The organism is Mesorhizobium sp. M0500 (assembly GCF_040321165.1).
Lineage (GTDB): Bacteria > Pseudomonadota > Alphaproteobacteria > Rhizobiales > Rhizobiaceae > Mesorhizobium.
On record NZ_JAMYRB010000020.1, the window covers coordinates 1 to 57671 of the forward strand.

The following is a 57671-nucleotide window of genomic DNA, read 5'->3' on the forward strand; positions in this document are numbered from 1 at the left end:
TATCTGAACCCGCCGGGCCTTGCCTACCCAAAATCAGGATTCATTCAATAATATCAGCAGCTTGCCGTTTATGGACGCGCACTAGCTAGCTGAACCCTTCTAACCCTATCGGAGAGGGCGCCGCGCGGACTGGCTCGGCCACATAACCACCGACGGGAGTTCCCCACCGTGGCTCCGCCCCCGGCGCTGTGCCGCACGTTGGTTCGAGACCGCTATGATGGTGAAACCTCTCGCCCGATGGTCCACAAGAAGGGGCCATCTCATGCACGATCTCGGCCATGACCACCGGTGGCTTCTTGCCGGCAGCACTCAGGCGACTATAACGGGCGCAGAGCCGACCCTGCGGCTTCCAGACATTCGTGTACAGCTTCAGACCCTCAAGCCGAGCCCGCAGGGCCTCGCTTACCTTTTACGGGGCGGCGGTACGTCCAAGCCGCTTCAACAGTTAAGAATTTCGCAAAGACGATACCCCCGGATCGTCGAGCTTCCGCTGCCACCTCCCGCATTCGCCGAGGCGGTCAATGACCGCCCTTCACAATAGTTATCCGGCAAGCATCTGGATGCGAGAGATAATGTTGCCGGAGGCATCTCTCGTGGCTTCTACACCTGCCTGAACGCCAGAACCGCGTTCGTGCCGCCAAAGGCGAAGGAGTTGCTCAGTGCCACGCGCACCTTGCGCTCGCGTGCCACATTGGGCGTGACGTCGAGATCGCAATCGGGGTCCAGCTCACGATAATTGGCAGTCGGCGGCACGACGCTCTCGCGGATAGCCATCACGCAGGCGATCAACTCGAGCGCGCCGGACGCGCCGAGGCAATGCGCGTGCATGGACTTGGTAGAAGAAATGGACATTGAGAAGGCGTGCTGACCGAAGACGCGCTTGATCGCCGCCGTCTCGATCTGGTCGTTGGCCTTGGTGCCGGTGCCGTGCGCGTTGAGATAGTCGACATCCTCGGCGTCCAGCCTGGCATCGGCAAGGCAGGCCCGCATTGCTGCCTCCGGCCCCTCGACAGTCGGCGCGACGATGTCGGACGCATCGGCGGAAAGGCCGGCACCGGCAATTTCGGCAAGGATGGTGGCGCCCCGAGCCAGGGCATGCTCGTAGCTTTCCAGCACCGCCATGCCGGCGCCTTCACCAAGCGACAGGCCCTGGCGATCGGCCGAGAATGGCCGGCAAGTATCGGGCGAAAGCACGCGGATCGCTTCCCATGCCTTCAGCACACCCCATATGAGCGGCGCTTCGCTGCCGCCGGCAAGCATCACGTCGGCCCGGCCGAGCCTGATCTGGTCCACCGCGCAGGCAATCGCATGGTTTGCCGAGGAACAGGCGGACGTGACGCCGAAGACCGGCCCGCGCAGGCCGAGACTCATGCTGACCTGGCCGGCAGCGGCACCCGGCATCGCCTTGGGTACAGTCAAGAGAGCGGCACGCTTACCGCCCAGAAGGATGGCGCGGTAGGTTTGCTCGATCGCATCCCACCCGCAGCCGCCAACGCCCACCGTCGCACCGAAGCGATAGCTATTTCCCTCTTTGGAGGAAAGTCCGGCCTGACGCATGGCTTCGCGCGCCGCAAGCACAGCGAGCAGGCTGAAGCGGTCCATGGAGATGAGTTGCTTGCCGTCGATGTCATGCTCCGGCAGCGCCTTGATCTCGGCACCGATCCTGACCCTCAATTCATGGAGCTCGGAGTTGACGATTGGGCCGATGGCGGAGCGGCCTTCTCGCATCTCTCTCCAAATGGCGGCGGCGTTGGTCCCAAGCCCGCAAATCCCGCCAATCCCAGTAATCACGACGCGCCTGTCCATTCACACCCCCTTAGCGAGCAAGCTGCGCACGGCTTCCACCATGTCCCCAACATTCTGGAGATCCGACCATGCCTCGGCCGTATTCATCTCGATCTCGATGCCGTAGGCCTGCTCCAGGTCCCAGAGAACGTCCGCCAATCCCAGTGAATCGATACCGAGCGAAGTCAGTCCCGTGGCAGCCGTTATCTCGCCGCCCGTGGCAGGCGCTATGCCGCCCTCCGACGCGGCGCGCTTCTTGATCATGGCGATTATTTCGTTGGCGAGTTGATCTGCCATCTTGTTCCTTTCCAGCTTGCGTTTTCGGCGTCGTTCAAAACCCGAGTCGCGTCGCGTTGCCAAAATTGCCCCTCATAGAGCCTGTGCGACCGACCAAGCCCAATGCCCATAGGAACCGGACGAGTTCCGGCTTCTGCGGCGTCAGCCCGATGAGGAAGAAAAGTCGCCGGCCTCCCGCTTTTGCGCCAGCACATCAAGAATCTGCGTGTAAATGGATAGGAACCGTCGTCAAACGTCAGCTAAACGCTGCGACGGTGGGTGCTGTGAGCGTATTCACTCGGCACCTCATATGTAATCGAGATGTTTCATAGCTCCGGACCATTGCGATCAACTATTGTACCGGTCCACCATTCGTCGGAGAGTTCGACATGATCGGAGCGCTGCCTCTCATTCCCAGTACAATCTCCACCGCACGCGACAGATTTCCTCTTTCGGGCTCTTCTCAAGGGACTCGCCACGCGATAGAGGCAGTGATCGGCGCACGTTAGGTCCTGCCAAGTCCATGCGACATTCCGGAAAATTGGTAAAATCGTTTGTTTCAATCAAATGCATCCTCGCTATGGATAGCTAAGACATGCGTTTCAAGGGCTCGATCTGAATCTTCTCGTCGTTCTCGACGCGCTGCTGAGCGAGCGCGGCCTCACGGCGGCGGCACGCCGCATCAACCTAACCAAATTCATGGGGGTTGGTGGATGTGGCGCAAGCCGTTGAAATGACGTAGGATTTGGTTGCTTAAGCCGATCCGAACCATTTCCCAGAGACCACACCTACCATGAACGATCTTGCGCTGCCGCTGAGCGGTTTGTCATCAGTCGGCGGCAAGTCCGTCGTCGCCCGTTTCGACGGCGGCATGCTGTCGTCCAACAGCGGCGTTCTGGCCTTGGCCGAGGTGGAAAAGCGGTTGCGGGTGGCCGAGCGTCTGGCGCGTTGCATCGACGATCCGCGCTGCCCGGACCAGGTCGTCTACAGCCTGGCGGACATGATCGGCTTTCGCATGAAGATGATCGCCGCCGGCTACGAGGACGGCAACGACGCCAACCGGCTGCGCCGCGATCCGGTCTTCAAGATGGCCCAGGATGCGCTGCCGCCGGGTCGGGATCTGGCGTCGCAATCGACGCTGTGCCGGCTGGAGAACCTACCCGGCGTGCGGGAGCTGGTCGCGATGGGACGGGCGATGGTCGATCTCTATTGCGCCTCGTTCCGGCAGGTGCCGAAGCGGATCGTACTCGACATTGACGATACCTTCGACGCTGTGCACGGAGGCCAACAGCTTCGCCGGTTCAATGCCCACCATGACGAGTACGGCTTCCAGCCGATCGTCGTGTTCGATGGTGCGGGACGGTTCGTCAGCGCGATCCTGCGACCGGCCAAGCGGCCGAGTGGGGCTGAGATCCGCCCCCACCTGCGCCGTCTGGTGCGGGCCATCCGGATCAACTGGCCGAACATTCGAATCCTGCTCCGCGGCGATAGCCATTATTGCAACCCGCAGGTCATCGACTGGTGCCGCGCCAACGACGTCGACTTCATCTTTGGCCTCGCGCCCACCACGACCCTGCGCAAGCATGTCGCGGATCTGGACGCCAGCACGACGGCGCGCTTCGAAGCGTCGGCCAAGACAGGCAAGGTCCGCAGGTTCAAGGAGTTCGTTGACGGCGCCGCTAGTTGGAGCCGCGTCGGGCGCATCATCGCGCGGGTCGAGGTCGGCGCCCAAGGTGGCGATATCCGCTTCGTCGTCACCAACCTTGCCGGTGGGAAGGCCAAGGCGCTCTACGAGGATGTCTACTGCCGGCGCGGCGCGGCCGAGAACCACATCAAGTCGTGGAAGACGCATCTTGCCGCCGACCGCACATCCTGCACCAGAGCGACGGCCAACCAGTTCCGGCTATTCCTGCATGCCGGTGCTTACTGGTTGATGTGGGGCTTGCGGGCCGCGATGCCGAGGCGCTCGAGCTTTGCCGTCGCCCAATTCGACACGCTGCGATTGCGCCTCATCAAAATCGCTGCGCGGGTGGTCGAGATGAAATCGCAAATCCGCCTGCACCTGCCGACATCGTGCCCCGACCAGCGCATCCTGCGCATCCTCCTCGATCGCATCCCCCAACTCGCGACATAACGATGGGGGCAGACGCCCCGAAACGAACCCGTCGACCGCAACCTGCAAACCCCCGCCTGCCATCACAACGGAGCAATCCCGGCGCCTGACGAGGCGCGTGGAAAAGCACCGCAACGACGACCACAACGTCGCTTCAGGCCGTCAAAAGCTTATCGCCGTGCATCAAGGCGGCTAGTTCTTCCGCTGCGGGAATCGGGTTTGAGTAAGACGGACGAAGCACTGAGAACCAACGCTTTCGTGATAGTGCATTCATGCCCCGAGAATCCTGTTGACCGTTACGAACCCCAAGAAAGCCGGCGCTGAGTGAAACGGTCGCTGAACGTGCTCTGTGGCGTGCGCCGCCTGACTCTCGGTTTCGGCCATGCCGACTAACAGCGTATTGATAGGCCATCGCGGGCTAAGCTCTACCGGCGAAAGCCGCGTCAACAGCGGCAGGCAATCAGAAACTGGATCGGCGGCGACGATCATTATGATCAACGTGACGAACACGTGAATCATGCCGACGGCGCCGACGCTGCCGATGATGATGATGCCGATCATGCGTCGCTGATGCTGCCTAACTACAGTGCTTGTGATCATGCCGATCACCGCGTGATCACGAGCGGCGGCGCTTCGTGTCAGGTGCGTAGCCGGGATGGTCGCGCATGGCCGATTGTTCCTTCGTGCCGCGGGGTGTGGGCTTGCGTTCGGTCATGAGGGCGTCAGGCGCAACGAGAAGTTTAGATCAGGGGCTCATCCATGGGCTGGATGATAGTTATCCCTACAATCAATTGTACCAATATTACCGAATACTACTACAAGATCCCCAATGAAAGCGGCCGGATGGGTATCCGTCTCGCGTGGGCTGAAGCTGCCGGCAACAATGGGAAGACGAACATGTGCGGGATTGTTGGCATCGTTGGGCAACAGCCGGTGTCGGATCGGTTGGTCGACGCATTGAAGCGTTTGGAATATCGCGGCTATGATTCCGCCGGCGTTGCGACGATCACCGAAGGTGCCTTGCACCGCCGGCGCGCCGAGGGCAAGCTCGTCAATCTCGAGAGGAGACTGAAGGAAGAGCCGCTGAGCGGCAACATCGGCATCGGCCATACGCGTTGGGCAACCCATGGGGCCTCGACGGAACGCAATGCGCACCCGCACTTTACCGACGGTGTCGCCGTCGTCCATAACGGGATCATCGAGAATTTCACCGAGCTGAAGGACGAATTGGCGGCGGCTGGCGCCGAGTTCCAGACCGACACCGACACCGAGGTCGTCGCGCATCTCTTGGCAAGACACCGCCGGGAGGGCATGAGGCGGCAAGAGGCGATGCGTGCCATGCTGAAACGCGTCAGGGGCGCCTATGCGCTTGCCGTCCTCTTCGAAGATGATCCGTCGACCATCATGGCGGCGCGCAACGGACCACCGCTGGCGATCGGTCACGGCGACGGCGAGATGTTCCTGGGCTCCGACGCGATCGCGCTCGCTCCCTTCACCAATGAAATTACCTATCTCATCGAGGGCGACTGGGCCGTTGTCGGCAATTCGGGCGCCCATATCTTCGATTTCGACGGCCACCCCGTCGAGCGTCCGCGCCATACCTCCACGGCCGCGGCCGATCTGGCCAGCAAGGGCAATCATCGCCACTTCATGGAGAAGGAAATCTGCGAGCAGCCCGAAGTCATCGCCCATGCTCTCCGTCACTATAGCAACATCATAGAGAATCGCGCCGACATGGTTTCTGGCATCGATTTCGCCAGGATCCCGAGCTTGGCGATCTCGGCCTGCGGGACCGCCTATCTCGCCGGACTGATCGGAAAATACTGGTTCGAGCGCTACGCGCGCCTGACGGTTGAAATCGACGTTGCGTCCGAATTCCGTTACCGCGAGATCCCGTTGTCGCCGCAGTCGGCGGCTCTTTTCATTTCGCAGTCCGGCGAAACCGCCGATACGCTCGCATCGTTGAGGTACTGCAAGGAGCGTGGGCTGAAAATTGGCGCTATCGTCAATGCCTGCGAATCGACCATCGCTCGGGAGGCCGATGCGGTCTTCCCGATCCTTGCCGGACCGGAGATCGGCGTCGCCTCCACCAAGGCGTTTACCTGCCAGCTTGCCGTTCTAGCCGCACTCGCCATCGGCGCCGCCAGAGCCCGCGGGACCGTAACCGAAGACGAGCTGCAGGCGCTCGTCAGGAGCCTCGCCGAAGTGCCGCGCGTCATGGGCCAGGTACTCAACAGCATCCAGCCGGAGATCGAGTTCCTGTCGCGCGAACTGTCAAAGTGTCGTGACGTCCTGTATCTCGGCCGTGGCACCAGTTTCCCGCTAGCGATGGAAGGTGCGCTGAAGCTCAAGGAGATTTCCTACATCCATGCCGAGGGCTATGCGGCGGGTGAATTGAAGCACGGTCCGATCGCATTGATAGACGACAACATGCCAGTGATCGTCATCGCGCCCCATGATCGCTTTTTCGACAAGACCGTCTCCAACATGCAGGAAGTGGCTGCCCGTGGAGGGCGGATTATCCTCATCACCGATGAAAAAGGGGCAGCCGCATCGAAACTCGACACTATGCACACGCTCGTGCTGCCGGCTGTCGACGAGATTATCGCGCCGATGATCTTCTCGCTGCCGATACAGCTTCTTGCCTACCACACGGCGCTCTTCATGGGCACAGATGTAGACCAGCCGCGCAATCTCGCAAAATCGGTCACGGTCGAATGATCGAACCTTTATAGGTGGCGATGCTCGTCCATCGAAAGCGCTACCCCCTGTCTGGATCCGAAGCCCGGATGAACCAGATGACCATTGTTTGCTGCAATTTCGGGAAACTCGCCGTCGCCGCATCATGACAATCGCCATCCTTTTTTCGGCCGGTCGGGCGATTGCACAGGGCAGCCGGATCGAGCTTGCTCAAGCCGACGTCAGCACAAAAGCGCGCGGCCCTTTCGGCTGTTTCCTCGGGCGCCCCATCCTTTCGGTCTCCGAACAAGCATCGGCGGCTTAAAAAATTTCGTTAACAGCGGTGATCGATGTGTGATTCAAGCACAAGCGCGTCTTTCGCTGCATCGGCGGTGGAAATTGGTCGAAGGTATCAGCGTCCGCGAGGCTGGGTGGACGGTGCCGCGAATAGCCACTGGAGGCGTCAGGGGGAGTTCGAGTTGCTGTTCAAGAAAGCCATCGGCGAGAGTGAGTCGTGTAGGATCGCAGGTCGAATGCGCTACAGCCGATCAGGCCATCTCAGGGTGGGCAGGTTCTTAGAACTTGATCAGAAGCAGGTGAGCCGCCATATTCCGACCCGGCTGCCAATTTCAAGTGGCCCATTCCATGGATGAGGCCGGTCCGGCCGAATGGACGTCCATTTTTTTGATTTGCTGGGTGTGCGCCAGGGTCGGGGAGGAAATCTCCCGATTTGTCAGGCGCTCCCATCTTCTTGGAGATGTTTATGAAGGATTCGCGCATTCCCGAGCCAGTCTTGACGGCTATGTCGCAGGGGACCCACATCATCCGCGCTTATCGTGAGCACCTTGGGTATTCAATCGAGGACCTCGCGGTGGCGTGCGGGCTTGCCGCTGAGGAAATCCAAAACATCGAGCGGGGTGTGAGGTACAACAAGGGCTATCGGGATCGGATAGCAAGATCGCTGTCCATACCTGTGGGAATTCTTGAGGCAGAGGCGGACATATCGGACGCCGCCTGATTAGTCGGATAATCTGCAATGGGTGGAAGACCGCTCTTGTGATGTGAAGTTTGCGGCTGATAGTCGTCGCTTGATTCCGTTGGACGCGAATGCCTTCTGGCGCACTACCGCCAAGAGAATTCTCGTCCACTGTCCGATGGAACTGCACACGGGCTCGCCGAACAGGAAGTTGGAACGCTTCGTCATGCTGTCTTAGGCGATATAGCCGCCCGGAGTGCTGCGACAGCACGATAGCATCGGCTCGCGACGATGGATTGCTAACAGCGGACTCATGCTGGTCGGCAAGGCGATACTGGCTGGAGCATCAACTCGGCCGACGAGAGTGGCCCCCCATCCTAGACTAGGCAGGATCGGCCAGACATGGCCGGCATCGCGCGCCGCTCTGAAAAGAGCACAGCGGGCATCCAGACGCTGCCGGGTTGACTATGGGTGTCGGAACAGCAAAAAGGGGCCGCTCTTCATGAGTGGCGTGCGCCGGCAGTCTAACCCCAAGCCCCCCCGCCAGGCTGCCGGCGCGCTTCTAGGAACATCGAGGTAGGGCACTACGCTTCCTTGTCCGACTACGCCTCGATCAGATCCCGAGCAGCCAGCCAGTGTCCGACCGTCGCTTGCGCCTCTGCCCGCTGAGCCTTGTGCTTCCTCCAGCGAGTCAAGCCGATCACCATGGGTGTCGCCAGTTCTGGTGCTCACCCATGTGCCATTTGCGATCTCGTGTCGGTGAGAGCACCGCAAGCACCTCCCCTGCTACGGCAAGGCGGCTTGCGTCGCCCGTGTTGTTACTATTCTTCGCTGTGATCGGAGTTTTTTCGTGGCTTCGGAATCGGGACATTCGGCTTTGCAAAAAAATAGGCCGTCGTGGTCGATCGTCACGCCCCCGAGTTCGGCGGCACGATGGAATGACAACGGCAGCGCAAGCTCCATTTGCGCGAGGGGCTCGTCCCTTCAAATACTTGATGCATTTGCGCTTTGCGTCCTCCGTGCATGTTGCTCGATGCCAGGCGGAGACCTCTGTCTAAACGATCGCGCATCGATGCAACGCCCGCGCGTTGATCGCCATCATCGCGGCGATCGCTTTGCCGCGACCGCCGCGGCAGCGATGCGCATGCAAAAATTCACAGATGCATTCTAGCCAAATGCTAGCTGCCCAGCAAATGACCGGCATTTCGCAAGGCCCCTAGGAAGAGACTGGCATGGCCGTTGGCATCGATCTTGGCCTGCATCGACAGGGGCATGCTGTGCCAGTTCTCCAAGGGCGTAGTGAAATGTGAGAACGTACCGTTGACGATGCACTGGTGGGTAACAAGACCCTGTCTGTCCAACGCCAGCACGCCGATCTGGTCGCCCTGATATCGGATGGCTGCGACCCGCTGGACCTCCGCGTCACCGTCGACCCGCACGTCGAAAAGCAGGATGCCGCGGCTCCTGGTGGCTACCTCGGCGGCCTTTTCAGCGAAGCTTAAGGAGAGCGAGCGGACGCTTTCGACCGCCAGCCGTAAAACCATCAAATCCAGTTCATCCACTGCCATAAGGTACCTGCGCGCAACACATGGGTGATAGCAATCGACCACACCGCTTGTTCACAGATGTCGGCTCACGACCGATCATTCAGGGTTTGCCGGTCAGTCCATTGACCGAGGGCGTGCTCCGGTTCGAACCGATCCTGAAGCGGAATGCGCTGGATCTACGGAACCCGAGGAGCAGGCCAGCCAAAGTTGCCGCGACAATTGATGTCGTGATCATTCCAGACATCTGCATCGGCGTCGCTGAACATCCCACTGGTAAGTCCGTTCTCTTGCGGCAAGCCCATCCTCGGGCCGTCTTGTACCTGAAACCCTCGCGGTGGCGTCCCTCGAAGCTCGGGACCGCCGGGCGCTTGATCGTCGAGAACTTTGTTTACGAAGGTCCGGACCTCCTGCAGAGCATATTCCGGTGCGCTCGCCTTTGAGCATTCCGCTGAAGCGTGACGTTTCGCTAGTCCGTGTTCCTTGCAGGCTCACCGCGAGGGCGCCTTGCACACAGCGGCACGTCAGCGCATGAAACTCGTCCCCCGTTCACTTCACAAAATGGATTTCCTGAAGTACTGGGAGCGCAGAGAAATCTCCGGTCGCAGCCTACCCGGTTAAAACAAGGACCCAACAATGAAGACTCTCGTCGTCTGCTCCGGCGGATTGGACTCCGTCACCCTTGCTCACAAGGTGGCAGCGGAGCACGAACTCGCCGGCCTCTTATCTTTCGATTACGGCCAACGGCATAGGAAGGAATTGGGCTTCGCCGCCCTTTGTGCGGAGCGACTGAGCGTCCCGCACCGGATCATCGACATCCACGAGATCGGCGGCGGCCTTTCCGGCTCCGCGCTGACCGATAATGTGGACGTGCCCGACGGGCACTACGCCGAAGACACGATGAAGGTCACGGTGGTGCCGAACCGGAACGCCATCATGTTGGCCATTGCCTTCGGCTTCGCCGCAGCGCACGACGCTGACGCAGTGGCGACGGCCGTGCATGGTGGGGATCATTTCATTTATCCCGACTGCCGTCCGGCCTTCATCGACGCTTTCCAGATGATGCAGGACCACGCGCTCGACGGCTACGCGAAGATTCGAATTTATGCACCCTATGTGAATCTCACGAAGGCGGACATTGTTAGGAATGGAGCAGCATACGGCACGCCATTTGCGCAGACCTGGTCCTGCTACAAGGGCGCCGAGCGTCACTGCGGGAGGTGCGGGACCTGTGTCGAGCGGCGCGAGGCGTTTCATCTCTCTGGGCAGCCGGACCCCACCGACTACGAGGACTCCGACTTCTGGCTCGATGCGCTGCGAAGGAGGACCGCGTAATGTTCCGCATCACCAAGGAATTCCACTTCTCAGCCTCGCATCAGCTCACCTCGTTGCCACCCGATCACCAATGCGCGCGCCTGCACGGGCATAACTACATCGTTGAAGTGGAGCTTTCAGCGAATGGACTGAACGAGAACGGCTTCGTGCGCGACTATCACGATTTGGCGCCATTCAAACGCTACATCGACGAGAGCTTCGACCACCGACATCTCAACGACGTGCTGGGACATGAGCAAGTCACGGCGGAATATCTGGCCAGACATTTTTATGAATGGTGCAAGGCACGCCTGCCCGAAACCTCGGCCGTGCGGGTGAGCGAAACGCCGAAAACCTGGGCGGAATACCGGCCATGACCGATACGCATCCCGCAATCCGCGTGAGTGAGATTTTCGGGCCGACGATCCAGGGCGAGGGCGTGCTCATCGGTTTGCCGACCGTCTTCGTCAGAACCGGCGGGTGTGACTATCGCTGTTCCTGGTGCGACAGCCTGCATGCGGTGGACAATCAATTCCGCCATGAATGGGAGATGATGTCCATTGGCGCGGTGTGGCAAAACGTGCTTGCGCTTTCCGGTGGCCGCCCGCTGATGGTGTCGCTGTCAGGCGGCAATCCGGCCATCCAGCCGCTCGCCGCGCTCATCGAGCGAGGCCATGGTGAAGGTTACCGTTTTGCGCTGGAAACCCAAGGTTCGGTGGCCAGGGACTGGTTTGCCGACCTTGACGTGCTAGTCCTCAGCCCAAAGCCGCCGTCAAGCCAAATGACGACCGATTGGGCCGCTTTCGAGGCGTGCCTCCAGGCGGCACAAGGCAGGCCGCAAGTCGTGCTCAAGCTCATTGTTTTCGACGAAAGGGACTACGCCTACGCGAAAGACGCCGCTGCGAGATTTCCGCGACTTCCGATCTATCTGCAACCCGGCAATCACACGCCGCCACGCCCCGCAAATGAAGACGCGCCTGTCGACCTTGACGGAATATTGAAGCGCATGGAGTGGCTGGTTGATAGCGTGACCCGCGACAGGTGGTTCGAAGCCCGTGTGCTGCCGCAGCTGCACGTTATGCTCTGGGGTAACAAGAGAGCCGTCTAGCCTAGGCCCGCTTTTCACTGAAACTGCGCCGGCAGATATTCGGGTGGACGGGTTGTCCCACGCTTGACGGCGCTGCCGGGGTGCTTGCGGACTTCTGCCACCGGCACCAAGAGCGTGGCCAGCCGCTTACGACTCGGAATGTTGCCGAGGCTCGGTTTCGACGGGCGTCGGCCTGGCGCGAACCAATCAAAGGTTAGCGCGAGCCACGGGTGGATAGTGTGGTGGTGCGATGCGGCGGCGCCTGCTGCAGCTGGCACGGTCCTTGCGGATTCTTGTTGCAAGGCCGAAGGGAGCTGTCGGCCGACAACCATGATCTGGCCAGGACGATTGTCGACTGCTTCCGATACAGAAAAGAGGCCGGACTCGACGTGGCGCTTCAGGGACTGCGAAATGGAATACGGCGCCGGAAGGCACGACCGGACGATATCGTCGCTATACCAAGACGCGTCTGGTCCGCTCCGAATCCTGTCTCGACACGACGGTCGCCGATCAACAGTGAAAAATGTAGCGCAATCGGTTCACGATCGACTGAGAACCATGACCGTTCCTCTGCGGTGCTCAGACTGCCGCTGAGTGCCTGGCCGTTCCACTTTCGAAATATTTGTCGAACTTTGCCGCGATGCTCCTGACAAAGGGCCGGCTTTCCGCAGGCACGACGAAGCGGTCACCATCAAGTTCAAGCAACCGCGCAGGATCTTGGAGGGCCGTGGAACTCGCCTTGAGGAGAAGTCTTTGGCCGGCTTCGCCAAAGCGCTCCACCAGCTCAATCGCCGAGAAGGCGAAGTCACACATCAATCGCTCGATGATCCAGCCGCGAACACGGTCGTCGTCGGAAAGCGCGATACCCCGAACAGCGGCCAGCCCGCCATCAGCAACCATGCGTCCATACTCGGCGGTCGAAGGCATATTCTGTGCATAGCCCTGGCGAAACTGGCTGATGGACGATGGGCCGAGGCCGATCAATGTCTCGTAGCAGTCCTCGGTGTAGCCTTGGAAGTTCCGGTGCAAAGTCCCGGCGCGTGCCGCAAGCGCCAGCGCATCGCCCGGCTTGGCGAAATGATCGAGCCCGATTGCTTCGTATCCCTGGTCCATGATCGCCCGCGCTGCCAATTGCGATTGGGCAAACCGCTCCGCCGGACCCGGCAACCAGGCCTTGTCGATCATCGTCTGATGTTTCTTGAACCACGGCACATGGGCGTAGCCAAAAAGCGCGATCCGATCCGGTTCCAGGGTCAGGGCCTGTGCAACCGTGGAGGCGACGCTCTCCCTGGTCTGATGCGGCAGGCCGTAGAGCAGGTCCAGATTGACCGATTCGACGCCGCGCGAACGAACGCCATCAACAACTGTCTTGGTCTGCAGAAAGCTCTGCTCGCGGTTGATCGCTTTCTGCACCTTCGGGTCGAAATCCTGGACGCCGAGGCTCGCCCTTGTCATGCCGATTTCGGCAAGTGCATCGAGGCGGGCATCGTCCATATCGTTGGGTTCGATCTCAACGCTGATCATTGCACCGGGGAGAAAGGTGAAGCTGTTGCGCAGGACGGTTCCCAGCGCCACCAGATCCTCCGGTTTGAGCATCGTTGGCGAACCGCCGCCGAAATGGACGGCACGCACGCGGCCCTTGCCTGCGACAAGACTGGAGACGGTTGCGATCTCTGCATGCAGTGAGCGCAGATATGTGGTCACTGGTTCGTAGTGGCGTGTCTGCTTGGTATGGCAAGCGCAGAACCAGCAAAGCTTGTCGCAATACGGGATGTGCAGATAGAGCGAGATCTCATCGCCATCGTTGAGCGCCTGCAGCCAGCCACGACAAATTGCAGCATCAATGCCGGTATGAAAATGCGGCGCTGTCGGATAACTGGTATAGCGCGGGACGTTCTCGCCAAGTCTGGCAGCTAGCTCCAGTCGCATGTCGTGGTCCACCGTGTTTGCGTCGCCGGAACTGTGGATGCTTGGATGAGCCTAAGCCCTGATTTCGATCAACCTTCAGCACGGACAAACTGCCGCAAGGATTTTTCTACCGTCGATTGCTATCCTGCCCGCACTGGACCGGTAGAGCAATCGAATGACATTACGGCAGGACATTCACAGTTCCGGCATTCCCGTTCTTTGCCTGTCTTGCGAGGCACGGCACCACGGTGTCTGTGGTGCGCTCGAACCAGACCATTTGGCTCAGCTCGCCAAGACGTCGTCGCGGCACAATATCGAGCCGGGGGTCGAACTGATCGGCGACGCCGAGGCGGTCGACTGTTATTCAAACCTGCTTTCAGGCGTGGTGAAGCTCACGAAGAGCCTTTCGGACGGCCGCCAGCAGATCGTCGGTCTCCAGTTCGCGCCGGATTTTCTGGGACGGCCCTTCAAGATGAAAAGCGCGATCAATGCGGAAGCGGCAACAGCTGTCTCGCTATGCTCGTTTCCGAGAGCGGCCATCGAACGAATGATGAAGGAATCACCAGAATTTGTGCATCGCCTGCTCAAGCAGGCGCTGAACGAACTCGACGAGGCACGCGAATGGATGGTGACTCTGGGGCGCAAGACCGCACCGGAGAAGGTGGCGAGCTTTCTCCTCATGATCGCCCGGAACATCGGTTCCAGTGTTGACCCGGCGGCTAGGTCGGCGTGCTTCGAGCTGCCGATGACGCGTGCCGACATCTCTGATTTCCTTGGAATTACAAACGAGACTGTGAGCCGTCAGCTGACCAGCCTGAGAATGGACGGCGTGATTCGGATCGAGAACAACCGCCGTGTCACCGTGGACAGCATGAGCCGGCTGGAACGGCGCTGCGGCGGCCGAGGCGCAACCGCCCTTTGAATGACACCGAAGCTGCATGGCCTACGTCACTTACTTCGTTCGGGGCAGGGCATGCTCGCGTTGGGCTTAGAAGAAGTCGCATAGCGATAGCCCGCTCTCCATCCGATCGCATGAGCCAGGTGCGTTTCGGCCAACTCGTCGGCGAAGCATCCATCCTCGAGGTGCTCGACGTGCAACCGGCTGTTCCAGGCAGGATCGCACTCGGCCGAAGTCAATACGCCTCATACGCAGGGGAAAATCGCCGTTCCCCCGAACCATGAATGTCACGAAGGCAGCGCAACGCTGGCGCTGGCTGTCCCAAGGCATTGAAACGATCGACGTTCGGCAAGGCATCGGCCTACTTTCCAGCGTCACAGAAGGCGCGCTTCCCACACGCCCGCGATCGCCTCCATACCCGGCCAGACTGGGGACACCGGGCCTGTCCATAAGCGTGGCGGCCGGTGCTGCGCTTCCACATTCGATCGCCACAGTCTGATCGCACCGAACTCGATGCTGCTCGAAGCAAAATCGTGCGGCTCTGACATGGATCAGGGCGAGCAGGCCACGGCTGCGCAATAAGGCACTGCGGTTTGGCGCCCGCCGGAATTGGAAATCGGGGCTTGCGATGAAATTCGGCACAGAGATCGTCCTTCTAAGCCTGTTTGCGTTTGCGGCCCTGCTGGCTGCCGGCTTCGGCGTAGATGAACCTTTTCGCCGGCATATGTGGGTTTTGTTCTTCGCCGTGGCTGGCTTCACTGCGATTCTGTTGCGCAACACGGAGTTCAAGCCGGCAGTTCCGATCGACCCCGCCGCTTACATGGATGGGCCCATCCGCTACGGTGCCATCGCCACCATGTTCTGGGGCGTCGTCGGCATGCTGGTCGGCGTGGTCATCGCCCTGCAGCTCGCCTACCCCGATCTCAACATCCAGCCCTGGTTCAATTTCGGCCGACTGCGGCCTTTGCATACTTCCGGCGTGGTTTTTGCCTTCGGCGGCAATGCACTCATCTGCACGTCACTTTATGTCGTGCAGCGGACCTGTCGTGCCAGGCTGTTCGGCGGCGATCTCGCCTGGTTCGTGTTCTGGGGCTACCAGCTCTTCATCGTCATGGCCGCGACCGGCTACCTGCTCGGCATCACCGAGAGCCGCGAATATGCCGAGCCCGAATGGTATGTGGACATCTGGCTGACCATCGTCTGGGTCGCCTATCTCATCCTGTTCCTCGGCACGATCCTGAAGCGCAAGGAGCCGCACATCTACGTCGCCAACTGGTTTTACCTCTCCTTCATCGTGACCATCGCGATGTTGCATGTGATCAACAACCTGTCGGTGCCGGTCTCCTTCCTGGGCTCCAAGAGCTATTCAGCCTTCTCCGGCGTACAGGACGCCCTGACGCAATGGTGGTACGGCCACAATGCCGTCGGCTTCTTCCTCACCGCCGGCTTCCTCGGGATGATGTATTATTTCGTGCCCAAGCAGGCCAACCGACCGGTCTATTCCTACCGGCTGTCGATCATCCACTTCTGGGCTTTGATCTTTCTCTACATCTGGGCCGGTCCGCACCACCTCCACTACACCGCCCTGCCGGACTGGGCCCAGACGCTCGGCATGGTGTTCTCGATCATGCTGTGGATGCCGTCATGGGGCGGCATGATAAACGGCGTGATGACGCTCTCGGGCGCCTGGGACAAGCTGCGCACCGACCCGATCATCCGTATGATGGTCATGGCCATCGCCTTCTACGGAATGTCGACTTTCGAAGGCCCGATGATGTCAATCAAGGCCGTCAACTCGCTCTCGCACTACACCGACTGGACCATCGGTCACGTCCATTCGGGCGCGCTCGGATGGGTTGGCATGATCTCGTTCGGCGCGATTTATTTCATGGTCCCGACGTTATGGAACCGCGACCGGCTTTATTCGCTGCGGCTCGTCAACTGGCACTTCTGGCTGGCGACGCTTGGGATCGTCGTTTACGCCGCGGTGATGTGGGTCTCCGGCGTCATGCAGGGCCTGATGTGGCGCGAATACAACGAGCAGGGCTTCCTGGTCTACTCCTTCGCCGAAACCGTCGCCGCCATGCATCCCTACTACATCATGCGTGCCATCGGCGGCGCGATGTATCTGTCGGGCGCCCTCATCATGGCCTGGAACATCGCCATGACCATCCTCGGCTACCAGCGCGAGGAGGATCCGATGCCGCGCTCCATCCCCGCCCTCCAGCCTGTGCGATCAGGAGCCAGAAAATGGGCCTGATGGACAGACACGCGGTCATCGAGAAGAACGCCACACTTGTTCTCCTCGGGTCCCTGCTGGTCGTAACAATCGGCGGCATCGTCGAGATCGCACCGCTCTTCTATCTCGACAACACGATCGAGAAGGTTGAAGGCATGCGCCCTTACTCGCCACTCGAACTGGTGGGGCGCAACATCTATGTGCGCGAGGGCTGCTACCTCTGCCATAGCCAGATGATCCGGCCGTTCCGTGACGAGGTCGAGCGCTATGGGCATTACAGCCTGGCGGCCGAGTCGATGTACGACCACCCGTTCCAGTGGGGCTCGAAGCGCACCGGGCCGGATCTCGCCCGGGTCGGCGACCGCTACTCGAACGGATGGCACGTCCAGCATCTCACCGAGCCGCGTTCGGTGGTGCCGGAATCGATCATGCCGAGCTACGCGTTCCTGAAGGACATGCCCATCGAGGTGAAGGATTTCTCGACGCATCTGGTCGCCAACAGCCGTGTCGGTGTCCCCTACGGCGACGACATGATCGCACACGCCAGCGCCGACTTGATGGCGCAGGCTGATCCCAACGCCGACACATCCGGCCTCGAAGCCCGCTACCCCAAAGCCAAGATCGGCGACTTCGACGGCGATCCGCAGCAGGTCACCGAAATGGATGCGCTGGTCGCCTATCTCCAGATGCTCGGCACGCTGGTCGATTTCAGGACCTATGAAGAAGCCGCCGGTTACCGCTGAGGAGAATGGCGATGACCTACAATTTCATGCGGGAGTTTGCCGACAGCTGGGGCCTGCTTGCCATGGCACTTTTCTTCCTCGGATGCGTTGCCTTTGCATTTCGTCCCGGCAGCCGCAGGCAAGCCGAGAGAGCCGCTCACATTCCTCTCAAGGACGACTGATCATGGGCAGCGAGCATATCGACGAGGTTTCGGGCATCTCGACGACCGGCCATGAGTGGGACGGCATCAAGGAACTCAACAACCCGCTTCCGCGCTGGTGGGTCATCACCTTCTACATCACCATTGCCTGGGCGATCGGCTACACCGTCGTCTATCCGGCATGGCCGATGCTGACTTCCGCGACCAGGGGTGTGCTGGGGTATTCGAGCCGCAAAGACGTCAAGAATGAACTGGCGGCGGCCGAAGTGGCCAAGGGCAAATATGTCGCTGCCATTCAGGCGAAGACCGTCTCCGAGATTACTGCCGACGATACACTACGCGAATTCGCGGTCGCCGCAGGTGGCGCCGCGTTCAAGGTCAATTGCGTGCAGTGCCATGGCTCGGGCGCTCAAGGGTCCAAGGGTTTTCCCAACCTAAACGACGACGATTGGCTGTGGGGTGGCAACGCCGAACAGATCCAGCAGACGATTGCGGACGGCATCCGCTTCGCATCAGACCCGGATACGCGCCTGTCGGAAATGCCTGCTTTTGGCGACATCATCACGACGGATCAGATCAAGCAGGTCGGCGCCTATGTCGCAAGCCTCTCCGATCCTGTTCAGGACACAAGCCTGATCGAACTCGGCGCCAATGTTTTCGCCGAGAATTGTGCGGCCTGTCATGGTGAGAATGCAAAGGGCAACAGGGAGCTCGGCGCACCCGACCTGACCGACGCGATCTGGCTTTACGGGTCTGGCGAAACAGCCATCGCCGCGCAGGTCCGCGCCCCGAGGCATGGCGTCATGCCGGCCTGGATCGGGCGTCTCGGCGAGATCAAGGTCAAGGAACTCGCGGTCTATGTCCATTCGCTTGGCGGCGGAGAATAGGAACGCAAGCCTATTCTCGTCCTCCCCCCAACCGCCAAGCGACGAGGCCCGGCGCGAGCCGGGCCTCGGCATCATCCAGAAACCGATGGGTCGGGCTTCCGGCGAAATCGTCGCTGGTGACTGGAGCTTCTCGTGCTCGATAACACGCAAATAGAACGGCTCGAAGCCGATGCGGTCAACTCCGCCAAGACCCGTCAGCCGCTCTATGCCGGACGCAAGAAGATCTTCCCGAACCGGGCCTCTGGCAGTTTCCGCCGCTTCAAGTGGTCGGTGATGGCAATCACGCTGGGGATCTACTATCTGACACCTTGGCTGCGGTGGGACCGTGGCCCGTTTGCCCCTGACCAGGCCGTCCTGCTCGATGTCGCCAACCGGCGTTTCTACTTCTTCTTCATCGAGATCTGGCCGCAGGAATTCTACTATGTGGCCGGCCTTCTGGTCATGGCAGGCGTCGGTCTTTTCCTGGTTACGTCGACTGTCGGTCGTGCCTGGTGCGGCTATACGTGTCCGCAGACCGTGTGGGTCGATCTGTTCCTGGTCGTCGAGCGAGCTATCGAGGGCGACCGCAACGCGCGCATGAAGCTCGATGCCGGGCCTTGGACCGCCCGCAAGCTCGCGCTGAGAATGTCGAAACACGCCATCTGGCTGATCATAGGTGCAGCGACCGGCGGCGCCTGGATCTTCTATTTCGCCGATGCGCCGACCTTGCTCGTCGAACTCTTCACCGGCACGGCAGCGCCTGTCGCCTACATCACCGTCGCTGTGCTCACAGCGACGACCTATACGTTCGGCGGGCTGATGCGCGAGCAGGTCTGCACCTATATGTGCCCATGGCCGCGCATCCAGGCGGCCATGCTCGACGAAAGTTCGCTCACCGTCACGTACAATGACTGGCGCGGCGAACCGCGCACGCGTCACACCAAGAAGCTCCAGGCCGCCGGACAGTCAGTCGGCGATTGCGTCGACTGTAACGCCTGCGTGGCTGTCTGCCCGATGGGGATCGACATTCGCGATGGCCAGCAGCTCGAATGCATCACCTGCGCGCTCTGCATCGACGCCTGCGACGGCGTCATGGACAAGCTCGGCAAGGAGCGCGGCTTGATCTCCTACGCGACACTCTCCGACTACAATGCCAACATGATGCTGGCGACCGCGGGCGGCGCCTGTTCGGTCAATCCGTCATTGGTCAGGACGGATGACGGCCTGTTTTCGGACAGGGTGGCGCATTTCCATGTCCGCAAGATCTTTCGGCCACGCACCTATGTCTACATGGCCATGTGGTCGCTGATCGGCCTGGGTCTGCTCTTTTCGCTGCTGACGCGCGACCGGCTCGAGATCAATGTTTTGCACGACCGCAATCCACAATTCGTGACGCTGTCCGACGGCTCGATCCGCAATGGCTATACCGTCAAGCTGCTGAACATGATCCCCGAACCAAGAACGATCGTCGTCAGCATTGGGGGTTTGCCAGGCGCAGAGATGAGCATCGTTGGTGTCGACCTCCCCGCCGATCGCTCTTTCGCGATCCGGGTCGAACCCGACCGGCTGAAGATGTTGAAGGTTTTCGTGCGCCTGCCTGCTGATCAGATCCATGGCGCAGCGCAGACCTTCACACTCCGGGTCGAGGACAAAGCGAGTTTCGAGTCCAACGAATACACCGCCACCTTCAACGCGCCGGAGATCGCCAGATGAACGCCACCACGCGAAAATCCCGGGAATTCACCGGCAGGCACATGTTGGCCATCATCCTTGCTTTTTTCGGCGTGGTCATCGCGGTCAATCTGACCATGGCGACGCTTGCCAACACGAGCTGGACCGGGCTTGTCGTCGAAAACACCTATGTGGCGAGCCAGCAATTCAACAAAAAGGCCGAGCAAGGGCGAGCTCAGGCAGCCCTCGGCTGGACTGGCAAACTGACCATCGCAGGCGGTGAGGTCCGCTACAGTCTCACCGATGCTGGCGGCAAGACGGTTGCCGTGCATGGCGTCAAGGTGCTGTTTCGTCATCCCGCCTACGAGGCCGAGGACAAATCCGTCACTCTTGCAGCTGCCTCCGGTCAGATATTCGCCGCGCACCACATCCCCAAGGATGGCGTCTGGATCGTCGAAATCGACGCCGATGCGAGCCTTGCGGAACCCTATCGCGACGTTCGCCGGATCGTGATTTCCCGCGGGGCGCTGCAATGAGCTGCTGCGCGCCAGGCGCCGAAATGGCATTGGACCTGGAAAAGGTCACACTGGTCCTGCCTTCTGGCCAGGAAATCAGACTGGCGAGCCGCTCGATTGGCGAAAATCTTCGCCAGACCGACCTCTCGGTGCCAGCTGTGCATTGTGCCGCCTGCATCCAGACGATCGAGACGGCGATCGGCAAGCTGGATCGCGTCGAAGGCGCTCGTGTCAATCTTTCGACGAAACGTGTTTCGGTCCGGTGGCGCGGCGACGAGGTTCCGCCATTCGTCGCCACACTTGGACGGCTGGGCTATGGCGCGCACCTGTTCGATCCCGAGGCTGACGGGAAGAACAAGACGCTCTCGGAACTGATCCGCGCCGTCGCGGTCGCCGGCTTTGCGGCGGGCAACATCATGCTGCTATCAGTCTCCGTCTGGTCCGGCGCGCAAGGCGCGACCCGCGACCTGTTCCATTGGGTCTCGGCCTTGATTGCCATTCCTGCGCTCGCTTTCGCCGGCGGCATCTATTTTCGCTCGGCCTGGAATGCGCTGCGCCACAGCCGCATGAACATGGACGTGCCGATCGCGGTCGGGGTATCGCTCGCTTACGCCATGAGCCTCTACGAGACGATCAACCATGGCGACCATGCTTATTTCGACGCGTCGGTGTCGCTGCTGTTCTTTCTGCTGATCGGCCGCACGCTGGATCACGTGATGCGGGAACGGGCGCGGACGGCCGTGAACGGACTGGCTCGGCTGGCGGCGCGCGGCGCCATGGTGCTGCGCGAGGATGGTTCGCGCGACTACTTGCCGGTTGGCGAGATCGAACCAGGAATGGAGCTCTTGATCGCGGCTGGCGAGAGGGTGCCCATCGACGGCAGGATCATTGGCGGGGCGTCGGATCTCGACTGTTCCCTGGTTTCCGGGGAAAGCACGCCCAGAACGGTGGGCCCGGGGGCGCAGGTCCAGGCCGGTACACTCAATCTCACCGGTCCGCTGACCATCGAGGCGACGGCCGCCGCGAAGGATTCGTTCCTGGCCGAAATGATTCGACTGATGGAAGCGGCAGAGGGCGGCCGCGCCCGCCATCGCAGGATCGCCGATCGCGTCTCCGCACTCTATGCTCCAGTTGTTCATCTCACCGCCTTCGTGACATTCCTTGGCTGGATGGCGGCAACCGGCGACTGGCATCGGGCGATAACCATCGCCATCGCCGTTTTGATCATTACATGCCCGTGTGCGCTCGGTCTCGCCGTGCCGATCGTGCAGGTGGTCGCTGCGCGGCGGCTGTTTGAAAGCGGCGTCATGGTCAGGGACGGCTCCGCCATGGAGCGCCTGGCGGGGATCGACACGGCATTGTTCGACAAAACCGGCACGCTTACGCTCGGACTGCCCAGGCTGATCAATGCGCCGTCCATCGATCCGACGATGCTCGCTATGGCGGCCGAGATGGCAGCGCATTCCCGCCATCCCTTTTCGAAGGCAATCGCTGGCAATGCAGCCTTTGCCGGCCAGCCGAAACTCGCGTCCGTCAGCGAGCATCCGGGCTTCGGCATCGAAGCCATCGCCGAGGGCAGTACCTGGCGGCTGGGTCGCCGCGGATGGGGTGAGTGGAAAGTCCGGACCGGCGGCGAAAGCAAACAAGGCTATGGCGGAACCGTTTTGACGAAGGACGGGGTCATTGTCGCGACTTTCGATTTCGAGGATGAGCTGCGTGCCGATGCCAAGGCGGCCATCGAGCAACTGAACGGCGCCGGCGTGTCGGTGGAGATGCTGTCGGGCGACACAGAAGCTGCCTGCGGCGAAGTCGCGGAAGCACTGGGCGTCGAGCGCTTCGTTCCCGCGTTGCTTCCCTCCGGGAAGGTCGAACACATCGAAGCATTGACCAGATCCGGCCACAAGGTCCTGATGGTCGGCGATGGGCTCAACGACACGCCTGCGTTGGGTGCCGCACACGTTTCGCTCGCTCCGGCCACGGCGGCGGATATCGGTCGCAACGCCGCGGATTTCGTGTTCCTGCGTAAAAGTCTTCTGGCGGTCCCACTTGCTTTAGACATTTCGCGGAAGGCCGGACGGCTGATCCGGCAGAACATCGCCATCGCGATCGTTTACAATGGCATCGCCGTGCCGGTCGCCATTCTGGGGCACGTTACGCCACTGATCGCGGCGGTCGCGATGTCCGCCTCGTCCCTCCTGGTCATCGGCAATGCGCTACGCCTGCAAGGTTTCGTGTCAAATGCATCGGTGCAAGATGCCCGACATGACAGGCGCTCCGACATTGGCGCACTGGCACAATCCTCATGACGACGCTGCCCTACCTCATACCTGTGGCCCTGTTCCTCGGAGCGCTTGGGCTGGCCGGGTTCCTGTGGGCCTTGAGGAGCGGCCAATATGAAGATCTCGATGGCGCCGCCGAGCGGATCCTGATCGATCGCGACGAGCCACGCAGTTGACCCAGCCTGCCCTGCGAGGACTCGCTCGAATATTTTCCGCGGTTGCTTCGCGTCATGCCGATTTCGGCGCGCGACGGGTGCGAACGGATCAGCCAGAATACGTTGCCGAACTTTCGGCCAGGAAAGGGCCGCACCGAACGGCAAGCCGGCCATTCCATGATGACCTGACCAGACCATGGCGTCGCGATCGACCAGTCGACCGTGAACCCGCCGTTGCCGCGTTTATCGAGCCTGGTTGATCCACATCAGGGTTATCTCTTCATCGGCATGGTTTCATTGAGCATTTTTGAACGGAGAACGGATGTCTAACGGACGGTTAGGTCGCGTGGAGACGCTTGGGGAGATGAGCCGCAAACCGTGGATCGATTGCGATGCGTTCCAGTGCCCTTCGTCGCAGATAGCCGACGCTATGGCGGCACGCTGATGGCCGGCTCTGTCGATAGATTCGACGTTATTGTCGTCGGAGCCGGGCCGGTCGGACTTTCCTTCGCCGCATCGCTTGCCCAGAGCCGACTCAAGGTGGCAGTGGTTGAACGGCAGTCGCTCGAAAGCCTGGCGAATCCGGCTTTCGACGGTCGCGAGATCGCGCTGACCCACGCATCGGTTGGAATCCTTCGCGAGCTCGGCGCCTGGGATGCCATCCCGGCTTCGGACAAATCACCGCTACAAGGCGCGCGCGTGCTCAACGGATCGAGCCCTTTCGCCCTGAGCTTCGATTCTCCCAGCGGATCTGGGGAACCACTCGGAATTCTGGTCCCAAATTGTCGGATCCGCGACGCCCTGTTCAAGCTTGTCCACTTCCAGGATCATGCCCAGCTGCTGTGCGGCCGCTCGGTCGTCACTGCAACAACCAGCCACAAAGAAGCAGTCATAACGCTCTCTGATGGCAGGCAATTGGCCGCTCGGCTGCTCGTTGCAGCGGATTCGCGTTTGTCCGCGACGCGCGACCTCCTCGGCATTGGCGCCGCCATCAATCGGCTTGGCAACTCGATGCTGATTTGCCGGGTGAGGCACGAGCGCGCCCATCACCAGATCGCGGTCGAATGGTTCGATCACCATCAAACGATAGCGATGTTGCCGCTCATGGAAGGCGTGTCGTCGCTGCTTCTCACTTTGCGCTCAAGCGAGGCCGACAGACTGCTTGCTCTCGACGACGATTTGTTCCTCATGGAATTGACGAACCGGTGTCGAGGACGCCTCGGAGAGATGACCTTGGCAAGCACCCGCCATGCCTATCCGCTGGTCACGACCTGGGCGCACAAGTTCTGGGCTCCGAGTGCGGCACTGATCGGCGATGCTGCCCTCGGCATGCACCCGGTGACCGCTCATGGTTTCAACATCGGCCTCAGTGGCCAGAAGCAACTCGCCGATAGAATCCTGGCGGCATGTCGCGAGCGCCGCGACATTGCTGATCCCGACATGCTCGGCAGATACGAAAGCCGACTGCGTCGGTCGGCGGCACCGCTCTATCATGCTACGAATGTACTTGTCGCTCTCTACTCAGGCGAGCACCCGACGGCACGGCTTGCAAGACATGCGGGGCTTCGCTTTGCCCAATATCTTCCCTTTATCCGCCATGGCATTTCGGCCATGCTCAGGCGGTGAATCGCAGGCAGCGCTGCCGCTCTGGAACGCTATCTCGGCCCGGCTTCCTTTTGTCTCGCCGGGCGCGTTTGATGCCGTTGGCAGGGCTGCTTCCATGGTGACGTTGCCGATCCTGGGATGATTCGGATCAAGGCACGCGTGCGGGCAAGAGCTCGATGGTCAGACGGCAAGGCCAAGAGCAGACGTGCGACCCGAAGACATCGTGAGCGCACTGGTTACCCCCGCTGGATAGTTAACCCATCCTTCAGTGGGCTTGCGTAAGCTTGTCCTCGCGAACAACGATGGGAGCAAGCTGGTCCGTCCATGGCCCCGAAGAAAGAAGACACGCTGGAGGCCAAAATCCGTCAGGATCAGCTTGCTGACCTGAGGACCGGTCGCGAACCCGCGCTAGCAAGGCCGCGTCCGACCACGGCGCCTGTCCCGCGAAATGCAGCAGAGACTGATGCTTGGCCGACACCCGCGACGGCGCCGTGACGGCCGCCAACGGCTCACGCTCTTGCGCTCTATCGGCATCAGAAGTCCGAGGCAATAATCGTTCAGCGGCTCAGCTCGGTCGGCGTGGCCGATCACCCCGATCAAAGCATCGACATAGGCGTCGAACTCGGCTTCACTCTCGGCTGTCCAGTCGGTCATGGCGGGGCGCTTCCCTGATCACCAAGCAGCACCCTAACAAATCCACGACCAGCGCGAATCCCCCCGCAGCCCCGACTTTCTGACTCAGTAAGACTTGCAGCTGTTGAAGAAGTCTGACGTATTGCCTTGAGGATGGCCTCGTCGCCGTTGTGGTAGGCGAATGTGATCTCGATCGAGCCGTCGTCGAGCAATTCGGCATAGCCATCGCCTGTGACTTCATCCATCTCGTCACACCCGCCCCATGTGAAGTGAACTATCGAGGGGCTGTAGCTCAGATCGAGGCCGGCTTGCAGGGCACCAAAGGCGATCTCGCCGTTGTTGTCGGGTCCGATGGCGATGGTTGCGGGTCCACCGAGGTTCAGGTAACCGCGATCCCACAGATCGGCTTCGATGATCCGCCAGCGGCCGATCAGTTGGCAGCCCGCGGGCGCGGTCATTTCGACGCCGCCAAGAGCTTGGGCAGCCGCACCAGATTGTAGGCGGCGGCCGCGAAGGTGAAGGCCCACCCAACGCGGTCGCGGCCGCGCAATTTGGTCTTCTCCTGCCCAGCGACGGTTTTGATCCAGCCGAACGCCTCTTCGATGCGCTTTCTGATGCGCTGGCTGACGGCATAGCCACCGTGGCGCGTGGTGCGGCGATCGATCGCCGAACGACGGCCGTTCGTGTTCTGCGCTACGTGTGGTGTCACCTTCATCGAGCGCAACTCGTTGACGAAGTCCTCTGCGTCATAGGCCTTGTCGGCACCGAGCGTGATCGCCCGCGGCCGGTCGGCACGAGGTTCGATCATGTGCAGGGCCGCCACCCGCTCGGCATGTCCGTCGGCCAGCGTCAGACAGGCTTCCACCAGCAGGCCGTGGCGGTTCTCCATCAACCCATGTCCCAAGAAGCACAACCTGGCCTCCTTGCCCCGCCCTTTGCGGTAGAGCCTGGCGTCGGGGTCGGTAGTCGAGGTATGTGTCTCGTTCGATCGCCTCTCGCCGTGGAAGTCCGCTTCCGCATTGCGTCCGCCGCCGTCTGCCGGCGGTTCGCCATGACCGCCGCTTGGGCCGCCCTTTGGCTTGACGCTCTTCATCGAAGCCCAGGCCTCGATCAGCGTGCCGTCGACCGAGAAGTGATCCGTGGACAGGAGCTTCTTGGCTTTGGGTTGCGCCAGCACGGCCGCCAGGAACTTCGCCGCGATATCGCCCTCCAGCAGCCGGTCACGGTTTTTGGAGAACACCGAATGGTCCCAGGCTGCGTCGTCGACGCCGATGCCGACGAACCAGCGGAACAGGAGGTCGTATTCCAACCGTTCCATCAAAAGCCGCTCCGAGCGGATCGAATAGAACGCCTGCAAAAGCATCGCCCGCAGCAGCTTCTCCGGCGGGATAGATAGCCGTCCGATCGGCGAATATAGCGCCGCGAACTCACGCTCCAGCCTCGACAGGGCTTCAGTCACGATCGTCCGGATCGCCCGCAATGGATGATTGCGCCGAACCCGGACCTCAAGGTCCACGTAGCTGAAAAGTTCGCCAGTTCGATCGTCGCCGCCGCGCACTCGTCACCTCCGATTCCCTTCGGAGCCAGTGAATCATTGCTGCGGTCCGGTGGCGAGGACCCTTTCAACAGCCTGCTAGCTCAGATCAAGTCACCAACGTATCTCATTTCACAATGCTCGGACCGCACGGTGCCAACAGTATTATCGAGATGCGGATAGCTTTTTTGTTGCGGCCACCGTTGGGCAGGATCTAAGTGTTCGGCTCTGGGAGTGGGGGCATAATTGTCAGAATCCGAAAAGTCAGTCTTCCAAAGCGATCTACCGCTAAAGGAGAAGCTCGAGCGCGCCAGGATGGAGTTGCTCGACCTCTCCGCACGTAATCGCCTTTTGAACGTGCCCCGGTTTTCAAAGAGTGCGAAAACGATCGACATCGTCGATGAGCGGTCATCCGAGGTCTATCGGTTGCTGGTGAATGAAGGGAAGGTCTTTACGTTCGTCGCAGGCAAGCCTGATAGACCAAAGGCTGGCCAAGAAGGCTCTGCTACGGAAGACGAGATCGACTACTCCCCCATTTCCCTTGCTCAGCCAGAGGACGATGAAGTGGACGACAGGGGAGTGTTTGCGCGACATTCAGACACCAAACTGCAGACGCGGATGACCCCCACCGGCTTGCAACGCCGGCTTCTCGATCTCCATCACGATGCCAGGACGCTAGAGGAGGAGCAGGGCGTCAACATCCTCTTTCTGGCTCTCGGGATGCTGAAGTGGATTGACCCGAACAACAAGGAAAACATCCGTCAAGCACCGCTCATTTTGGTGCCGGTCCGGCTCGAGCGAGGAACGGCTGGAGAGAAGTTTCGGCTGCGCGCCAGGCCAGAGGATCAGAGCGCGAACCTCTCCCTTGAGCTCTATCTGGATCGGATGCACAAGCTCGCCATGCCGAGCTTCGATGCGGGAGACGACTTCGACGCCTCAAAGTATCTCGATGCCGTGGCCGAAGCGGTTTCAACCAAAGAGGGTTGGGAGGTGCTCCGGGATGATATGGTGCTGGGCTTCTTCTCGTTCGCGAAGTTCTTGATGTACCGGGATCTTGATCCTGAGATCTGGCCCGAGGCCTCCAAGATAATCGAGCAGCCGAAGATCCGCTCGCTCCTTTCCGACGGCTTTGAAGCGCGCGAGCCGCTGATGTCTGACGACATCGCGATTGATCCGCACATTGCGCCAGCGGAGATGTTGCACATCGTCGACAGCGACAGTTCCCAGACACTTGCGATCCATGATGTCAGAAAGGGTCGCGACCTTGTGATCCAGGGCCCCCCAGGCACTGGCAAATCGCAGACGATTGCGAATGTTATCGCGTCGGCCGTGGCCGACGGAAAGACCGTCCTTTTTGTGGCTGAAAAAATGGCCGCGCTGGAGGTCGTGAAGCGCCGCCTCGACAATGCCGGGGTAGGGGACGGGTGCCTGGAACTCCACAGCAACAAGGCGAACAAGCGCATGATGCTGGAGGAACTGCGTCGTACCTGGCAGCTCGGATCGCCTCGAGGACAATTCCCATCTGCGCTGGCCGATCAGTTGTCGCAGGCGCGCGACAGGCTCAATGCGCATGCCCACCGGATGCATGTTCCGTTCGGCGCATCCGCCCTGACGCCCTACCAGGTTTTCGGCCAGCTAACCCGGCTCAGGCAGAACGGGCAAAAACCCGTAGATATCGAGCTCGAGGGTGCCATCCATTGGACGAGTGAAGGCGTTTCGTCACGCCGGAAGCTTCTCGACGAGGTCTCTCAACGGATCAACGAAATCGGGCTACCCATCCACCATCCCTGGAGAGGGGTAGGCCTGGACGTCGTACTGCCGACCACGGTCGAGCGGCTCGTCCCGCGCATCGGGTCATTGCTCGATCAAGCGAAGGCTGTGCAGGCAAAACTGATCGACATTGCCGCGCGGACCGAGGCCGGGCCTTCGCGAATTCTCAGCGACAGCGGCGACATAGAAGATCGCGCAGAACTGCTTGCGTCCGCACCAGAGCTTCCCGCCGATGCGTTGGTCTCGCCGGTGTGGGACGACCATCCTAAGGAGATCTCATCGCTTCTTTGGACAGGATCGGATTTCGCCCGCAAATTCGAAGACGTTTCGCAGCATTTGGTGGCGACGGCGATCGACACCCCAATTGAAGGTCTCGAGGCAGAGCTTGCAAAGCTGCCATCGGAATTCCCGAAAGACGGTTTTGTCCGTGCGCACCAGCTGACCGTTCTGCTCCCGCGCTTGCGGGATGAAGCGGAGCGGCTGAACCAGGAGCTGGGATCAACGGTTGTACCGGACACGTTGGCAGGGCTGGTTAGATTGATCGTGACGGGGGAGAGAGTTGCGGCCGCCCCTGACGCGAGCCCTGAAGCGTTTGCCGCGACCGTTTGGGACACAGGACTTGAACAAGCGGCGGACCTTGCCGAGAGCGTCGCGACGCTTGAGGCAGTCCAAGCAGAGCTGAAGGGCAAAGTTGTCGATGCTGCCTGGAACACGGAGGTTGCACCGACAAGGCAAGCCCTCGCTAGTCACACGGGTCTGTTGAAGGCATTGAGCGGCGACTACCGTCGCGCCAAAGCCCTTCTGCGGTCCCTTCTAGTCGATCCTAACGCGCCGTCGACTGAGACAGTGCGTCTCCTAGACGTGTTGATGAAGGGGCAAGCGGCGGCCACGAAGGTTCGTGACGGTGACGCCTTTGGTCGTTCCGCCTTCGGAGCAGATTGGCGCCGGGAGAAATCCTCGTCGGCACCGCTCTTGGCTCTAGTGGAATGGATGCGCACGCTAAGGGGACTTGGCTCGGAACCGCGACTTATTGCTGGTCGGATGGCCGAGCGCTCTGAAGCGGGCGCGCGTGCGCTCCGGGTTCGCAAGGTGATCGATATCGGCCGGCCGATGATCGAGGGTTTCTGGAATGATCTCGGCCACCTCGCGCCGTCCATGCTGGGTGACGTGGCCTCCGCCGAAAGGGCTTCACTGCAGCTGATGGAAGTGAAGGCGCGATCCGTGGCTCAAGCGGACGAAGCGTCTCGAGAGGTTCTGGCCAGCCTGCCTGATCAGCTATCCGGTCGGGTGAAGCTCGTCCGACGACTGGGCGCCCTACAGAAGCTTGCTCAAGAGATCGATGCTGCTCACGGCATTGGCATGTCCGCATTTGGCTCGTCTTGGCTCGGGCGAGGATCCGACTGGGCCGCGCTTACGCAGGCCGAGCTCTGGTTGAAAAACAATACCGCACTCCGACATCTGGTCGCGCGTCTGCCTGACAGGGTCGAGATCGCAAAATCAGCTCGTGCAACGCGAGAAACGACGCAGGCCGCGGCACTGCGGCTGAAGGCGCTTGCGGACGATTTGAAAGCTGATGCTTCGTCTTTGTTCGGAGTAGGCGATTTCTCTGAGGTCGTGATTGCTGAGTTGATTGCCCGATTGGAGACCTGGGTCGAGCATCAGGAACAGCTCTCGAAATGGGTTGCCTACGAAGAACGATCCGAGAGTGCCCGAAAGGCGGGACTAGGACAGTTGATCGGCGGCCTGGCCAATGGCCAGGTTCCAACCGCATCGGCGCGATCGGTCTTCGACATGGCCTATTACGAGAAAATGCTGACGGCGATGGCGAACAAGGAGCCGGACCTCGGGAGGTTTGACGGCGAGCTACATTCGAGAGCTGTTCGCGACTTTGCGGATTTGGACCGGCAGAGGATCAAGGCTAGCGCCATCGAGGTCGTGACCGCGCATCATCGCAAGATCCCCTCAAGAGATGGCGGAGCTGGGCCTGTCGGTTTGCTTCGATCTGAGATGGCGCGCAGAAGAGGCCATATGCCTATCCGGCAGTTGATGCTGAGGGCAGGACCTGCTGTCCAGGCGTTGAAGCCGGTGTTCATGATGAGCCCACTTTCGGTGGCGCAGTTCTTGTCGCCCGGTCGAATGTCGTTCGACCTCCTGGTTATGGACGAAGCGTCTCAGATCCAGCCGGTGGACGCACTCGGCGCAATTGCCAGGGCGAACCAGGTAGTCGTCGTTGGCGATGAACGCCAGCTGCCACCGACGACATTCTTTGCGAAGATGACGGGCTCGCAATCTGAAGATGACGACGGCGAGGGTGCGCAGGTCGCTGACATCGAGAGCATTCTCGGGCTTTTCACAGCCCGTGGTTTGCCACAGCGCATGCTTCGCTGGCACTACCGCAGTCGACATCAATCGCTCATCGCCGTGTCGAATAGCCAGTTCTACGACAACCGGCTCTTCATCGTCCCAAGTCCGTATACCCAAGAGGCTGGTATGGGGCTGCGGTTCCATTACGTGCCGGACGGAGTGTTCGATTCAGGTGGGACAGGGACGAACCCGATCGAGGCGCGTGCCGTAGCAGAAGCGATCATTCGTCACGCGAAGTCCAATCCACAAGAGTCTCTTGGCGTTGCGACTTTTTCTGTCAGCCAACGCCGTGCGATCCAAAATGAGCTTGAAGCCCTGCGGCGGTTGAATCCGGACACCGAAGACTTCTTCCACGCCCATCCGAGTGAGCCGTTTTTCGTCAAGAACCTGGAGAACGTTCAAGGCGACGAGCGGGACGTGATCATGATCTCGGTGGGATACGCGAAGAATTCCCAGGGCTACATGGCCATGCGCTTCGGCCCACTCGGTTCGGAAGGCGGAGAACGTCGACTCAACGTTCTCATAAGCCGGGCTAAGCGTGCCTGTGAGGTGTACGCGTCGATAACAGATGAGGACATCGACCTCGAGCGCGGAAAGGGTAAGGGGGTCTTTGCCTTCAAGCTCTTTTTGCACTACGCGAGGACTGGACGCATCTCGCTTGCTCAGACGACGACCAGAGAGATGGATTCAATCTTTGAAGAACAGGTAGCCAACGCCTTGATTGAACGAGGCTATCAGGTCCATGCACAGGTGGGTATCGCGGGCTTCTTCATCGATCTGGCAGTTGCTGATCCGGAGCGGCCAGGGCGCTACCTGCTGGGCATCGAATGCGACGGTGCCGAGTATCACTCCTCGCGCTCCGCAAGAGATCGGGATCGGCTTCGCCAGGCTGTGCTCGAAGACCACGGCTGGATAATTCACCGCATCTGGAGTGCCGATTGGTTCCAGCGTCCGCGTGAACAGCTCGAGCGGACGGTGGCGGCGATCGAGGCTGCAACGAGAGAACTTGCTGAACGGGCGGAGTTGGGAAACCAGAGAAGCCGTGGGGCGGCCGTACAAGTCGTAACGGTCGACCGGGGTAACGTCACCGAAATCGCGTTGGAGACTACGAATGGAGCCGCGACACCAGATCGAGCCTACGCAGAAGCGAGTGTACAGAGACCGCCCGGGCGGTTTGAACTTCACGAGACGCCCACCGGTCTCCTGGCTGGGCTGGTCGAGCAAATCGTCGCCGCAGAGACGCCAGTCCATCTCGATGAGGTAGTATCGCGCATTCGGGATGCATGGGGCCTACAGCGGGCCGGCGGCAGGATTCAGGACGCGATTGAGCGTGGTCTTGTTATCGCCGAAGCGCGGGGAGTGGTGGCGCGTCGAGGCGACTTCTGCTTCAAACCGGGCGCGCCTATTCAGCTACGCGACCGCAGTGGTGTCATGTCCCCTGGATTGCGTAAGCCCGAAATGATCTCCTCGGAGGAAGTTGCCCAGGGTGCAATCGAGGTGGTGAGATCCAATCTCGGCGCGACGGAGGACGAAATCGCAACGAGCGTCTCGAGGATGCTGGGCTTCAAAGCCACGAGCGCGCAGCTGAGGCAATTGATTTCAGCGGCGGTCGCCGGTGCTGTTGCGAATGGATCGTTGCGGTACCAAGACGGCCTGCTGATAGACGGCGCAAACGGTCAGTAAGAAATCAGCGAGGACGCGAGGGTGGACCGCCACCCTCGCAAGATCATGGCGAACCTGGGGACAAACTCTGCCCTTGGCTGGAGGCTGAATGGCGTTTCGATTTGTTCATACGGCAGACATTCATCTGGATTCACCGCTGCGTTCGCTAGCGTTGCGAAACCTCGAACTCGCAGAGCTCGTGGGAGACGCCAGCCGCCAAGCCTTCATTTCGATAGTGGATTTGTGCCTCGAGGAACGCGTGGATGCGCTGGTCATTGCGGGCGACCTCTACGATGGCGATCAGACTTCGATGAAGACTGCGCGGTTCATCGCGACACAGATCGGACGGCTGCACCAGGCTGGTATTAGGGTCTTCAAGATCCGCGGCAACCATGATGCCCTCTCACGCATCTCAAAACAGCTCGTGTTTCCGGACAGCGTGACTATTTTCGGCGGCCGCGCCCAATCGGTATTGCAGACTTCAGGTGGTCTGGATGTGATGTTCCATGGCCTGAGTTTTACGCATTCGAAGGCGCCAGAAAGTCTGTTGCCCAAGTACCCAACACCTCGTGAAGGCGCGGTCAATGTCGGTATTATGCATACCAGCATGGCCGGTTCGCTCGGTCACGACGTGTACGCGCCCTGCAGTGTGGCTGACTTGCACAATCATGGTTTCGACTACTGGGCGCTCGGACACATCCATGTTCGCCAGGTCTATCCAGGGGCACGCGCAACGGTCGTGATGCCGGGTATTCCGCAAGGCAGGGATATCAACGAGGCGGGCGAGAAATCGGCAACGCTTGTGACGATACGTGATCACGGTTCTGTTGAGATCGAGGAACGGCTGACCAGCGTCGCGCAGTTCGAACGCCTCAACGTCGACCTTATCGGAACCGTTGAGTGGCCCGAAGTCGCCACGCGCATTCGAGACGCACTTGAACAGCTGCGATCCAATGTTCGATCGCGGCACGTTCTGGCTCGAGTCAATTTGAGCGGAGCGACACCGTTGTCGTGGCAGCTCATTCGCGACAGGGACCTCCTCCTTGCCGAAGCTCAACAGGTGGCCGGGCAACTGGGTGACACGTGGATCGAAAAGCTCGATCTCAACGTCCTTTCACCTGGGACCGAAGCAGTTGAGGACACCGCTGATCCAATTTATGAGCTAGCCGCGTCGATGCGCAGTGACGCCACGTCCGAGGCGTTCCGCGCCGAGGCGAGGGCGTTCATTCAAAAGACAGTTGCCGAACTTCCGGCGGAAGGCCGCGACTTTGCTGGCAAGAGCGAAGCCGACCTCGACCTTTTCCTAGATACAGCGCTGGCCAGGGGCATTGACCAGGTCACCGCACGTCTCAAGGCTGGTGCCTCGTCATGAGACTGCGACGCCTTGACCTCGTTCGCTATGGGAAGTTCACCGATCGTACGATCGACTTTGGACCGAAGCCCACGTCCGGCCCTGATTTGCACATCGTGTTCGGTCTGAATGAGGCTGGCAAGTCGACCGCTCTTTCTGGCTTTCTCGACCTCTTGTTCGGGATCGAGGAGCGTAGCAAATACAACTTCATTCACGAGTATAGCGCCATGCGCCTTGGTGGAGTGCTCGAATTGGCAGGTGTGGAGCATTCATTTACCCGCACGAAACAGCGGAACAATTCGCTCCTTGATGCGACCGGCAAGCCGGTCAGTGAGATGGCAATCTCGGCACACCTCGCCGGCCTGTCTCGCGATGCCTACGCGACAATGTTTTCCTTGGATGACGAGACGCTGGAAGCCGGTGGAAAGGCGATCCTGGAATCGCGCGGTGATCTCGGCAAGCTGTTATTCACCGCCAGCGCAGGACTTGGCCATGCAAGCGATACGCTAAATGCCTTGGATGCAGAGGCCGACGCGCTACATCGCAAGCAGGCGCAAGGTACCGAGATCGCGCTGCTCAAGAGGCGGCTGGCCGACCTAAAAACTCGGAAGGATGATATCGACACACTTGCTTCGACCTACGAAGGACTGGAGGCTGAACGTCGCGACGCGGCACAACAGTACGACGCCCTGATCAACGAACGAGCGGTGCTGGCGAACCGGCTGGAGGCGATTGCGCGGTTCGAGCGTGCACGGCCGATGCTGGCAGATATTCGGCGCAAGCTCGTCCAATTAGACGGATTGCCGAAAACCGCTTCACCTACGCGCACTTGGGCGGGCTCGATCGCGGAGCTGATTGGTGACGATGCGAGCTTGAGAACGCGTTTGGCGGGCAATGTCGGCGAAGTTGAACGTCTGACGTCAAGCATTGCATTCCTCGACGTAGACGAGCTGATCTTGGGGGTCTCGGAGCGCATCAGAAGCTTGGCAGAGAGCAAGGTGCGCTATTCGTCGGCAGGCCTTGATTTGCCCACTCGCAAGTTCCAGCTGCAGATCCTCGACAACACCGTAGCGACTTGCCTTAGCGCGTTGGGACGCACTTCTGAACAGGATCCTGCGAAGCTACTTTTGCCAGCAGCGACGGTGGGCGTCTTGCGCACAATGATTGAGCAGCGATCCGGGATCGCCACGGCGGCAAGCGCTGCCCATGACGAAATTGCGGCTGCTGTCGATGCGCTCCAATTGGCTCGACAGCGAGTTGGCGAAGAAAGAGCCGTGCCCGAATCCGTCAGAGCGAAGCTCAGTTCAGCATTGTCGAAGGCCCGCGCCAGCAATCAGCTCGCGGAAGTTGCGGCGGCCCGCGAGGAGGAAGATGCGGGTACAATACGATTCGAGGAGTTGCGGGCTCAGCTGCGGCCGTGGGCCGGCGATGCGAGCGCGCTCGCGAGCATCGCTGTTCCGAGCGCTGGGCAGATTGCTTCCTGGAAAATGGCCGCAACAGATTTAGCCAGAACCAGCTCGGTGGTCGCCGAACGCCTTGAGGAATGTGAGAGCAATTCCACGAGGCAATCGGCACGACTGGAAGCATTTCGTGTGTCGATCGATGTGGCTGACGACGAAGCCGCTGCAGTGAGCCGACGAGCACGTGACGCAGCTTGGGAAACGCATAGGGCGGCGCTGACCAGCGAAACAGCTGATGACTTTGCTCTAGCGCTAGCCCGCGACGATGGCGTCGGCACGGGCCGTCTAGCGAACGCGTCGGATTTGGCAGAGATACGCGCAACGACCAGGGCGCTTGGCGAAACTTCGGCGGATTTGTCTCGTTTGCGTCAACAATACGCGCAGCTTGCCCTCGATCTTGAAGCCAAGATGGCTGAAGTCCGTCAGGCCGGCGGTGCGTTGCTGGAAGACGTGATCGAGCCATCACTAGAGCGCCTGGTACAGCGCTTGGACAATCGAATTGAGTTGCGTGCTGATGCACTCGGTGAATGGCGGCAGATCGAGCTCTCTCGGAAGAGGGCGGACCGGGCTGCCGAGGCGGGCGAGCAGATCCGACTGGAACTTATCAGGGCGTTGACGAGCGTCGGAATAGTACCGGCGCCGCATGACACGCTTGAAGCCGCTATGGCCCTCGCGGAATTGTTTCTAGAGCGGCAGCGCAAGTTAGACGCAGAATACGCTGAAGCACTAAGAACCGTGAATGGCAGGGAGGAGGATCTTACTGTCAGGCGTCGGGCTCTCGCCATGGCCGAGCGGCGCGAGGAGGAGTGGCTCGCCACGACAGGTGAGACGCTCAAGGGAACTTGGCTCGAGAGCGGCGTATCCGCTTCCGGCTTAAGCACAGTGCTCGAACAGTTGAGTAATCTGGCCAAAAGCGTGCAAGAGCGAGACGCCCTTCAACTGCGCATCGACAAAATGGAAGCTGACAGGGCCGATTTCCTCAGTGAGGTCAGCTCTATCGCAGCAGATCTGGGAGAGGCTACGAAGGATGGAGAGCCGGAGCAGTTAGCGGTTCGCGTTGGCGACCGCTTGGATCGCGCTGAAAGGGCGCGTGACACGAAGGCAGGCTTTTTGGCCGATCTCAAACGCTTGCAAGGCGAGCGCAATGTCCTCGACAATGAGACTTCGGTCCATGAGTGCCGCAAGAATGAGGTGCTGATCGCGTTCGGCGTCGAAACCTTAACCGATGTGGCGCACCGCGACGAGTTGCTGCGCGAGAGGGATCGTCTGCACACCAGCGTGGCCGAGCTTGAGGATCGGGTGGCGGCTGAACTTTCATTGGAGAAGTTTGAGCAGGCCCGCTCGGTCCTTGACGAAATCGACTTCGACGGCCTGGCGATCGAGAAGGGACAAGGCGAGCAGAGGCTCCAGCAGCTAGACAGCTTCCTCCAACAACAGCTGATCCGACAAACGCGCGCTGCGGATAAGATTGACGAGATTGGAGGCGACGGCGCTGTCGCTCGGCTCGACGCCGAACGCCGAACCATTCTGCTGGAAATCGAGGACAGCGCGGTTCGCTATATTGAACTGAAGCTCGGCATCATGTCAGCCGGGAATGCTCTGCGCGCCTATCGCGAGCGCCACCGGTCAGGAATGATGGCGCGTGCATCGGACGCTTTCAAGCTGATGACGCAAGGCCAGCATTCTGGCCTCACGACCCAGCCCGTGAAGGGTGGCGAGGTCCTGATAGCGATGCAGCGCGACGGCCAATCCAAGGTCGCCGATGCGCTGTCAAAAGGCGCGCGGTTTCAGCTCTATCTGGCCCTGAGACTCGCTGGATATTACGAATTCGCGCAATTCCGACAGTCGGTCCCATTCGTCGCGGACGACATCATGGAGACGTTCGACCATATCCGGTCTGAAGAAGTGTTCAGGCTTTTCGGCGAAATGGCGGGCATGGGTCAGGTGATATATCTAACGCATCACAAGCATTTATGCGAAATCGCCAAGGCAGTTGTGCCAGGGACTACCATCCACCAACTCGAATAGGATGGCCGCCCAAACAGCGTCTTCCAATCTACAAGGAAATCGCTTGGCGTGGGCCGCGCTGCCGGGAATTGCGGCTTCTTCCCCCTAGCCTTGCTTGCCAAGATCCCCCGGCAACTTTGCGCCTCATTTCGTCCGCATCACCCGCTCTTCTTATAGAAGTCGGATGCTTCGCCATTGACCTCGTCCGGAAACGCCAGGAGCGGACGTTACAAAACAAAGCAACGCCGCAATACCCCGCCATCAGGTGATTTGATACTTGAGTCGACGTTGTACGAAGGCTGGCCGCGACCCTTCGAGCACCTTTACGATATGGCCATTGGTGTTCGGGTTCTCGATCGCGCCGCAATCATAGCTGAACCTGTAAGCGTTCACCTTGTCCAACCGGACATAGACGATTTGTTCGGCGTCGGCTCCGATCGCGAGGTTTGGGTTATGCGTCACCAATATGACCTGCCGGGTTTTCTTCGCGTCGCGAATACACCTTGCGAGTACCGCGAATATGCTGTCGTTGTCGAGATTGTCTTCGGGTTGGTCGATGATGAGGGGCGAGCTGTCGGTGTCCAGGTGTAGGTAGAAGACCAGCAGCAGAAGCCCCTTCTCTCCGGGGGAAAGCTGGTTCAGGTCTTTGCCTCCCAGTCTCAACTCGTACCGGGGTTCGAAGTATCCGAGGGAATAAAGGAAGTCGTAGAATTTCTTGACGTCTTTGGTCTGCCGTCTGATGCCACCGGATTTCATCGATCCGACCACATCGTCCACAAAGGCAAAGATGCTTTCGAAGGAGTTCCAGTCGACTATCGATAGCTTCTGTTGAAGGGCGCGCGCGCCTTCCGCGACTCCGCGGAAGGGGCCGCTCACGTTTTGGTTCAGATGGTTGAAGAATTCATCACCGAACTTGGGAGACGGTACAAAAGACGCGTCGATCGACACCTTGAAGTCCCCGGTACTCACCGCGGTGAGCCGCGACTCAACCTTGGTTTTCAAACCCTCGTAAAACGTTCTTATCTTGTGTTTGCTTTCGAAGAGGGTCAAGCAAAGTGCCTTACGGTCCTCAAACGCCTTGGACAATTCACCCGGCAGATCGTTGTCGATCCGGGCAATGCGGGCCTCTAGTTCCGCGATCGTCCCTAATTTCGGCGAGGCCTTTTGACCGACGATATCGCTGATCTGCTCGGATATCTCGCGGACGGCCTGCACATACCTTTGATAACGCTGTTGAGGTGCCGAGAGAGCGGCGCGCGTCTCGGCAATGCGATCGGCAATATATTTCTGCGCAGCACGAAGCTCGGGTGCACTGGCGACTTTGGAAAGATCGGTCTTTGAATCGAAAACAATGGCGCTCTCGCGCTCAATCTGAGCGATTTCTTCGTTCGCATCGTCAATCTTCTTCGTGACTTCTTCGAGGTTAATGGTAATACGGATGACCTGATCAACATCTAAGCCGAGAGCCCTATACTTAGTTTTAAAAGCCTCCTTGTCGCCTTGCACACGGTTTTTCAGGGCATTTACGGCGTCCTTGAATTCACTGGCCTCTTGCAGGGTAGTCTTGTGCCAGCCGAGCCGCGTGACGGCGCTCTTTTCACGTGCAGAAAGGTCATCCAGCAACCGGGTTTGTGACGCGATTTCTTCTGTCGCCGCTTCCTGTTCCGCACTCTGAGCAGCCGGGGCAGCTTCCTCCGGAGGCTTCGACGCTTCGAGTGCGAACACCTGCTTCTGAAGGACCCCTAGTTCCGCCTGCAGTTTGGTCTTGAATGCAGGTTCGCTCTGGTCCTCGAGTTCGAGAATCCTGATGTTGAGTTCCCGCAGCTTCGTTTTGATCTGGCTAGCTTCCTGTCGACTGTTCAACGTCTTCCGTTCTTCGAGGTCGCGGAAGCTCTTGGCGTCCATCTTGTCGCTGATGTCGACGTGTGAAAATACGACGTCTTCGATTTCCCGGCGCAGCGCCTGGACTTCGATTTCGTTCGTCAGGCTCTCGAAGTAGTTCTGTGGTAGGTATTTGACCGCCTCCGGCTCGAGTTCATCGACATCATCGCTCAGTGCCCGTTCAACAACGCTCCCACTCTTCCATACGAGACGACCCGAAAAATTCTCGGCGAACCCGCGCCGCTTGAATTTCTTGTTCGTCTGACTGTCGGTTAGAAACGAGAAATATTTCGCTTGGCGAGTATTTCCGAGCAGCGCGACAATGTCCGCGACGGCGCTTTTGCCGCTTCCCTTGTTGCCGATTATGGCAGTCAGTTCAGGGTTGAACGGGATTTCGACGTTCCGAAACCAGGTGCCGTTATGATCGGCATAGGTGGCGAGGGCATTGATCTCCAGCCTGTCGATGAACTGCGTCGCCTCTCGCTCGAGCCGGACGAGAACGGTTGGACGTTCTCCAACAAAGACGCGATGTTCCGGTTCAAAGATCGTCTGCCGGAGACCTCGGAAAGTCAGATTGGCCTTGATCCAGGTCGATTGATAGCTCGGCTCGTCACCTGTCAAACGTCCGAGGTCCTCGAAGGAATGAGCGTCACTGGCGTCATAGAGGGGCTTAGGCTCGGACTTCGACCCGTCCTCGTACCGAGAGTCGCTCAGGAAGAATGCCGTGCTGTTCGACTTCCCAAAGAAGGCGCTACTGATCCTGTCGAGTTCATCGGAAATGGATTTGCTACGCTGGGAATTTTTGGCGGTACCGCGTAGGCCATCGTTTCCGGCGGCGGTGACGATAATGTATTGCTCCGGCGCGAAGCATCCTTTTAGCGAGTCCTTAACATCATGTATGCTGACGGTCGCCGCAGCGTAGTTCGCAGACGTCAGTTCACTGCAGCGTAACCGTCTGCCACCAACGGATATGTGCGTTTCGAGGTCGTTGAGGAATTTACTCAAGGCTTCGGGCGTCGCGACAGCCGGGTCTACCAGAACATGCGCGTTGACGTTTTTGCCGTCGATGCTGACCGTCTCGGTCAAACGCAGCTCTAGGTTCGGGATCACTAGCTTGGTCGAGTCCGGATACGATTGGCGATACCACTTGACGGTGTTCAGGTAGCCGTCGAATGAAAAATAGTCCGTTATGCCAAAGGCCTTGACCTCGGATTGTTCGAGAATAGCCACGAAGCGTTTCCACGTCGCGTCCTCCGGTTTGCCATATCCGCAAGAGAGCTTCGTACCGGGCGCGTGTAAATGCAGATCCCACTTAAGCCACTGCGACCCTCGATGAGCCTCTCGTTTGGCAGCACGCGGCGTTGAGGACACACTCATCCGAAGCACTCCAGGTGACGGGGTTTCCGATCCGAAAAAAGCCTTGCCTGTCGTCCGGCAGGATCACGAATCGGCGCCCAGATGAACGCGCGGGTACAATCTAGTCGGATGAAAAAATCAATCAAGGCGTGTTCTCATGACCTTGGAGCACAAGTCACCGCCTGTCGCCGAAAGACAAAAGCAGTGCTAGAAACAAAAGGCGGGCATGCAGCCGCCGCTGCCTATCCAGGTCCACGAGGTTCCTAGGCGTGTTCTTGTGGTTTCCAACTTCCGCAAAAAAAGCCGACTGACGGGGTGACATTCGGCTCCGAAACGCTGCCTCAGTTGAGCAATGGCACCGTTGCCGAAAAGCGCGACGTCCGTTATCGGCCTCAGCGGCCAGAAGCAACTCGCTCGTAAAATCCTGACAGCATGTTACGCCCGCCGCGACATTGCCGATCCCGACATGCTCGGCAGATACGAAAGCCGGCTGCGCCTGTCGGCGGCACCGCTCTATCATGCCACCAACATGCTTGTCGGTCTCTACTCAGGCGAGCACCCGGCGGCACGGCTTGCAAGACATGCGGGGCTCCGCTTTGCCCAATATCTTCCCTTTGTCCGCCATGGCATTTCGGCCATGCTCAGGCGGTGAATCGGCAGATAGCGCTGCCGCTCTGGAACGCTGTCTCGGCGCAGCTTCCTTTTGTCTCTGACGTTGCGGATCCTGGCATGATCCGGATCAAGAAACGCGCGCGGACGAGACTTTGATGATCAGCCGGCAATCCTCAGAGCAGACGTGCGACCCGGAGCCATGGTGAGCGCACTGGTTACCCCCGCTGGATAGTTAACCCGTCCTTCAGTGGGCCTGCGTAAGCTTGTCCTCGCGAACAACGATGGGAGCAAGCTGGTCCGTCCATGGCCCCGAAGAAAGTAGACACGCTGGAGGCCAAAATCCGTCAGGATCAGCTTGCTGACCTGAGGACCGGCCTCTTCGTGTCGATGCCGATAAGCGGTATCCTGTCAGGCCTGATTTGGGCGGTGCACGCCCTTTCTGGCAGCGGCTTTGCCGCTGCAATCTGGTTCCTGGTCGTCAATGCGATAAATGCCGCCCGCCTTGCACTCGCGCGTTATCAGCTAAAGGCAACGGGGCGCCATGACGGTTTAGTGGGGGTTTTGCCGCGGCTTCGCTGGTTTGGCATCCTTGCCCTTCTGGCAGGGTTTGCCTGGTCCTTCCTGGCCGTCCTGACTGTTGGACACACGACACCTCAAGCACCGCTGCATCTGGTCATTCTGGCGGGCATTTCAGCTGGTGCGGTTACATACGGCAGTTCGTATGCCGCGGCGGCGATCAACTTCATCACACCTCCGCTCCTCATCACGGTGGGATGCCTTTTGGCGAAAGGCAATTTTGAAGATTACATTCTGGCTTTTGCCGTTCTGCTTTTCATGGGCGGCTTGGTTCGAGCTTCGTGTGTTGGCCAAGCACGGTTCCGCGAAGCGAGCCGCCTGAGGCATGAGGCCGAGCGGCTTGCGGCGGAGATGAAGGCCAGTTCCAGGCAGGACCACCTGACGGCCCTTCTCAACAGGCGTGGCCTCGAAGACGCAATCGGACGTTTCGAGACCGCGGATAGCCCCTTCGTGGCAATGCTGGTTGATCTGGACGGGTTCAAATCCGTCAACGATACCTACGGTCACAGGACCGGTGATGAACTGCTTGTAAGGATCGCCCGCCGCATAGAGGAGGAAGCACCGGAAGGCTCAACGCTCGCTCGTATCGGCGGCGATGAATTCGTGCTGTTTTTTCCCTCAACGAGGGTTTCGCTTTCTGCCAGTGATCTCGCCTCCAATATCATAGCCAAAATTGCCCGACCCTATATCGAGGTCGCGTCCGTCCGTGTCGGGGCATCGATAGGAATATACTTGGCGCAGACGCCGGGCCTGACGGAAATGTTGTTGCGGGCGGATATCGCCCTTTATACGGCCAAACGTCGTGGCAGGAACGAATTTTGCCTGTTTGATGCCGAACTCGACAGGGAACTGCAACGCCGCCAGTCCGTCGAACGGGACCTTCATTCGGCGATAAAGACGAGAAGCTTGCAACCTTGGTTCCAGCCGATCGTGAAACTCGACACCGAGGCCGTGGTCGGTTTTGAAGCCTTGCTGAGGTGGTCCCATCCGACTCATGGTGCCATCTCTCCACCCGAAATCATCACAGCTGCACGCGAAACCGGAATGCTTCAGCTGCTGACGCAAACCGTGTTCGCCGACTGTTGTGCTTTTATCGACGGCTTGGTGAAAGCTGACTGTCGTGATCTCCGTGTGGCGATGAATGTTTCACCGCGCGAACTGGAAGCCGGCGATATCGACGACATGGTTCTGGATGGTCTGGCGGCAAAAGGCCTCCCTGCAACGATGTTCGAAATCGAGATTACCGAAGAATCCCCGGTGGACCCGGACAGAGTGGATGAAAAGCTCGGACGGCTTTCACATGCCGGCATTTCCATCGCGCTCGATGACTTCGGCACCGGCTTTTCCACGTTGGCATCGCTCAAGGACAGTCGGATACGCAAGGTGAAAATAGACCAGGGTTTCATTCGCGGCTTGGCCAAGTCCCGAGAGGACCGACTGCTTGTCAAATCGGTCATCGATCTCGGTAACATGCTCGGGATCGAGGTCATGGCCGAGGGCGTCGAAACAGAGGCGGATCGGCAAACCCTGCACAAGCTTGGCTGCAGGACCGCTCAGGGCTTCCTGTTCTCCAAGGCTGTGCCTCTGAGCCAAGCACTAGAAATGGCAGTCAAACAGCACGCGAACCAGTTGTGACCGCTCCCGCCGCGCCGTCTCTCGCGGCCGTGCGCTCATGAATGGCGGGTATCTGAACTTCCTTGTTTGAAGAGCATGACAGTCCGTGCTGTGCCTCAGCCGGCGAACAGTTCCTTGTAGCCAGTCGTCACCATCCAGTTCGCACGGTCGATATGGCTGCGAAGAGCCTTGCGGGCGCGGACCGGTTCAAGGGCCGGGTCGATGCCGAGAATGAGATCGGCCATCTCCTCTTCGCTGGCATTGTCGGCGCAGGCATCCAGGATCCGCAGGTAGATCGTGAAATGCTCCCTGTCGTAGCTCGTGAGGTTCTCCGACCAGGGGACTTCATCGCTCAACGTTGAGCTTCGACTTTCATCTGTTCCCATTGATCGATTCATGCCTGTTGCGAGCCTCGGCTGTTGAGCGCTGGATGCAACGCAGCATATCCCAAAATGGGATAATCCGAAACCGGGATTAGTCGCTGATCCGGTCTTTACCCGACCGGTTCGCCTACATGCCCAAATCTCTTCGATCGCCCCGCCACCAGCGGTTTCTGGCCCAGCTGGTTTCCCTGCGCAAGGCCAAAGGCCTGACTCAGGCGCAGGTGGCCGAGAAGCTTGATCGTCCCCAATCCTTCGTGGCCAAGTACGAGGGTGGAGAGCGTCGTCTCGACGTCATCGAGTTTCTCGACTTAACTGCGGCGCTTGACGCGGATCCGTGCGAGATTCTGTCCAGCCTGCGGTCCTAACGGGCGCCCGCGCGCCTAACGGCTCGCGCCGGTGCCGTGAACCGAGCGCGCTTTTCTTCGGCAAGCTGCCATTCCGCTGCGGGTGGTCTTTACCAGGCCATGCCGATGTAGGATGATAATCCTAGGTGGGGCGATTCCTCAACGGAGATCGCAATGGCTAGGACCAAACTTTCCAAGCAGCTTTCACAGGCTGAAATCGAGCGCTTTCTGGCGGAGGCGGAACGGCTGCACAAGAGCATCGTCCAGCCGCTTCTATCACCTAGCAGCAACCATTACCGGGCTCTCCAACGCACCCATGAAGCGCTGTTAAAGACGGTGAAGGATATCACGGGTAAGGATGCGCCGTTCATTCAATGGTTCGGAACAGGACCGGTGAATTAGACCCGACTTGTAGACTCCACGCTGCAAACGTCCCATTCTCTCTTCGGAGGGAAGGGGCGTGGGCAACCATCGCTTTCAAGACAACTCCTGGCTGGCTTTCTTGCCTTCGAATCGACCCTGCCGCTGTCGGCTGCAACATCAAAGCCAATATAAGCTACAAAACGGGCGAGCGCGTCTATCATGATCCCGGACAGGAATTACTGGGACACGCGCCTCAACCTGTTGAAAGGCGAGCGCTGGTTTTGTTCGGAGCAAGCCGCGCGCACGGCGGCGATGTCGTCGAGTTTCTCGGCGTAACTGCGGCGCTTGACGATGATCCGTGCGAAAAATCTGTCCGGCCTACCGTCCTGGCAGGCGCCCGCGCGCCTGACGACGCGCACCAGGTGCTCGTGAACCGAGCCCGCTTTTCTTCGGCAAGCTCAGGCGGTCTCGGCCATTCGGCTTCGCCCCTTGGCGCGGGCAGCCCTTGGGCTGAGACGGCCGCCGCCCTTGCGGGCGGCGCGGTTTGTCTGTTGGCCTTTCCCGGCGGCGGGGTGGGCGGCACTCCCTTCTAGGCCCGCCGCGGCAGCCCGCAACCCTTCGCTGCCGCTCAGGGTCCTCCTCTTCGTTCCGGTCCTTCGGATGCGGTCCGCCTACCACGGCGGGCCTTTCCGGTCGCGACTCGCCGCCCACCCCGCTTCCGGGGAAAGGCGCGGCGATTGGTGAGCGGAGGATAAGACATGCATGCAAACAGCAAGCGTTGTGCCCGCACAGAGGCTGGCGCAGGCAAGGGCGGGCGCCCCGGCGCCAGCCTTTATCAGGAGATCACCGACCACATCATTGCCGAGCTGGAGCGCGGCACCGTGCCATGGGTCAAGCCATGGGGCAGCGCAAAGGCAGGCCTTGGCCTGCCGAGGAATGCGTCCACTGGGCGCACCTATTCCGGCATCAATATCCTCATCCTGTGGGGCGCGGTCATCGAGCGCAGCTATCCCAGCCAGAACTGGCTCACCTTCCGGCAGGCGCTCGTCCTTGGCGGCAATGTCAGGAAGGGCGAGCGCGGCACGACCATCGTGCATGCCGACCGCTTTGTCCCCAAGGACGAGAAGGAGCGCGCACGCCACGAGGGCGATGAACCACAGGCCGTGCCTTTCTTGAAGCGCTTCACCGTCTTCAATGTCGCGCAGTGCGATAATCTTCCGGAAGACCTCTATGCCGCCGCCGAGCCGCTGCCTCAGTGCGAGATCGTGCCGCAGGCCGAGACGCTTATTCGCGCCAGCGGTGCGGATTTCAGGGTCGGCGGCGATCGCGCTTTCTACATGCTGGGCAGCGACCACATTCAGGTGCCGCCGCAGCCGGCGTTCCATCACCAGATCGACTATTATCGGACCTGCTTTCACGAGCTTGGCCACTGGACCGGCCACCCAACGCGGCTTGCTCGCGACCTCTCCGGCTCGTTCGGCTCCAAGGCTTACGCGCGTGAAGAATTGGTCGCCGAAATCACTGCCGCCTTCGTCTGCAGCAATCTCGGTATCGAGCCGACCGTGCGTCATGCCGATTACATCGGCTCATGGCTAAAGGTGCTGCGCGAGGACAACCGCGCGATCTTCCGTGCCGCCAGTCTTGCCTCCAAGGCCGCCGATTTCCTGTTTGGCCTTCAGGCCGATGCCGAAGGCGAGGCGCAGGAAGGGATTGCGGCATGACGATGCGCGATCCTCAACTGACCGCGACCGAGCCGACGCCGCCAGGCGAGCAGATGCTCATTCCCGTGTCCGGCCGATCACCACGCGCGATCGGCTCACCCTCCTGATGGACGCGCCGATGCGTCCGCGCGCGGCGCAAAAGCCGCTCGATATCGGCCTCTTCGATGAAGCCAGCAGAAATCAACTCGACCTGTTCTGACAAGGAGTCTTTCCATGATCCTGATCACCGATCCACTGCGCGCACGACTGCTCGCCAATGGCGCCGCCGACGCCGAAACGGACCATTTTCCCGTGGTGAAACTGTTTAATCCGACAGGTGCCGCCACGTGGCTTCTGAGCGAACTCGACGCCGATGGCGACACGCTGTTCGGCCTTTGCGATCTCGGCTTCGGCTTCCCCGAACTCGGCAGCGTCAGTCTGGCCGAGCTTGCATCCGTAAAAGGTCCGCTTGGCCTCGGCATAGAGCGCGACCTGCATTTCCAGGCGCGCTTTCCGCTCTCCGTCTATGCCGAAGCCGCCCGTATTTGCCGCCACATCACCGAGGCCGAGCGACTTCTGCGGCAGGCAGCAGACGCCCTTTCAAAGCCCCATTCCGAGCTTCCGTCCGACACGGCGGAACAGCAGCGCCGATAGGCGCAAAAACCGTCCCGCCGCGCCGGCCTTCGGCCTCTGCGGCGGGGGCAACCTTAACCAAAGCGAAGGAGAGTAGCCATGCAGCTTGCCCACATCCCCTTGGATCAACTCAACATTTCCGCGCTCAACATGCGCCATGGAAAACGCGCGCCCGACATATCCGACATCCTGCCCTCCGTGCGTGCGCGCGGCGTGCTGGTGCCACTCCTTGTGCGGCCGAACGGCCAGCCGGAAACCTTCGAGATCGTCGCCGGCAGGCGGCGCTATTTCGCCGCCAAATCGCTTGCCGACGAGCGCGGCGAAGGCGATCCCTTGCCCTGCGCCATCATGGATGATGGCGACGACGCCGATGCGCTGGAAGCCTCGCTGATCGAAAACCTCGCCCGCCTCGATCCTGACGAAGTCTCGCAATGGGAGACGTTTTCGCGGCTCGTCAGGCAAGGCCGCACCGTTCCAGACATCGCTGCGACCTTCGGCATCACTGACCTGAAGGTCAAACGCATTCTGGCGCTTGGCGACCTCTTGCCCAAAATCCGCGAAGCCTATCGCCGCGAGGAGATCGACGCCGAGACGGTGCGCCATCTCACCATGGCGTCCAAGGCGCAGCAGAAGGACTGGCTGGCACTCTGTGCCGATCCCGATCAATACGCGCCGCGTGGCTTTCAATTGAAGCAATGGCTGTTCGGCGGCCAGTCGATTCCCACCAAGGTGGCGCTGTTTGCCATCGACGAATATCCCGGCCTGATCACCTCGGACCTGTTCGGCGAGGACAGCTATTTCGCCGATGCCGACCTGTTCTGGCAAAAGCAGAACGAAGCGATTGCCGCCAGACGCGCCACCTATCTCAACGACGGCTGGGGCGAGGTGGTGCTGCTGGAACCGGGCCAGTATTTCCACCCATGGGACCACGAGAAGACCCCGAAGAAGAAGGGCGGCAAGGTCTTCATCGCGGTCACGTATCGCGGCGAGGTCGAGTGTCACGAGGGCTGGCTGTCACACAAGCAAGTCCGCCGCGCCCGCGAGGGCGGTGAGCAAGAAGAAACAGCCGCCAAGCCGCCGCGCCCCGAACTCACCGGCCCGATGCAGAACTATGTCGATCTGCATCGCCATGCCGCCGTGCGTGCGGCCATGCTCGACCATCCCGCCGTGGCGCTGCGCCTCGTGGTGGCGCACGCCATCACCGGTTCCGGCTTGTGGCAGGTGCGCCGTGAGCCACAGCGCGCAGCCAACGAGACGGTGACTGCCAGCCTTGCCGGCTGCAAGGCTGAGGCTGCATTCGGCAAAAAGCGGCGCGAAGTGTTGGCCCTGCTCGGATCACCGGCTGAGGATGGCGTGGTCGCCGGCGGCAATGGCGACGCCTTTGCTATCGCCGGCGTGTTCGCGCGCCTCTTGGCGCTGTGCGACGACGATGTCATGCGCGTTCTCACCCTTGTCATGGCCGAGACGCTTGCAGCCGGCAGCGCCGTCATCGAGGCGCTCGGCAACCATCTGAACGTCGATATGGGCACATGGTGGCAACCGGACGATGCCTTCTTCGACCTCTTGCGCGACAAGGAAATCGACAATTCGATGCTCGCCGATGTCGGCGGCAAGCTTGTTGCCGACGGCAATGTCGCCGAGAAGGTCAAGACGCAAAAGAAGATAATCCGCGACTTCCTGGCGGGCGAGAATGGCCGCCAGAAGGTCGAGACCTGGCTGCCGCGCTGGATGGAATTCCCGGCCGAAAGCTACACCAGCCGCGGCGGCTTCCGCACCGCCGATCAGTGGGCACAAATGCAGCCGCTGTTCGTCCGCAAATAGTCGATCAGGGCCCGAGCGGCGGTTCTCTCGATTACCGCCGCTCAGGTCGCGCGCGCCGCTCCGGCTGCCGATCGGTCGTCTTGTCGAGCCAGTGCCGCGCGCGAGAAATCCCGACGCCAACTCGCCCCCGTTTCGGCAGCCCTGCACCGCGCCGGGTTGCTTGCCGAGGCGCCCAGGCGCATGGGCCAATTGTCCGATGGGGTTGCCGAGAGAGCCCGCGCAGCCGGCGCCCTGTAATGCCGCCTGCTCGTTGTGCCGCCGATCGCGCCACCTGTCTCCATGTGTCTCAGGGACCATTCCCCTGCGGCTGGCTTGACGACCTATGGGCGGATCCGGCCCGCCCGAAACCCTCGCCAGCAGCTTTTTTCCCCGCCGCCTGCGGCGGCTTCCTCGCGCCGCTTCGCTTCAAAAAAGCTGCCCGCTCGGGTCCTCCGCTATCGCTGCGGCCGTCCCGGTTCCGGCGGTCCGGACGCGCCCATCACGGTCCGCCATCGCAGGGGAATGGTCCCCTACGAGCACCAAAGGAGAGTGAAAATGACCGCGATCGGATACGTTACCAAACAGGAAAACGGCGGCTACAAGGGCCAGCTCAAGACGCTTAGCGTCCGCGCCGACATCGACATCGTGCCCAATCAGGCAAAGAGCGCCGACACCCATCCCGACTTCCGGGTGCTGACGCAAGGGGTCGAAGTAGGGGCCGGCTGGATCCGCACCGGCGAGACCTCCGGCAAGGACTATGTGAGCCTGTCGATTGCCGCCCCGGAGTTCGGCCCGCGCAAGCTCTACGCCAATCTCGGCCGCGCCGCCGGCCAGGATGACGACGACACATACGCCATCATCTGGAACCCGGTCGACTGAACCGCCAGCCTCGAGCCCCGCGCCGCAACCGGCGCGGGGCTCTTTCGGGAGGGGGCGGCGAAAACTCGCCCCCCACTCTTCGCCCGTCCCCAAAACGATCTCGCTCGCCGATCCTCGCCTTCGCTTGTCCGTAGCGAAACGAGGACCATCATGGACGACGAAAACGAACGCGCGGCCCGCGCGAAGAAGGGCAGTCCGTTTCTCAACACCGCGCAGGCCGCCTTCTATATCGGGCTGTCCCAGCGCACGCTGGAGAAGATGCGGCTCAAAGGCGGTGGCCCGCAATTCCGCAAGCACGGCCGCTATGTTCGGTATCACATCGACGAGCTCGACGACTGGTCGAAGGGGCGCGCGCAGGAGACCAGGCCCGAGGATGGCGGGCACGATTCCGGCTCGGCCGGTGAGGGAGGCCGCTCATGAGCCGGCGTCCCACTATCCGTTTGATCGGCAGCCATCTGCGGCGCATTCGGGCGCGCAAGACGATTGCCGTGGCCACCATGGGCCTCGGCCTGATCGGCTTCGCCGCTTTCGACAACCCATCGCCCTGGCTGGTCTGGAACGCCTCGGCCAGTGCGCCGGTCGGCCTTTATCGCGTCGCGTCCGGATCGCCGGCTCGTGGCGATCTCGTGCTCGTCCGCCCGCCAAGACCGGTCGCCGATCTCGCCGCCGAACGCTTCTATCTGCCCAGCAACGTGCCGCTGGTCAAGCGCCTTGCCGCGCTGCCTGGCGAGCATGTCTGCGCCTTCGGCGACGCCATCATCATCGGCGGCGAAATTGTCGCGCGCCGGCTGGCAACCGACACGCAGCACCGTCCGCTGCCTTGGTGGAATGCCTGCCGCAAGCTCGCCGCCGCCGAGGTTTTCCTGCTCGGCAACGATAGAAACCGCTCCTTCGACAGCCGCTATTTCGGGCCGGTGCCGGCCGAAAATATTGTCGGGAGGCTGGTGCCGCTATGGACCGAGTAACCCTCCTGATGCTGGGCATGGTCGCGATAGCGCCATGCGCATGTTCCGCCGCGACCGACGCTCAGCCGGCCGCCATCTCCCGTGGTCCGCAGCTGGCAAGATGGCAGCCCTTGGTAGCCGAAGCAAGCCGGCGTTTCAGCATTCCACAGCCCTGGATTTATGCCGTCATGGATGCCGAAAGCCGGGGGCAGACAATGCTGGACGGACGGCCGATCGCCTCACACGCCGGCGCCATTGGCCTCATGCAGGTGATGCCCGGCACCTACGAGGAGATGCGCGCAGAGCTTGGCCTGGGGGCCGATCCGCACGACCCTCGCGACAACATTCTGGCAGGCACTGCCTATCTGCGCGCCATGTATGACCGCTTCGGCTTTCCCGGCCTGTTTGCCGCCTATAACGCTGGGCCGGACCGCTACGAACAGCATTTGCAGCGTGGGCGACCGCTGCCCAGCGAGACGGTTTCGTATCTGGAAGAGCTCAAGGCTGCGGGGATTTCGGCCGCCGACATGGACGCGTTCACCGGCAAATCCCGTTCCGGAAAAGCGCCGGAAATCCCGTCCGGGCAGTCGCTGTTTTTCCTGCGAAACGGTGTTTCCGCGACCGATCCGAATGGCCAAATTGTGGTGCCGCTCGGATCGGAGCGAGCAAGGTCAGGCCGGCCGGATCGCAGGTGAGGGCAGGGGTACCGTGGGTCGGGCGGGGCAGGGATGCAGGTCCGCGGAAGGCAAGATAAAGGCATCGCCTCCTGGAGGCGGCGAAGTCTTTGTCTGCACATCGTTTTTCACGGAGGCTGCCTTCAGCGTCAGGAGAGCTGCTGCCGACAAACCTCTGATTTTGCTTAAGATTACTAGGAGGCTCAATGCAGGATGAAGAGTTCAAGCCGAGCCTGGGCAAAATCGGATCGCGCGGCTCGAAGGCAGGCAAGCGTTTCGCCGGCCAGATCCGCGCCGCGATCAACCGAGCCGGCGGCGGCAGCGGTCGCCGTGGCCGCTTCATCGGAAGCCGGGCGGGGCGCGGCGGGGCTGCTGCCGCCGTTCTCAGAGCGCGCGACCGCCACGCGGCGTTTCGGCAGCGGCGCGCCGTCGTCAAGGCGCGTATCGTCAAGCTGGCCGGCAAGGGTGTTGACGGGGCACGTGCACACCTTCGCTACCTCCAGCGCGACGGCGTCACCCGGGAAGGGGAGCATGGCGAGCTCTATAGCGCCGACAGCGACCGCGTCGATGGCAAGGCCTTTATCGATCGTGCCGATGGCGACCGGCATCAGTTCCGCTTCATCGTCGCCCCTGAAGACGGCATCGAGTATGATGACCTGAAGCCGCTCACGCGGCGTCTCATGGCGCAGATGGAAGAAGACCTCGGCACCAGGCTCGACTGGGTGGCCGTCGATCATTTCAACACTGGTCATCCGCATACCCATATTATCGTCCGCGGCAGGGACGACCGCGGCGAAAACCTCGTCATCGCGCGGGACTACATCTCGTCTGGAATCCGTGAACGGGCGGCCGAGCTGGTCAGCCTCGACCTTGGCCCGAGAACGGACCGCGAGATCGAGCAACGCCTGCGCCAGGAAATGGAGCGGGAACGCTTCACCAGCATCGATCGGCAGCTGCTCCGCATGCGCGACCATGAGGGGCATGTCTCATCGGCCAGCCGAGACACGTTTCGCCAGACGCTGCACCAGGGCCGCCTGCGCAAGCTCGAGCGGATGGGTCTGGCTGAGGAAGTCGGCTCGGGCCGCTGGCGCCTTGATGGCGAGCTTGAAGCGACGCTGCGCCGCATCGGCGAGCGGGGCGACATCATCAAGACCATGCACCGCGAACTGACCGGCAAGGGGCTCGCCCGCAGTGCCGCCGACTATGTTGTCCATGATCGATCTGCAGAGCAGATGCAGCCTGTCGTCGGCCGCATCGTTGCGCGCGGCCTGGCCGACGAAATCAATGACCGCCATTACCTCGTCGTCGACGGCGTGGACGGCAAAAGCCACTATGTCGATATCGGCAAAGGCGAGGCCACCCAACCGGCGCCAGAGGGCTGCATAGTGCGGGTCACGCCGAGGGACGCCGGGCCAAGGCAAGTCGACCGCACAATTGCCGAGATCGCCACGGCCCATGACGGGCGCTACAGCATCGATATCCATCTCAAGCATGACCCGTCGGCCACCGAACGCTTTGCCGAAACGCACGTGCGGCGACTGGAGGCGATCCGCCGGGCGACCGGTGGTGTCGAGCGCGAGCCGGACGGTACATGGACTATCGCGCCGGACCATCTCGACCGCGTCGCGGGCTACGAGCGTCAGCGAGCGAGGGCCGAGCCGGTTGTCGTCGACAAGCTCTCATCAATGCTGCTGGAGAGCCAAGTCAGCTTCGACGGCGCCACCTGGCTCGATCGAGAGCTGGTTTCCGACACACCGGAGGCCTTGCACAGCTCTGGTTTCGGCCGCGATGTCCGAGAGGCGCAAGGCCGCCGACGGCAGTGGCTGATTGCGCAAGGTCTTGCTCGGGAAGAGCAGGATCGGGTCATCTATCGCGCGAACATGCTTTCGATGCTGCGCCAACGCGAGTTGAACCGCGTGGCCGGCCAGTTGTCGAACGAACTCGGTCTGCCCTATTCTGAAGCCCAGAGTGGAGATCGAATAGAAGGCACGCTCCGCCGCTCCGTCGAGCTCGCCGGCGGAAAATACGCTGTCATCGAGAAATCGCGCGAGTTCACGCTGGTGCCATGGCGGCCGGTGCTTGAGCATCATATCGGCAAGGAGGTTTCCGGCGTCGTGCGTGCAGAGGGGATTTCATGGACGATCGGACGGGAAAGGAGCGGGCCTGGCGTTTCGTGAAGGCCGCAGCGGCACCAAATACGCTGGTCAAACATAACTAAGGCGACCGCCCGCAGACGCACGATCGCCCATCGCGTGTGATACGATCGCGGTCCCTTGTTGAACTCGAGAGGGCCGGGCGCAAGGAAGCCTCGCAGGCGTGCGAATGCCGGACCGGATTTGAATGCCGTGGCAGCATCATTCTCAACGAAATGAGGGTGAAAAAATGTGGCGCTGTTCCTACATAGCAGGTGTCAATGCGGGGTGCTCGTCGGCGGTGGGGGATCTTGATTCCGCCTTCTGCGATCACTCCTTTCAGGATAAAAGCGAGGCAGCGGCTCTGATTCTCTTTGAATGCCGAGGCTGCTCTTTCGGGTTCATTTTGCAGAGGGAACAATGGCCAAAGAAGATCATCCGAAATTTTCCATCAATATTGATGGGGTCCATATCGAAGCGACAAGCGAAAGCATGACCGGTGCGGAGCTGAAGCAGCTCGCCGCCAAGGACCAGCAATATCAGTTGTTCCTCGAGGGGCACGGCCATGATGCCGATCGGCAGATTGGGGACAATGAGGCTGTTACGCTCAAGAACGGAATGCACTTCTACACTGTTCCTCCGGCGACGTTTGGCTAATGTCGATCCTCGAACGTCACTTCCAGGATATCAGCAAAAAGCACCCTAACGCGACCCTTGAGCTCCAGTCCGGAGGTACGGCAGTGGTCAGCATGCCGGCTGTGCAACTTCCAAAGGGCTGGAACCGCGCCGAGGTTGGCATAAAGTTCGTGGTGCCTGCGGGCTATCCGCAGGCTGCGCCCGATTGCTTCTGGGCCGAGCCGGCGCTCGCCCTCGAACACGGTGGAACCCCACAAAACACAGGGCAACAGGCCACCCCGGGAGTTCCCTCGGAGTGGCTGTGGTTTTCCTGGCATCCGTCTACCTGGAAGCCCAACAGCGACAATCTGCTTACCTATTTGAATGTGATCCGGCGGCGGCTGGGCGAGGCGCGATGAACCGTCTGATGTTCCGGGGTGGAGAATGGACGGCTCTTCGAGATGACCTTATCGCGCCTGCCCCCCTTGAATCTGCTGCTGCGTTGATCGTTGGCGGTGGTCGTTTCGAAGGCGGGATGAGGTTGATCGTTAGAGAGATCATTCGCCCGGCTCCGGACGACTATATCGCCCGCAGCCCGATAGAAGTCTCATTGACTCCCATGTTCCTGTCGCGCGTGCTCAAACGCGCGCGTCTGGAGCGAGCGGGCGTAATTCTTGCGCATTCGCATCCTGTGCAACGCAGACTGGCGTTCTCATCGGTCGACGACGCAGCGCAGCAACTCTTGGCTCCGGTGCTGCATTTTCGGTGCCCGCAAGGGCCGCATGGATTCCTGATCGCCGGGCCGACGGGATTTCGTGGCCGCCTCTTCGATATCAAAGGCGAGACCACATTCACCATCGATCGGATTCAGGAAATCGGGCGCAGTGTTCGATCTTACCCAACTGAGACTGACGCGGAAGATCCGGCCCCATTGCCGGAAGTGTTCGACCGCAATGTGCGAGCATTCGGCGCCGCAGGGCAGCGAATCCTCAACGATCTCACCGTGGCGGTCGTCGGCGTAGGCGGCACCGGTTCAGTGGTCGTCGAGGAACTCGCCCGGCTGGGCGTTGGTCGGCTGCACTTGATTGATCCTGAACAGGTCGAGCGAACCAACCTCAACCGATTGATGGGGGCCGAGCAGAAGGACGTTGACCGACCAAAGGTCGCAGTGGCCTCCGAAGCGTCGCAACGCGCGAAACGCGACATTGAGGTTATGACCTTACCGGAATCCGTTATTGACGAGCCCGTGGCCAGGACGTTGCTCGACGGCGATTTTGTCATGTGTTGCACGGATTCGCACGGCAGCCGCGCCGTCCTCAATCAGATCGCCTATCAGTATCGTTTGCCAATGATCGACGTTGGAGTGCGCATCGACGCCCGGGAGGGTGTCGTCGCCGCGATGTCGACTAGGGTCCAAATGCTTGCCGAGTCGCTGGCCTGCCTTAACTGCCATTCCCTTCTCGATCCCGCCGCAGTGAGACGCGATCTTCTCGCCGATTCACGCTCCGATCCGTATTTCGTCGGCCATTTCGAGCCGCAGCCGGCCGTGATCTCCCTTAACGCAGCAACCTCTTCCATGGCCGTCTCGATGTTCCTTTCGGCAGTGACCGGGTTCCCTGGGGAGGCGCGGCATCTTATTGGGCGGCCCATTGAAGGATCGGTGCGGCCTGTCAGTTCAAGGTCAGATCCGACCTGCGTTGTATGTGCTCAGGACAATGCCCTGGCCAAAGGAGACAGTTGGCCCATGATTTGGCGCCAACATGAAAGCTGAAGAGCGCACGACCGTTTTGGTTGACGGAGGTACCGTGAACCCGACGCCTTTCTCCGCCCGCCAACTTGCCGTGAAGCCGCTCGTGTCGCTTTCTGATCTTGATGACGGAGGCGCCCGGGCGTTGATCGTGCTGGCCGGTGCCCTTCCGTCGGACGAGGGCCGATTGGATTTGGTCAAGCGTCTTCGACGCCTCGCCGCTTCGTCCGCACAGCGCGGCATACTCGTCATTGTCGTTACGAAACGGGGCGAGGAAGCGATTGGACAGGCGGTGGCGCGTTCAGGCGCAGGCGTGTTGGCGCAGTGGCAAGAGCATACTGGTGTCGTGCTGCGGCAGCTCGCAGTGCTTCCAGACTCTGACTGGGATAACATTGCCGAGACCTGCGCACGATGCCGGTGCGGCCCTTCCCTGAACAGCAGCCTGGCGATCCGCGACAAAAATGGGAATGAGCTGCCGACGCCTCTGCTACCCGAACTGAAGCTTCTGTTCCGTCGCGCGTTTCACGACTACTCGGGCATCCTTATTTCCGAGGAGAATGGTGGCAAATCTTCTTCGTCCATCTGGAAGGTCGAGACGGAAGGCCTGGAGCAGCACACACCTTTCATCGTCAAGTCAGGCCCCGCGGCGGTGATGGAAGAACACATTAACACGTACAGGGACGTGGTCGCTGACCGCGTGCCATATCGCGGATGCGCCCCTTTGTGCCTGGATCGTTGCGTTGTGGGATCTGAGCACCAGCTTGCGGTCTCCCGCTTCGTCGAGAATGCCGTCCGCCTGGACAAGGTTGTGATCAACCGCGATGTGAAAGAGGTCATCCAGGCGATCTATCGAACTGTGTTGGGTCGTTGGCGAAAAGACCCCGAAAGAAAGAGACTAGACCTTCTGCAGGAGTTTCTACCTGCGGCACGGCATGACGCATATCTAAAAGGCCTTGAGCGCACCTACGACAAATTGACCAAGGACAGCTACGCTGGCGCTTCGCCACGAAGCTTTTTTGTTCGTCTCGCTGGACTGCAGGCTGAGGAGCATCCGGTGTGTCGAGCTCACGACGACCTCAATTTGCGCAACGTGTTCGTCTGCGGCGGCGATGCGGAAGCGGTTCTGATCGACTTCACGCGGGCAGCTCGACGTCCTTTGTCCCACGACGTCGCCCGGTTGGAAATCGGGCTTGCGTTCGACGCGGAGTTGCAGGCTGATCAACCGCTGCCCGAACAAGTGCTCGAAGATTTTTACTCCAGAGATCTCTTCGCTATGTCGCTTAAACATCTCCTGCAAGGCAAAAAGGCCCAGTATCGGCTCAACGCGATCGTGGCGTTGCGTACGACCATCCTCGAGGAAGGTCAGTCCCATTCGTTCGATCTGAGGCGCGAGTATACAATCGCGATCTGCGTCGGGCTGCTCTATTATGCCAAAGGCAAAAGCCCGGATGCGGCCATTGCTTACAAGTGCGCGGTGGACCTTCTGGATCGCGTGACAAATCCTTCGCTTTGGTAGGTCGGGAGTTCGGTTGGGTGCTCAAGAAAACGCACGCGGTACAGTTCAAGGGCAGGGTTGAACGTCAGTCCGAAGCCATCGAGCAGGTGGATAACCCGGGAGACGTTTCACTTGTGGAGCGCGGAGCTCCGCGGTCCCTTGTCATGAGATGCCCCGATGGATGCGGAGACATACTGACGGTTAACCTCGACCGTCGTGCCGGGCCGGCCTGGCGCCTTTATCAACGCGAGGGCGGGTTGACCCTTTTCCCTTCTGTGTGGCGAGACACTGGATGCGGGGCACACTTCATCGTCTGGGACAACGTCATCCATTGGACCAACGATGCCTG

Annotated in this window: 45 protein-coding genes and 1 pseudogene (1 of these 46 running past the window's edge); 36 read left to right on the plus strand and 10 right to left on the minus strand. The window is 60.5% G+C overall.

What is annotated here, in order from left to right; all coding sequences use genetic code 11:
* Positions 1-600: 600 nt before the first annotated feature.
* Positions 601-1806: a beta-ketoacyl-[acyl-carrier-protein] synthase family protein gene (locus NKI70_RS25955; RefSeq protein ID WP_023679610.1), complete on the minus strand. Its 1206-nt coding sequence runs from the start codon at positions 1804-1806 to the stop codon at positions 601-603.
* Positions 1807-2082, minus strand: coding sequence for an acyl carrier protein (locus NKI70_RS25960; RefSeq protein WP_023679611.1), 276 nt, complete (start codon positions 2080-2082; stop codon positions 1807-1809).
* A gap of 772 nt (positions 2083-2854) precedes the next feature.
* Between NKI70_RS25960 and NKI70_RS25965 the strand changes: the two genes are divergently transcribed.
* On the plus strand, positions 2855-4195 hold the full coding sequence (locus tag NKI70_RS25965; RefSeq protein WP_023679612.1) for an IS1380 family transposase: 1341 nt from the start codon (positions 2855-2857) through the stop codon (positions 4193-4195).
* 249 nt (positions 4196-4444) lie between these two features.
* Here the strand turns inward: NKI70_RS25965 and NKI70_RS25970 are convergent, their stop codons facing one another.
* Entirely contained in the window at positions 4445-4735 is a 291-nt protein-coding gene (locus NKI70_RS25970) for a hypothetical protein (RefSeq protein WP_023679613.1), read from the minus strand.
* A gap of 336 nt (positions 4736-5071) precedes the next feature.
* Here NKI70_RS25970 and glmS point away from each other — a divergent pair, with 336 nt between their 5' ends.
* Together glmS and NKI70_RS25980 are read left to right on the plus strand one after the other, a co-directional pair.
* On the plus strand, positions 5072-6895 hold the full coding sequence (gene glmS, locus NKI70_RS25975; RefSeq protein ID WP_023679615.1) for a glutamine--fructose-6-phosphate transaminase (isomerizing): 1824 nt from the start codon (positions 5072-5074) through the stop codon (positions 6893-6895).
* A 721-nt stretch (positions 6896-7616) separates the two neighbouring features.
* Positions 7617-7871 carry a helix-turn-helix domain-containing protein gene (locus NKI70_RS25980; protein ID WP_031212627.1) on the plus strand — a complete coding sequence of 85 codons (255 nt, stop codon included), beginning with the start codon at positions 7617-7619 and terminating at the stop codon, positions 7869-7871.
* Positions 7872-9007: 1136 nt separating this feature from the next.
* Here NKI70_RS25980 and NKI70_RS25985 read toward each other — a convergent pair.
* Positions 9008-9397 carry a hypothetical protein gene (locus NKI70_RS25985; protein WP_023679620.1) on the minus strand — a complete coding sequence of 130 codons (390 nt, stop codon included), beginning with the start codon at positions 9395-9397 and terminating at the stop codon, positions 9008-9010.
* 612 nt (positions 9398-10009) lie between these two features.
* Between NKI70_RS25985 and queC the strand changes: the two genes are divergently transcribed.
* The 3 genes from queC to queE are packed head-to-tail and all read left to right on the plus strand — an operon-like array spanning position 10010 to position 11795.
* A complete protein-coding gene (gene queC / locus NKI70_RS25990) occupies positions 10010-10708 on the plus strand; it encodes a 7-cyano-7-deazaguanine synthase QueC (RefSeq protein ID WP_023679622.1) in 699 nt (232 codons plus the stop codon).
* Positions 10708-11064, plus strand: a complete 357-nt coding sequence (gene queD / locus NKI70_RS25995) for a 6-carboxytetrahydropterin synthase QueD (RefSeq protein ID WP_023679623.1) — start codon at positions 10708-10710, stop codon at positions 11062-11064. The genes queC and queD overlap by 1 nt, the downstream gene beginning before the upstream one ends.
* The gene (gene queE, locus NKI70_RS26000) at positions 11061-11795 is read left to right on the plus strand and encodes a 7-carboxy-7-deazaguanine synthase QueE (protein WP_023679624.1); all 735 of its coding nucleotides are present in this window, start codon (positions 11061-11063) and stop codon (positions 11793-11795) included. Before queD ends, queE begins: the two co-directional genes overlap by 4 nt.
* A gap of 558 nt (positions 11796-12353) precedes the next feature.
* On the opposite strand, the gene hemN is transcribed toward queE, so the two are convergent.
* Positions 12354-13703: an oxygen-independent coproporphyrinogen III oxidase gene (gene hemN / locus NKI70_RS26005; RefSeq protein ID WP_352725290.1), complete on the minus strand. Its 1350-nt coding sequence runs from the start codon at positions 13701-13703 to the stop codon at positions 12354-12356.
* Positions 13704-13857: 154 nt separating this feature from the next.
* Here hemN and NKI70_RS26010 point away from each other — a divergent pair, with 154 nt between their 5' ends.
* The 10 genes from NKI70_RS26010 (at position 13858) to ubiM (ending at position 24814) form a co-directional block, all read left to right on the plus strand.
* Positions 13858-14604 carry a Crp/Fnr family transcriptional regulator gene (locus NKI70_RS26010; RefSeq protein ID WP_023679626.1) on the plus strand — a complete coding sequence of 249 codons (747 nt, stop codon included), beginning with the start codon at positions 13858-13860 and terminating at the stop codon, positions 14602-14604.
* Positions 14605-15208: 604 nt separating this feature from the next.
* Positions 15209-16840, plus strand: coding sequence for a cytochrome-c oxidase, cbb3-type subunit I (gene ccoN, locus NKI70_RS26015; protein ID WP_352725292.1), 1632 nt, complete (start codon positions 15209-15211; stop codon positions 16838-16840).
* Positions 16831-17562 (plus strand): cytochrome-c oxidase, cbb3-type subunit II, encoded by a 732-nt coding sequence (gene ccoO / locus NKI70_RS26020; RefSeq protein ID WP_352725294.1) that lies wholly within the window; start codon positions 16831-16833, stop codon positions 17560-17562. Before ccoN ends, ccoO begins: the two co-directional genes overlap by 10 nt.
* 11 nt (positions 17563-17573) lie before the next feature.
* The gene (locus NKI70_RS26025) at positions 17574-17723 is read left to right on the plus strand and encodes a cbb3-type cytochrome c oxidase subunit 3 (RefSeq protein WP_352457387.1); all 150 of its coding nucleotides are present in this window, start codon (positions 17574-17576) and stop codon (positions 17721-17723) included.
* Positions 17724-17725: 2 nt separating this feature from the next.
* Positions 17726-18589 carry a cytochrome-c oxidase, cbb3-type subunit III gene (gene ccoP / locus NKI70_RS26030; RefSeq protein ID WP_352642224.1) on the plus strand — a complete coding sequence of 288 codons (864 nt, stop codon included), beginning with the start codon at positions 17726-17728 and terminating at the stop codon, positions 18587-18589.
* Positions 18590-18721: 132 nt separating this feature from the next.
* The gene (gene ccoG, locus NKI70_RS26035; RefSeq protein WP_352725296.1) at positions 18722-20281 is read left to right on the plus strand and encodes a cytochrome c oxidase accessory protein CcoG; all 1560 of its coding nucleotides are present in this window, start codon (positions 18722-18724) and stop codon (positions 20279-20281) included.
* On the plus strand, positions 20278-20775 hold the full coding sequence (locus tag NKI70_RS26040) for a FixH family protein (RefSeq protein WP_352725298.1): 498 nt from the start codon (positions 20278-20280) through the stop codon (positions 20773-20775). Before ccoG ends, NKI70_RS26040 begins: the two co-directional genes overlap by 4 nt.
* Positions 20772-23060 (plus strand): cation-translocating P-type ATPase, encoded by a 2289-nt coding sequence (locus tag NKI70_RS26045; protein ID WP_352725300.1) that lies wholly within the window; start codon positions 20772-20774, stop codon positions 23058-23060. Before NKI70_RS26040 ends, NKI70_RS26045 begins: the two co-directional genes overlap by 4 nt.
* Positions 23057-23209: a cbb3-type cytochrome oxidase assembly protein CcoS gene (gene ccoS, locus NKI70_RS26050; RefSeq protein ID WP_352725302.1), complete on the plus strand. Its 153-nt coding sequence runs from the start codon at positions 23057-23059 to the stop codon at positions 23207-23209. Before NKI70_RS26045 ends, ccoS begins: the two co-directional genes overlap by 4 nt.
* A 423-nt stretch (positions 23210-23632) precedes the next feature.
* The gene (ubiM, locus tag NKI70_RS26055; protein WP_352578929.1) at positions 23633-24814 is read left to right on the plus strand and encodes a 5-demethoxyubiquinol-8 5-hydroxylase UbiM; all 1182 of its coding nucleotides are present in this window, start codon (positions 23633-23635) and stop codon (positions 24812-24814) included.
* Positions 24815-25443: 629 nt separating this feature from the next.
* On the opposite strand, the gene NKI70_RS26060 is transcribed toward ubiM, so the two are convergent.
* A complete protein-coding gene (locus tag NKI70_RS26060; protein ID WP_352725304.1) occupies positions 25444-25884 on the minus strand; it encodes a hypothetical protein in 441 nt (146 codons plus the stop codon).
* On the minus strand, positions 25881-26984 hold the full coding sequence (locus NKI70_RS26065) for an IS5 family transposase (RefSeq protein ID WP_352578919.1): 1104 nt from the start codon (positions 26982-26984) through the stop codon (positions 25881-25883). The genes NKI70_RS26060 and NKI70_RS26065 overlap by 4 nt, the downstream gene beginning before the upstream one ends.
* A 222-nt stretch (positions 26985-27206) precedes the next feature.
* On the opposite strand from NKI70_RS26065, the gene NKI70_RS26070 reads away from it, so the two are divergent.
* From NKI70_RS26070 to NKI70_RS26080, 3 genes are all read left to right on the plus strand, one after another.
* A complete protein-coding gene (locus NKI70_RS26070) occupies positions 27207-32777 on the plus strand; it encodes a DUF3320 domain-containing protein (protein WP_352725306.1) in 5571 nt (1856 codons plus the stop codon).
* 88 nt (positions 32778-32865) lie between these two features.
* On the plus strand, positions 32866-34128 hold the full coding sequence (locus tag NKI70_RS26075; RefSeq protein WP_352725308.1) for a metallophosphoesterase family protein: 1263 nt from the start codon (positions 32866-32868) through the stop codon (positions 34126-34128).
* Positions 34125-37595 (plus strand): AAA family ATPase, encoded by a 3471-nt coding sequence (locus tag NKI70_RS26080; protein WP_352725310.1) that lies wholly within the window; start codon positions 34125-34127, stop codon positions 37593-37595. The genes NKI70_RS26075 and NKI70_RS26080 overlap by 4 nt, the downstream gene beginning before the upstream one ends.
* A gap of 240 nt (positions 37596-37835) precedes the next feature.
* Here NKI70_RS26080 and NKI70_RS26085 read toward each other — a convergent pair whose 3' ends face one another.
* Complete coding sequence (locus NKI70_RS26085; RefSeq protein WP_352725312.1) at positions 37836-40832, minus strand: TrlF family AAA-like ATPase; 2997 nt, start codon at positions 40830-40832, stop codon at positions 37836-37838.
* A 364-nt stretch (positions 40833-41196) separates the two neighbouring features.
* Between NKI70_RS26085 and NKI70_RS26090 the strand changes: the two are divergent.
* Together NKI70_RS26090 and NKI70_RS26095 are read left to right on the plus strand one after the other, a co-directional pair.
* A pseudogene (locus NKI70_RS26090) lies at positions 41197-41463 on the plus strand (5-demethoxyubiquinol-8 5-hydroxylase UbiM); the annotation flags it as partial.
* A gap of 263 nt (positions 41464-41726) precedes the next feature.
* Entirely contained in the window at positions 41727-43634 is a 1908-nt protein-coding gene (locus NKI70_RS26095) for a putative bifunctional diguanylate cyclase/phosphodiesterase (RefSeq protein ID WP_352725314.1), read from the plus strand.
* Positions 43635-43729: 95 nt separating this feature from the next.
* On the opposite strand, the gene NKI70_RS26100 is transcribed toward NKI70_RS26095, so the two are convergent.
* Positions 43730-44011 carry a DNA -binding domain-containing protein gene (locus tag NKI70_RS26100; RefSeq protein ID WP_352610886.1) on the minus strand — a complete coding sequence of 94 codons (282 nt, stop codon included), beginning with the start codon at positions 44009-44011 and terminating at the stop codon, positions 43730-43732.
* A gap of 116 nt (positions 44012-44127) precedes the next feature.
* On the opposite strand from NKI70_RS26100, the gene NKI70_RS26105 reads away from it, so the two are divergent.
* From NKI70_RS26105 to NKI70_RS26115, 3 genes are all read left to right on the plus strand, one after another.
* On the plus strand, positions 44128-44361 hold the full coding sequence (locus NKI70_RS26105; RefSeq protein WP_023679646.1) for a helix-turn-helix domain-containing protein: 234 nt from the start codon (positions 44128-44130) through the stop codon (positions 44359-44361).
* A 153-nt stretch (positions 44362-44514) separates the two neighbouring features.
* Positions 44515-44742, plus strand: coding sequence for a hypothetical protein (locus NKI70_RS26110; RefSeq protein ID WP_023722034.1), 228 nt, complete (start codon positions 44515-44517; stop codon positions 44740-44742).
* Between the two features lie 719 nt (positions 44743-45461).
* The gene (locus NKI70_RS26115; protein WP_352725316.1) at positions 45462-46424 is read left to right on the plus strand and encodes an ArdC family protein; all 963 of its coding nucleotides are present in this window, start codon (positions 45462-45464) and stop codon (positions 46422-46424) included.
* 13 nt (positions 46425-46437) lie between these two features.
* On the opposite strand, the gene NKI70_RS26120 is transcribed toward NKI70_RS26115, so the two are convergent.
* Positions 46438-46626 carry a hypothetical protein gene (locus tag NKI70_RS26120; protein WP_352578909.1) on the minus strand — a complete coding sequence of 63 codons (189 nt, stop codon included), beginning with the start codon at positions 46624-46626 and terminating at the stop codon, positions 46438-46440.
* Between the two features lie 11 nt (positions 46627-46637).
* Between NKI70_RS26120 and NKI70_RS26125 the strand changes: the two genes are divergently transcribed.
* The 12 genes from NKI70_RS26125 to NKI70_RS26180 form a co-directional block, all read left to right on the plus strand.
* Entirely contained in the window at positions 46638-47057 is a 420-nt protein-coding gene (locus tag NKI70_RS26125) for a DUF2958 domain-containing protein (RefSeq protein ID WP_352578908.1), read from the plus strand.
* Between the two features lie 78 nt (positions 47058-47135).
* The gene (locus tag NKI70_RS26130) at positions 47136-48857 is read left to right on the plus strand and encodes a ParB/RepB/Spo0J family partition protein (protein ID WP_352725318.1); all 1722 of its coding nucleotides are present in this window, start codon (positions 47136-47138) and stop codon (positions 48855-48857) included.
* A gap of 534 nt (positions 48858-49391) precedes the next feature.
* The gene (locus NKI70_RS26135; RefSeq protein ID WP_023672372.1) at positions 49392-49715 is read left to right on the plus strand and encodes a DUF736 domain-containing protein; all 324 of its coding nucleotides are present in this window, start codon (positions 49392-49394) and stop codon (positions 49713-49715) included.
* Positions 49716-49865: 150 nt separating this feature from the next.
* Positions 49866-50135: a helix-turn-helix transcriptional regulator gene (locus NKI70_RS26140; protein WP_023800971.1), complete on the plus strand. Its 270-nt coding sequence runs from the start codon at positions 49866-49868 to the stop codon at positions 50133-50135.
* Positions 50132-50680 (plus strand): signal peptidase I, encoded by a 549-nt coding sequence (lepB, locus tag NKI70_RS26145; RefSeq protein WP_352725320.1) that lies wholly within the window; start codon positions 50132-50134, stop codon positions 50678-50680. The genes NKI70_RS26140 and lepB overlap by 4 nt, the downstream gene beginning before the upstream one ends.
* 17 nt (positions 50681-50697) lie before the next feature.
* The gene (locus NKI70_RS26150) at positions 50698-51354 is read left to right on the plus strand and encodes a lytic transglycosylase domain-containing protein (protein ID WP_502898246.1); all 657 of its coding nucleotides are present in this window, start codon (positions 50698-50700) and stop codon (positions 51352-51354) included.
* A gap of 185 nt (positions 51355-51539) precedes the next feature.
* Positions 51540-53510: a relaxase/mobilization nuclease RlxS gene (gene rlxS / locus NKI70_RS26155; RefSeq protein ID WP_352725322.1), complete on the plus strand. Its 1971-nt coding sequence runs from the start codon at positions 51540-51542 to the stop codon at positions 53508-53510.
* A 375-nt stretch (positions 53511-53885) separates the two neighbouring features.
* A complete protein-coding gene (locus NKI70_RS26160) occupies positions 53886-54122 on the plus strand; it encodes a multiubiquitin domain-containing protein (protein ID WP_023800975.1) in 237 nt (78 codons plus the stop codon).
* Positions 54122-54499, plus strand: coding sequence for an E2/UBC family protein (locus tag NKI70_RS26165; RefSeq protein WP_023800976.1), 378 nt, complete (start codon positions 54122-54124; stop codon positions 54497-54499). Before NKI70_RS26160 ends, NKI70_RS26165 begins: the two co-directional genes overlap by 1 nt.
* Positions 54496-55851: a HesA/MoeB/ThiF family protein gene (locus NKI70_RS26170; protein ID WP_352725324.1), complete on the plus strand. Its 1356-nt coding sequence runs from the start codon at positions 54496-54498 to the stop codon at positions 55849-55851. Before NKI70_RS26165 ends, NKI70_RS26170 begins: the two co-directional genes overlap by 4 nt.
* Positions 55841-57343, plus strand: coding sequence for a phosphotransferase (locus NKI70_RS26175; protein WP_352725326.1), 1503 nt, complete (start codon positions 55841-55843; stop codon positions 57341-57343). Before NKI70_RS26170 ends, NKI70_RS26175 begins: the two co-directional genes overlap by 11 nt.
* A gap of 17 nt (positions 57344-57360) precedes the next feature.
* Positions 57361-57671: the 5' portion of a ubiquitination-like system serine protease family protein gene (locus NKI70_RS26180; RefSeq protein WP_352725328.1), read on the plus strand. 238 nt of this gene lie beyond the right edge of the window; the window shows 311 of its 549 coding nt (coding positions 1-311); it begins with the start codon at positions 57361-57363; its stop codon lies beyond the right edge, outside the window.

Coding starts and splice junctions, on each gene's coding strand:
- NKI70_RS25955 (WP_023679610.1), bottom strand. CDS start 1,806: ATGGACAGGCGCGTCGTGATTACTGGGATTGGCGGGATTTGCGGGCTT.
- NKI70_RS26160 (WP_023800975.1), top strand. CDS start 53,886: ATGGCCAAAGAAGATCATCCGAAATTTTCCATCAATATTGATGGGGTC.
- NKI70_RS26105 (WP_023679646.1), top strand. CDS start 44,128: ATGCCCAAATCTCTTCGATCGCCCCGCCACCAGCGGTTTCTGGCCCAG.
- NKI70_RS26110 (WP_023722034.1), top strand. CDS start 44,515: ATGGCTAGGACCAAACTTTCCAAGCAGCTTTCACAGGCTGAAATCGAG.
- NKI70_RS26150 (WP_502898246.1), top strand. CDS start 50,698: ATGGTCGCGATAGCGCCATGCGCATGTTCCGCCGCGACCGACGCTCAG.
- NKI70_RS26140 (WP_023800971.1), top strand. CDS start 49,866: ATGGACGACGAAAACGAACGCGCGGCCCGCGCGAAGAAGGGCAGTCCG.
- rlxS (WP_352725322.1), top strand. CDS start 51,540: ATGCAGGATGAAGAGTTCAAGCCGAGCCTGGGCAAAATCGGATCGCGC.
- NKI70_RS25960 (WP_023679611.1), bottom strand. CDS start 2,082: ATGGCAGATCAACTCGCCAACGAAATAATCGCCATGATCAAGAAGCGC.
- NKI70_RS26045 (WP_352725300.1), top strand. CDS start 20,772: ATGAGCTGCTGCGCGCCAGGCGCCGAAATGGCATTGGACCTGGAAAAG.
- NKI70_RS26085 (WP_352725312.1), bottom strand. CDS start 40,832: ATGAGTGTGTCCTCAACGCCGCGTGCTGCCAAACGAGAGGCTCATCGA.
- NKI70_RS26060 (WP_352725304.1), bottom strand. CDS start 25,884: ATGACCGCGCCCGCGGGCTGCCAACTGATCGGCCGCTGGCGGATCATC.
- ubiM (WP_352578929.1), top strand. CDS start 23,633: ATGGCCGGCTCTGTCGATAGATTCGACGTTATTGTCGTCGGAGCCGGG.
- NKI70_RS26175 (WP_352725326.1), top strand. CDS start 55,841: ATGAAAGCTGAAGAGCGCACGACCGTTTTGGTTGACGGAGGTACCGTG.
- lepB (WP_352725320.1), top strand. CDS start 50,132: ATGAGCCGGCGTCCCACTATCCGTTTGATCGGCAGCCATCTGCGGCGC.
- NKI70_RS26130 (WP_352725318.1), top strand. CDS start 47,136: ATGCAGCTTGCCCACATCCCCTTGGATCAACTCAACATTTCCGCGCTC.
- NKI70_RS25980 (WP_031212627.1), top strand. CDS start 7,617: ATGAAGGATTCGCGCATTCCCGAGCCAGTCTTGACGGCTATGTCGCAG.
- NKI70_RS26135 (WP_023672372.1), top strand. CDS start 49,392: ATGACCGCGATCGGATACGTTACCAAACAGGAAAACGGCGGCTACAAG.
- NKI70_RS26170 (WP_352725324.1), top strand. CDS start 54,496: ATGAACCGTCTGATGTTCCGGGGTGGAGAATGGACGGCTCTTCGAGAT.
- queD (WP_023679623.1), top strand. CDS start 10,708: ATGTTCCGCATCACCAAGGAATTCCACTTCTCAGCCTCGCATCAGCTC.
- NKI70_RS26165 (WP_023800976.1), top strand. CDS start 54,122: ATGTCGATCCTCGAACGTCACTTCCAGGATATCAGCAAAAAGCACCCT.
- NKI70_RS26080 (WP_352725310.1), top strand. CDS start 34,125: ATGAGACTGCGACGCCTTGACCTCGTTCGCTATGGGAAGTTCACCGAT.
- queC (WP_023679622.1), top strand. CDS start 10,010: ATGAAGACTCTCGTCGTCTGCTCCGGCGGATTGGACTCCGTCACCCTT.
- NKI70_RS26010 (WP_023679626.1), top strand. CDS start 13,858: ATGACATTACGGCAGGACATTCACAGTTCCGGCATTCCCGTTCTTTGC.
- NKI70_RS25965 (WP_023679612.1), top strand. CDS start 2,855: ATGAACGATCTTGCGCTGCCGCTGAGCGGTTTGTCATCAGTCGGCGGC.
- NKI70_RS25970 (WP_023679613.1), bottom strand. CDS start 4,735: ATGATCGGCATCATCATCATCGGCAGCGTCGGCGCCGTCGGCATGATT.
- NKI70_RS26115 (WP_352725316.1), top strand. CDS start 45,462: ATGCATGCAAACAGCAAGCGTTGTGCCCGCACAGAGGCTGGCGCAGGC.
- NKI70_RS25985 (WP_023679620.1), bottom strand. CDS start 9,397: ATGGCAGTGGATGAACTGGATTTGATGGTTTTACGGCTGGCGGTCGAA.
- ccoS (WP_352725302.1), top strand. CDS start 23,057: ATGACGACGCTGCCCTACCTCATACCTGTGGCCCTGTTCCTCGGAGCG.
- NKI70_RS26075 (WP_352725308.1), top strand. CDS start 32,866: ATGGCGTTTCGATTTGTTCATACGGCAGACATTCATCTGGATTCACCG.
- NKI70_RS26095 (WP_352725314.1), top strand. CDS start 41,727: ATGGCCCCGAAGAAAGTAGACACGCTGGAGGCCAAAATCCGTCAGGAT.
- NKI70_RS26040 (WP_352725298.1), top strand. CDS start 20,278: ATGAACGCCACCACGCGAAAATCCCGGGAATTCACCGGCAGGCACATG.
- hemN (WP_352725290.1), bottom strand. CDS start 13,703: ATGCGACTGGAGCTAGCTGCCAGACTTGGCGAGAACGTCCCGCGCTAT.
- NKI70_RS26125 (WP_352578908.1), top strand. CDS start 46,638: ATGATCCTGATCACCGATCCACTGCGCGCACGACTGCTCGCCAATGGC.
- NKI70_RS26025 (WP_352457387.1), top strand. CDS start 17,574: ATGACCTACAATTTCATGCGGGAGTTTGCCGACAGCTGGGGCCTGCTT.
- ccoN (WP_352725292.1), top strand. CDS start 15,209: ATGAAATTCGGCACAGAGATCGTCCTTCTAAGCCTGTTTGCGTTTGCG.
- ccoO (WP_352725294.1), top strand. CDS start 16,831: ATGGGCCTGATGGACAGACACGCGGTCATCGAGAAGAACGCCACACTT.
- glmS (WP_023679615.1), top strand. CDS start 5,072: ATGTGCGGGATTGTTGGCATCGTTGGGCAACAGCCGGTGTCGGATCGG.
- ccoP (WP_352642224.1), top strand. CDS start 17,726: ATGGGCAGCGAGCATATCGACGAGGTTTCGGGCATCTCGACGACCGGC.
- queE (WP_023679624.1), top strand. CDS start 11,061: ATGACCGATACGCATCCCGCAATCCGCGTGAGTGAGATTTTCGGGCCG.
- NKI70_RS26100 (WP_352610886.1), bottom strand. CDS start 44,011: ATGAATCGATCAATGGGAACAGATGAAAGTCGAAGCTCAACGTTGAGC.